This window comes from Pseudomonas sp. BTN1, assembly GCF_001907715.1.
Lineage (GTDB): Bacteria > Pseudomonadota > Gammaproteobacteria > Pseudomonadales > Pseudomonadaceae > Aquipseudomonas > Aquipseudomonas paracarnis.
The window spans coordinates 1-41230 of record NZ_MPBM01000072.1; the positions used below are offsets into that span (position 1 = coordinate 1).

At 61.3% G+C, this 41230-nt stretch carries 43 protein-coding genes and 1 pseudogene; 26 read left to right on the top strand and 18 right to left on the bottom strand.

What is annotated here, in order from left to right; all coding sequences use genetic code 11:
* Positions 1-186: pseudogene (gene araG, locus BMH52_RS26495) on the top strand (L-arabinose ABC transporter ATP-binding protein AraG); the annotation flags it as partial.
* A gap of 9 nt (positions 187-195) precedes the next feature.
* Complete coding sequence (araH, locus tag BMH52_RS26500) at positions 196-1164, top strand: L-arabinose ABC transporter permease AraH (protein ID WP_072435709.1); 969 nt, start codon at positions 196-198, stop codon at positions 1162-1164.
* A 115-nt stretch (positions 1165-1279) separates the two neighbouring features.
* On the opposite strand, the gene BMH52_RS26505 is transcribed toward araH, so the two are convergent.
* Complete coding sequence (locus tag BMH52_RS26505; RefSeq protein ID WP_073845560.1) at positions 1280-2428, bottom strand: aldose epimerase family protein; 1149 nt, start codon at positions 2426-2428, stop codon at positions 1280-1282.
* 138 nt (positions 2429-2566) lie between these two features.
* Between BMH52_RS26505 and BMH52_RS26510 the strand changes: the two genes are divergently transcribed.
* The gene (locus tag BMH52_RS26510; RefSeq protein ID WP_014718077.1) at positions 2567-3334 is read left to right on the top strand and encodes an SDR family NAD(P)-dependent oxidoreductase; all 768 of its coding nucleotides are present in this window, start codon (positions 2567-2569) and stop codon (positions 3332-3334) included.
* 134 nt (positions 3335-3468) lie between these two features.
* On the opposite strand, the gene BMH52_RS26515 is transcribed toward BMH52_RS26510, so the two are convergent.
* Together BMH52_RS26515 and mug are read right to left on the bottom strand one after the other, a co-directional pair.
* Positions 3469-4065: a glutathione S-transferase family protein gene (locus BMH52_RS26515; RefSeq protein ID WP_072435711.1), complete on the bottom strand. Its 597-nt coding sequence runs from the start codon at positions 4063-4065 to the stop codon at positions 3469-3471.
* Between the two features lie 30 nt (positions 4066-4095).
* Positions 4096-4629, bottom strand: a complete 534-nt coding sequence (mug, locus tag BMH52_RS26520) for a G/U mismatch-specific DNA glycosylase (RefSeq protein ID WP_072435712.1) — start codon at positions 4627-4629, stop codon at positions 4096-4098.
* Between the two features lie 95 nt (positions 4630-4724).
* Here mug and yghU point away from each other — a divergent pair, with 95 nt between their 5' ends.
* Entirely contained in the window at positions 4725-5555 is an 831-nt protein-coding gene (gene yghU / locus BMH52_RS26525) for a glutathione-dependent disulfide-bond oxidoreductase (RefSeq protein ID WP_072435713.1), read from the top strand.
* A gap of 121 nt (positions 5556-5676) precedes the next feature.
* Here yghU and BMH52_RS26530 read toward each other — a convergent pair whose 3' ends face one another.
* Positions 5677-6729 carry a LacI family DNA-binding transcriptional regulator gene (locus tag BMH52_RS26530; RefSeq protein ID WP_072435714.1) on the bottom strand — a complete coding sequence of 351 codons (1053 nt, stop codon included), beginning with the start codon at positions 6727-6729 and terminating at the stop codon, positions 5677-5679.
* Between the two features lie 161 nt (positions 6730-6890).
* On the opposite strand from BMH52_RS26530, the gene BMH52_RS26535 reads away from it, so the two are divergent.
* Genes BMH52_RS26535 through BMH52_RS26555 form a run of 5 tightly spaced genes read left to right on the top strand, consistent with a single transcriptional unit; the run spans position 6891 to position 11336 of the window.
* On the top strand, positions 6891-7985 hold the full coding sequence (locus tag BMH52_RS26535) for a fatty acid desaturase family protein (RefSeq protein ID WP_014718086.1): 1095 nt from the start codon (positions 6891-6893) through the stop codon (positions 7983-7985).
* Positions 7982-8308, top strand: coding sequence for a MocE family 2Fe-2S type ferredoxin (locus BMH52_RS26540; RefSeq protein WP_019817317.1), 327 nt, complete (start codon positions 7982-7984; stop codon positions 8306-8308). Before BMH52_RS26535 ends, BMH52_RS26540 begins: the two co-directional genes overlap by 4 nt.
* Entirely contained in the window at positions 8305-9504 is a 1200-nt protein-coding gene (locus BMH52_RS26545; protein WP_072435716.1) for an NAD(P)/FAD-dependent oxidoreductase, read from the top strand. The genes BMH52_RS26540 and BMH52_RS26545 overlap by 4 nt, the downstream gene beginning before the upstream one ends.
* A gap of 2 nt (positions 9505-9506) precedes the next feature.
* Positions 9507-10325: a sugar phosphate isomerase/epimerase gene (locus tag BMH52_RS26550; protein ID WP_072435717.1), complete on the top strand. Its 819-nt coding sequence runs from the start codon at positions 9507-9509 to the stop codon at positions 10323-10325.
* 48 nt (positions 10326-10373) lie between these two features.
* Complete coding sequence (locus BMH52_RS26555) at positions 10374-11336, top strand: Dyp-type peroxidase (protein WP_073845563.1); 963 nt, start codon at positions 10374-10376, stop codon at positions 11334-11336.
* Here the strand turns inward: BMH52_RS26555 and BMH52_RS26560 are convergent.
* A complete protein-coding gene (locus BMH52_RS26560; protein ID WP_038449834.1) occupies positions 11333-12205 on the bottom strand; it encodes an undecaprenyl-diphosphate phosphatase in 873 nt (290 codons plus the stop codon). The genes BMH52_RS26555 and BMH52_RS26560 overlap by 4 nt on opposite strands.
* Positions 12206-12252: 47 nt before the next feature.
* Between BMH52_RS26560 and BMH52_RS26565 the strand changes: the two genes are divergently transcribed.
* Positions 12253-12891 carry a GNAT family N-acetyltransferase gene (locus tag BMH52_RS26565; protein WP_073845564.1) on the top strand — a complete coding sequence of 213 codons (639 nt, stop codon included), beginning with the start codon at positions 12253-12255 and terminating at the stop codon, positions 12889-12891.
* Positions 12892-13311: 420 nt separating this feature from the next.
* Here the strand turns inward: BMH52_RS26565 and BMH52_RS26570 are convergent, their stop codons facing one another.
* Positions 13312-14250, bottom strand: a complete 939-nt coding sequence (locus tag BMH52_RS26570; RefSeq protein WP_014718093.1) for a GlxA family transcriptional regulator — start codon at positions 14248-14250, stop codon at positions 13312-13314.
* Between the two features lie 166 nt (positions 14251-14416).
* On the opposite strand from BMH52_RS26570, the gene BMH52_RS26575 reads away from it, so the two are divergent.
* Positions 14417-15094, top strand: a complete 678-nt coding sequence (locus tag BMH52_RS26575; RefSeq protein WP_019817311.1) for a type 1 glutamine amidotransferase domain-containing protein — start codon at positions 14417-14419, stop codon at positions 15092-15094.
* Between the two features lie 78 nt (positions 15095-15172).
* Entirely contained in the window at positions 15173-16303 is a 1131-nt protein-coding gene (locus BMH52_RS26580) for an alkene reductase (RefSeq protein ID WP_058410443.1), read from the top strand.
* Positions 16304-16488: 185 nt separating this feature from the next.
* Here the strand turns inward: BMH52_RS26580 and BMH52_RS26585 are convergent, their stop codons facing one another.
* The 3 genes from BMH52_RS26585 to mobA form a co-directional block, all read right to left on the bottom strand.
* The gene (locus tag BMH52_RS26585) at positions 16489-17487 is read right to left on the bottom strand and encodes an NAD(P)H-quinone oxidoreductase (RefSeq protein WP_072435719.1); all 999 of its coding nucleotides are present in this window, start codon (positions 17485-17487) and stop codon (positions 16489-16491) included.
* Positions 17488-17615: 128 nt separating this feature from the next.
* Positions 17616-18512 carry a LysR family transcriptional regulator gene (locus BMH52_RS26590; RefSeq protein WP_072435720.1) on the bottom strand — a complete coding sequence of 299 codons (897 nt, stop codon included), beginning with the start codon at positions 18510-18512 and terminating at the stop codon, positions 17616-17618.
* Between the two features lie 63 nt (positions 18513-18575).
* Positions 18576-19238 (bottom strand): molybdenum cofactor guanylyltransferase MobA, encoded by a 663-nt coding sequence (gene mobA, locus BMH52_RS26595; protein ID WP_083535096.1) that lies wholly within the window; start codon positions 19236-19238, stop codon positions 18576-18578.
* Positions 19239-19468: 230 nt separating this feature from the next.
* On the opposite strand from mobA, the gene moaB reads away from it, so the two are divergent.
* Together moaB and glp are read left to right on the top strand one after the other, a co-directional pair.
* Positions 19469-20008, top strand: coding sequence for a molybdenum cofactor biosynthesis protein B (gene moaB, locus BMH52_RS26600; RefSeq protein WP_072435721.1), 540 nt, complete (start codon positions 19469-19471; stop codon positions 20006-20008).
* Positions 20005-21210, top strand: coding sequence for a gephyrin-like molybdotransferase Glp (gene glp, locus BMH52_RS26605; RefSeq protein WP_072435722.1), 1206 nt, complete (start codon positions 20005-20007; stop codon positions 21208-21210). Before moaB ends, glp begins: the two co-directional genes overlap by 4 nt.
* A 70-nt stretch (positions 21211-21280) precedes the next feature.
* Here glp and moaE read toward each other — a convergent pair whose 3' ends face one another.
* The 5 genes from moaE to moaA are packed head-to-tail and all read right to left on the bottom strand — an operon-like array spanning position 21281 to position 24429.
* Positions 21281-21733, bottom strand: coding sequence for a molybdopterin synthase catalytic subunit MoaE (moaE, locus tag BMH52_RS26610; protein ID WP_072435723.1), 453 nt, complete (start codon positions 21731-21733; stop codon positions 21281-21283).
* A gap of 3 nt (positions 21734-21736) precedes the next feature.
* Positions 21737-21988: a molybdopterin converting factor subunit 1 gene (gene moaD, locus BMH52_RS26615; protein ID WP_072435724.1), complete on the bottom strand. Its 252-nt coding sequence runs from the start codon at positions 21986-21988 to the stop codon at positions 21737-21739.
* Complete coding sequence (moaC, locus tag BMH52_RS26620; RefSeq protein ID WP_072435725.1) at positions 21985-22479, bottom strand: cyclic pyranopterin monophosphate synthase MoaC; 495 nt, start codon at positions 22477-22479, stop codon at positions 21985-21987. Before moaC ends, moaD begins: the two co-directional genes overlap by 4 nt.
* Positions 22480-22491: 12 nt before the next feature.
* Positions 22492-23391 carry a bestrophin family protein gene (locus BMH52_RS26625; protein WP_072435726.1) on the bottom strand — a complete coding sequence of 300 codons (900 nt, stop codon included), beginning with the start codon at positions 23389-23391 and terminating at the stop codon, positions 22492-22494.
* Positions 23392-23430: 39 nt separating this feature from the next.
* Positions 23431-24429 carry a GTP 3',8-cyclase MoaA gene (gene moaA / locus BMH52_RS26630; protein WP_072435727.1) on the bottom strand — a complete coding sequence of 333 codons (999 nt, stop codon included), beginning with the start codon at positions 24427-24429 and terminating at the stop codon, positions 23431-23433.
* A gap of 436 nt (positions 24430-24865) precedes the next feature.
* On the opposite strand from moaA, the gene BMH52_RS26635 reads away from it, so the two are divergent.
* From BMH52_RS26635 to BMH52_RS26655, 6 genes are all read left to right on the top strand, one after another.
* Positions 24866-27190 carry an FdhF/YdeP family oxidoreductase gene (locus BMH52_RS26635; protein WP_072435728.1) on the top strand — a complete coding sequence of 775 codons (2325 nt, stop codon included), beginning with the start codon at positions 24866-24868 and terminating at the stop codon, positions 27188-27190.
* 67 nt (positions 27191-27257) lie between these two features.
* Entirely contained in the window at positions 27258-28679 is a 1422-nt protein-coding gene (locus BMH52_RS26640) for a cytochrome ubiquinol oxidase subunit I (RefSeq protein ID WP_072435729.1), read from the top strand.
* A 15-nt stretch (positions 28680-28694) separates the two neighbouring features.
* On the top strand, positions 28695-29711 hold the full coding sequence (cydB, locus tag BMH52_RS26645) for a cytochrome d ubiquinol oxidase subunit II (protein WP_072435730.1): 1017 nt from the start codon (positions 28695-28697) through the stop codon (positions 29709-29711).
* A complete protein-coding gene (locus BMH52_RS29365) occupies positions 29698-29835 on the top strand; it encodes a hypothetical protein (RefSeq protein WP_177345112.1) in 138 nt (45 codons plus the stop codon). The genes cydB and BMH52_RS29365 overlap by 14 nt, the downstream gene beginning before the upstream one ends.
* Positions 29822-29983 carry a DUF2474 domain-containing protein gene (locus BMH52_RS26650; RefSeq protein ID WP_072435731.1) on the top strand — a complete coding sequence of 54 codons (162 nt, stop codon included), beginning with the start codon at positions 29822-29824 and terminating at the stop codon, positions 29981-29983. Before BMH52_RS29365 ends, BMH52_RS26650 begins: the two co-directional genes overlap by 14 nt.
* Before the next feature lie 61 nt (positions 29984-30044).
* Positions 30045-30284: a hypothetical protein gene (locus tag BMH52_RS26655; RefSeq protein ID WP_072435732.1), complete on the top strand. Its 240-nt coding sequence runs from the start codon at positions 30045-30047 to the stop codon at positions 30282-30284.
* A gap of 217 nt (positions 30285-30501) precedes the next feature.
* On the opposite strand, the gene BMH52_RS26660 is transcribed toward BMH52_RS26655, so the two are convergent.
* From BMH52_RS26660 to BMH52_RS26675, 4 genes are all read right to left on the bottom strand, one after another.
* Positions 30502-31320 carry an alpha/beta fold hydrolase gene (locus tag BMH52_RS26660; protein WP_014718098.1) on the bottom strand — a complete coding sequence of 273 codons (819 nt, stop codon included), beginning with the start codon at positions 31318-31320 and terminating at the stop codon, positions 30502-30504.
* 93 nt (positions 31321-31413) lie between these two features.
* On the bottom strand, positions 31414-32805 hold the full coding sequence (locus tag BMH52_RS26665) for an alginate export family protein (RefSeq protein ID WP_073845566.1): 1392 nt from the start codon (positions 32803-32805) through the stop codon (positions 31414-31416).
* Positions 32802-33698: a VOC family protein gene (locus BMH52_RS26670; RefSeq protein ID WP_073845568.1), complete on the bottom strand. Its 897-nt coding sequence runs from the start codon at positions 33696-33698 to the stop codon at positions 32802-32804. Before BMH52_RS26670 ends, BMH52_RS26665 begins: the two co-directional genes overlap by 4 nt.
* Before the next feature lie 238 nt (positions 33699-33936).
* Positions 33937-34509 (bottom strand): LuxR C-terminal-related transcriptional regulator, encoded by a 573-nt coding sequence (locus BMH52_RS26675; RefSeq protein WP_073845570.1) that lies wholly within the window; start codon positions 34507-34509, stop codon positions 33937-33939.
* Between the two features lie 130 nt (positions 34510-34639).
* On the opposite strand from BMH52_RS26675, the gene BMH52_RS26680 reads away from it, so the two are divergent.
* The 6 genes from BMH52_RS26680 (at position 34640) to BMH52_RS26705 (ending at position 40930) form a co-directional block, all read left to right on the top strand.
* Positions 34640-35818, top strand: coding sequence for an acetyl-CoA acetyltransferase (locus BMH52_RS26680; protein WP_014718101.1), 1179 nt, complete (start codon positions 34640-34642; stop codon positions 35816-35818).
* Between the two features lie 3 nt (positions 35819-35821).
* Positions 35822-37351, top strand: coding sequence for a class I adenylate-forming enzyme family protein (locus BMH52_RS26685; RefSeq protein ID WP_072435735.1), 1530 nt, complete (start codon positions 35822-35824; stop codon positions 37349-37351).
* 33 nt (positions 37352-37384) lie between these two features.
* Positions 37385-38704 (top strand): MFS transporter, encoded by a 1320-nt coding sequence (locus BMH52_RS26690; RefSeq protein ID WP_060767425.1) that lies wholly within the window; start codon positions 37385-37387, stop codon positions 38702-38704.
* A 143-nt stretch (positions 38705-38847) separates the two neighbouring features.
* Positions 38848-39402 (top strand): histidine phosphatase family protein, encoded by a 555-nt coding sequence (locus BMH52_RS26695; RefSeq protein WP_014718104.1) that lies wholly within the window; start codon positions 38848-38850, stop codon positions 39400-39402.
* A gap of 45 nt (positions 39403-39447) precedes the next feature.
* Entirely contained in the window at positions 39448-40203 is a 756-nt protein-coding gene (gene cobF / locus BMH52_RS26700; RefSeq protein WP_019817301.1) for a precorrin-6A synthase (deacetylating), read from the top strand.
* Between the two features lie 10 nt (positions 40204-40213).
* Positions 40214-40930 carry an alpha/beta hydrolase gene (locus tag BMH52_RS26705; protein WP_020303169.1) on the top strand — a complete coding sequence of 239 codons (717 nt, stop codon included), beginning with the start codon at positions 40214-40216 and terminating at the stop codon, positions 40928-40930.
* Positions 40931-41230 lie beyond the last annotated feature (300 nt).

Consider the following 41230-nt stretch of genomic DNA (forward strand, 5'->3'; position numbering starts at 1 on the left):
ATCCATAACCTGGCGGCCAGTGGCATTGCGGTGATCGTGGTGTCCAGCGACCTGATGGAGGTGATGGGCATCTCTGACCGCATCCTGGTGCTGTGCGAAGGCGCCCTGCGCGGCGAACAACTGCGCGAGCACGCGACTGAATCCAACCTGCTGCAACTGGCCTTGCCACGCGGCCTGGCGAACTGAGAGACGACCATGACCATTCAAAACAACGCGTTGCCCTCGGCACGCAAACCCCTCGATATGCGTGCATTGCTCGATAACTGGGCGATGCTCTTGGCGGCGGTGGGCATCTTCGTACTGTGCGCGCTGCTGATCGATAACTTCCTCTCTGCGCTCAACATGCGCGGCTTGGGCCTGGCGATTTCGACTGTCGGTATTGCCGCGTGCACCATGCTGTTCTGCCTGGCCTCGGGGCACTTCGACCTGTCGGTAGGCTCGGTGATCGCCTGCGCCGGGGTAGTTGCGGCGATTGTAATGCGCGATACCGACAGCGTGATGCTGGGCATTGGTGCAGCGCTGCTGATGGGCCTGATGGTGGGGCTGATCAACGGCATCGTGATCGCCAAGCTGCGGGTCAACGCCTTGATCACTACCCTGGCGACCATGCAGATCGTGCGCGGCCTGGCTTACATCTTTGCCGACGGCAAGGCGGTAGGCGTGTCCCAGGAGCAATTTTTCGTGTTCGGCAACGGCCAATTGTTCGGCGTGCCGGTGCCGATCCTGATCACCATTGTCTGCTTCCTGTTCTTCGGCTGGCTGCTCAACTACACCACCTATGGGCGCAACACCATGGCCATCGGCGGTAACCCGGAGGCGGCGCTGCTGGCGGGCGTGAACGTTGACCGCACCAAGATCCTGATCTTCGCCATCCATGGCCTGATCGGCGCCTTGGCCGGGGTGATCCTGGCTTCGCGCATGACCTCCGGCCAGCCGATGATCGGCCAGGGCTTCGAGCTGACGGTGATCTCGGCCTGCGTGCTGGGTGGGGTGTCGCTGAGCGGCGGCATCGGCATGATCCGCCATGTGATCGCCGGGGTGTTGATTCTGGCGATCATCGAGAATGCGATGAACCTGAAGAACATCGATACCTTTTACCAGTATGTGATCCGCGGTTCGATCCTGCTGTTGGCCGTGGTCATCGACCGCATGAAACAACGCTGAACCCAGGCGCTGTGAAAAACCAATGTGGGAGCTGGCTTGCCTGCGATAGCGTTGGTTCAGGCAATAATTGAGTAGCCTGTGCCACCGCCATCGCAGGCAAGCCAGCTCCCACAATTTAATCAGCGGTGAACTTGAAAATAGTGTGTTGGGTGTAAGTCTGCCCTGGATTCAAACGCGTTGAAGCAAAGCTCGGCTGGTTAGGCGCATCCGGAAAATGCTGGGTCTCCAAGGTAAACCCACTCCAGTGCTGGTACGTCTTGCCGCCTTTGCCCTTCACCGAACCGTCCAGGAAGTTGCTGGTATAGAACTGTACGCCAGGCTCTGTGGTGTAGAGCTGCAAACGTCGGCCTGATTCAGGATCATGCACCTCGGCGGCCAGTTGCTTGACGTCCCCTTTGGTATCCAGCGCCCAGTTGAAGTCGAAGCCACCTTGTTTGGGCTCGGCGAATTTGAGCTGCGGATGGTCGTCCTTGATGTGCTGGCCGATGGCGGCAGGCTTCAGGAAGTCCATGGGCGTGCCCTTGACCGGCGCCAGTTCGCCGGTGGGAATCAAGGTGGCATTCACCGGTGTGTAGTGGCTGGCGTGCAAGGTGGCGACCTGCTTGAGAATGTCGCCGTTGCCCGCGCCGGCCAGGTTGAAGTAGCTGTGGTTGGTGAGGTTGAGCACCGTCGGTTTGTCGGTGGTGGCGGTGTAGTCGATGTGCAGTTCGTTGTGGTCGTTGAGGCGGTAGGTGACCTCGGTTTTCAAGTTGCCCGGAAAGCCCATTTCCCCATCTTTGGACAGGTAGGTGAGGGTGACGCCCACCGAATCCTTGTCCTTGACCGATTTGGCTTGCCACACCTGCTTGTCGAAGCCCTGGGCGCCGCCATGCAATGAGTTAGGGCCGTCGTTGAGCGGTACCTGGTAGCGTTTGCCGTCGAGTTCGAAGGCGCCGCCGGCCAGTCGATTGCCGAAGCGGCCAATGGTCGCGCCGAAAAACGCGGTACCGCCTTGATAGCCTTGCACGTCATCGAAGCCCAGCACCACGTCGTCGAGCTTGCCGTGTTTGTCTGGCACTTTTAGCGACTGCAGCACGCCGCCGTAGGTGATCACCGTGGCTTGCATGCCATGGCTGTTGCGCAACACGTACTGTTCGACGGCGGTGCCATCGTTGGTTTTGCCGAAGGGTTTGTGTTCGCTGCTAAGGCCGGCGGCGTGCGCGCCACCGCTGGCGATCAGCATGGACAGCGCGAGGCCGGACAGCAGGTATCGAGGGTGCTTCATGGTCGAACTTCCTTTTGTTGTTTTGCTGGAATAGTTCTACTAATTTGAGATATTTTGTCGATATGACAGCAGATTTATAGCCTTTAACGCCGTTCTTGCAAAATAAAATAAGACTAATTAAGCGGAGCACTGATTGTTATGACTACCCAGCAAGCAATTTATCCCGACCTCAAGGACAAAACCGTGCTGGTTTCCGGCGGGGCGTCGGGGATTGGCGAGTTCATGGTGCGTGCCTTCGCCGCGCAGGGTGCCAAGGTGGCGTTTGTGGACCGTGCACAGAGCCAGGGTGAACGCTTGGCGGCGCTGCTCAACTCCAAAGGGCACAGTGTCGAGTTCGAGTGCTGCGATATCACCGACGAGATCGGCTACCGCGCGGCGATCGGGCGCTTCGAGCATTCCCTGGGGCCGATCACGGTACTGGTCAACAACGCAGCGAACGATGTGCGCCACAGCCTGGAAGAAATCGACTCGCACATGTTCGACCAGCTGATTGCGGTCAACCTCAAGCACGCCTTCTTTGCCGCCAAGGCGGTGGTGCCCATGATGAAGGAGGCCGGTAGCGGCTCGATCATCAACCTGGGCTCGGTGGGCTGGATGATGGCCTCGGCCGGCTACCCCGTATACGCCGCCAGCAAGGCCGCCGCCCACGGCATGACCCGAGCCCTGGCGCGTGAGCTGGGGCCCAACCGTATTCGCGTCAACACCTTGGTGCCGGGTTGGGTGATGACCGAAAAACAACTGGCCATGTGGGTCGACGACGCCGCCAAGGAACTCATCGCCCGCAGCCAGTGCCTGCCCGGCAGCGTGATGCCAGAACACATCGCCAACATGGCGCTGTTTTTGGCCTCGGATGCCTCGGCGATGTGCTCGGCGCAGAACTTTATCGTCGACGGCGGCTGGGTATAAAACGCGATTTTCAGAATGATGCACATCGAGTGTGGGAGCGGGCTTGCTCGCGAAGGCGGTGTGCCAGTGAACTTATTAGGTTCTGACACACCGCCTTCGCGAGCAAGCCCGCTCCCACAGTTAAATTGTGGTGCTTACTCGATGGGGTAACGCTTGAACGCCGGGTGCTGCTCCAGGCGTTCAGCATGGCGCTTGAGGTTGGGGAACGCATCGGCCTTCACCACCGAGGCCACGGTGAACTGGCTGAACGACCAGGCGACCGCTGCGGTAATCGACGCCTGGGTCAGCGCTTCATTGCCCGCCAGTTGCTTGTCCAGCAACGTATAGGCCGCCAGCAATTGCCCGGTAACGCGCTCAAGCCATGGCGCATGCAGCTTTTCGGCGGGGCGCAGGTTGTGTTCATAGACGATCTGCACGCTTTTTTCACAGGCCGCCAGCGCGAGCCCAAGCAGTTGCAGGTCGCGGGCGCGTGCCGCCGGTTGTTGGGGCAGCAGCTTCTTGTCAGCCGGCGCCAGCGCTTCCAGGTAATCGAGGATCAGGCTCGAATCCATCAGCACCGTGCCATCGTCCAGCATCAGGGTCGGGGCCTTGACTACCGGGTTGATCTGGGCAAATTCAGCGTAAGTGCTGAACACCGAAAGCGGTTCATGAACAAAGTCCACCCCGTATAACTCCAGGGAAACAGCCACGCGGCGTACGTAGGGCGAGTCCAGCATTCCGACCAGTTTCATGCAGCCTCCATTGCTTACAGGGTGTTGGGCTCACGAGATTAAGGGCGCGGGCCTGGATTGCGCAACGGCGTTGTGCAGCAGCCGATACGCCTGCACCAATTGATCGAGGCTGAACGCCAGGTTGCGCCCGCTGGGGTTGGGCAGCACCCAGACCGAGGCCCCGCCCAGTGGCTGCGCTTGCAAACCCCAGGCGACCTCGCGCTGGCCGCTCAGCGCGCTATAGCCGGGCTTGCCGAGGAACGCGACGAAGCGCGGGGCATGGCGGCGGATCTTGTGTTCGAACGCCGCCGCCGCGTCCTGGAACTCATGCCGCGCCAACTCGCCTGCACTGGCCGTTGGACGTGCCACCAAGGTGGTCAATCCGCAACCGTAGTGCAGCAAGGTGGCACCGTCTTGCGGGCGGATTTCATGGGGCGTGAAACCGGCCAAATGCACGGTGCGCCAGAAGCGGTTGCTGCGATTGGCAAAATGCAGGCCGAGGGCTGCCGAGCCCTTGCCAGGGTTGATGCCGCAGAACAGTACGTGCAAGTGGTCGGCGAGGAGGTCGTCGAGTCGCTCGTTCATGCCGGATCTTCCATGCTGATAGGTGAGACGAGTCATCAACCTTTGGTTTAGTCTGGAACGCTTAGTGGATCACAAGCGCCTCTGGAGCATTGATTATGACCGAGTACGTACCTGCCAAAGTCTGGACCTGGGACACCGAAAGCGGCGGCACCTTCGCCAGCATCAACCGGCCCATCGCCGGCGCCACCCACGAAAAGCCGCTGCCGGTGGGCAAGCACCCGCTGCAGTTATACTCCCTGGCCACGCCCAATGGGCAGAAGGTCACGATCCTGCTGGAAGAACTGCTGGCCCTGGGGCACAGCGGCGCCGAATACGATGCTTGGCTGATCAAGATCGGCGACGGCGACCAGTTCGGCAGTGGCTTTGTGGCGGTGAACCCGAACTCGAAGATTCCAGCGCTGATGGACCACAGCGGCGCCACGCCGATTCGCGTGTTCGAATCGGGCGCGATTCTGCAGTACCTGGCCGCGAAGTTCGGTGCATTCCTGCCCATGGAGCCTGCGGCCCGGGCTGAATGCCTGTCGTGGCTGTTCTGGCAGATGGGCAGCGCGCCTTACCTGGGGGGCGGCTTCGGGCATTTCTATGCCTATGCGCCGAGCAAGATGGAATACCCGATCAACCGCTTCGCCATGGAGACCAAGCGCCAACTGGATGTGCTGGATAAGCGCCTGGCGGTCAGCCAATACATTGCCGGGGATGAATACACCATTGCCGACATCGCGATATGGCCTTGGTACGGTGGGTTGGTCAAAGGCCGCTTGTATGGCGACTCGGCGGAGTTTCTCTCTGTGCATGAATACAAGCACGTGCTGCGCTGGGCCGACGCAATTGACGCCCGGCCGGCGGTGCAGCGCGGGCGGCGGGTGAACCGGGTGTCGGGTGAGGAACAGTTGCCCGAGCGGCATAGCGCCAGCGATTTGGATTAAGTCCTGGCACCGTAAAAAATGTGGGAGCGGGCTTGCTCGCGAATGCGGTGGGTCAGTAAAGAATAGGTTAACTGACACACTGCATTCGCGAGCAAGCCCGCTCCCACACTTTTGATCGTCATTAATCAGGTGACATGTTTTCCGGGGTCACTATCTGCGGCGGTATATGCACGCGGTGCCTCAATGGGTCAAACCCCTCATCACTCTGCAAGCGCACCAGCAACTCCACCAGCGCCACGGCCGTTTGCCGTGGCTGCGAGTCCATCACCACATCAATCAAGCCGTTGCTCAATGCCTGACGCGACAACGGCGTGGACTCTTGCAGGATGCAGCACAGCGCCGGGCGCTTGGGCAGTTGCGCCAGGGCGTTGATCACGCCGTCGCCACCACCGCCGACCACACATAACCCACGCAAATCGGTATGGCGGCTGAGCAGGTCGAGGGTGGCTTCTTCGGTGATGTCGCAGTTGTCCAGGTTGATCAGCGGCTCCAACGGTTTGAGCCCCGGCGCGTGTTCGGCCAGGTAGCTGTGCAAGCCCTCGACCCGTGCCTGATGGCCGAGGAAACGATGGCCGCCCAACAGGATGCCCACGCTGCCTTTGCGTGCGCCGCAGGTGCGCGCCAGCAGCCAGCCCATGGTGCGCCCGACCACGTGGTTGTTCTGGCCTACATAGGGTTCGGCAGCGTGTTCATGGATATCCGAAAGCAGGGCAACCACCGGCACGCCTGCTTCACGAATCTGCGCCAGGCAGGCGTTGATCAACGGATGGGCGAAGCTGACCACCGCGAGGGCGTCGCACTGCACGGCCAGTTGTTCGATTTGCGCGACGATGACGCCGGGCGTGCGGTCGTTGATGTAGTCGAACTGGCAGCTCAGGTTAGCGGTGGCGTGATGCTGCGCTGCCTCGCTAATGGCGTGGGCCAACTGCGCATAGAAGGCTTGGGCGGTCCCCAGCAACAGCACGCCGAAACGGTAGGTGGGCCGACGTTCGCGAATGCGCTGGCCGATCAGCCGTGCGGCGAAATAGCCCACCGCTTCGGCGGCCTGGAACACCTGTTCGGCGGTGCCGGGGTTGACCGGCGCGCGGGCGTTCAATACGCGGTCGACGGTGGCTACGCTGAGCCCCGCATGGGCGGCGACGGTGGCGATGGTTGGGCGTTTGTTGTTGTGCATGGCAGGCCCCTTGAGCGTCTTGATAGAAAACTATCAAGCCCCGCTGGGCCTGGATGATAGCTTGATAGGGAATGGATTCAAGGCCTTGAGGGTGATTTAGCCGCACTCTATCGTTGGTTTCGCAAAGCCCCTGAAACCCACGCTTGCGGAGAACAATAACAATGCCTGGACACACCGCTCACCGCGCTCGGCGCGATTACAGCCTCACCGGCCCCGAAGCCGCCCGGGCCGCCGACAAGGGCCTGGTCTCGGCCCGTTGGTACCAGTCGCCCATCCCGCGCAATCGCATGAAAGCCCTGATGCAACGCCGCGACGCTCCGGCGTTGCTCGACACCGCCCTGTGGTTCTCAGCGTTGTTGGCCACCGGTGTCGGCGGCTACTGGTTCTGGGGCAGTTGGGCCTGCGTGCCATTCTTCATCGCCTATGGTGTGCTCTACGGCACGGCCTCCAACCCGCGCTGGCACGAAACCGGCCACGGCACGGCGTTCAAGACCCGCTGGATGAACGATGCGCTGTATCAGGTGGCGAGCTTCATGTGCCTCTTCGAACCCCACGTGTGGCGCTGGAGCCATGCCCGCCATCACACCGACACCATTGTCGTCGGTCGCGACCCGGAGATCGTTGAACCGCGCCCGCCGAGCTTATGGATGATGGCCCTCAGTCTGTTCAACCTACCCCTGGCCTGGAAGACCTTCAGCGGCGTGGCCCGCCATACGTTCGGGCGAATGAGTGCCCAGGAGCAGGACTTCATCCCCGAATCCGAGTGGCCCAAGGTGTACCGAGATGCGCGTATCTGGGTCGGCATCTACGCCCTGATCATCGGCACCGCGCTGTACCTGCACAGCGGGTTGCCGCTGATGCTGGTGGGCCTGCCCAGCCTCTACGGCGCGTGGCTCGGCTACCTGTTTGGTCTCAGCCAACACGTGGGCCTGGCCGAAGATGTGCTCGACCACCGTAGCAATTGCCGCACCATCTACATGAACCGCGTGTTGCGCTTTATCTACATGAACATGAACTACCACCTCGAACACCACATGTACCCGATGGTGCCTTACCACGCGCTCAGTCAACTGCACGAAGAGATCCGCAGCGACTGCCCGCCGCCGTATGCCAACCTGTGGCAGGCCTACCAGGAAATCATTCCGACGATCTGGCGCCAGCGCAGAGACCCCAGCTATTTCGTCCAGCGCCCCACCCGTGGCGAGCAAGCTCGCTCGCCACAGACTGAAAGCCAGTCATTGGAGATAAATGCATGAACGATCAATGGATCGACGTCTGCGCCGTGGGCGAAATAGAAGCAGAAGACGTGCTGCGCTTCGACCACGGCGCGCAGACCTACGCGGTGTTCCGTTCAGCCGATAACGAATTCTTCGCCACCGCCGGCCTGTGCACCCACGAGAAAATCCACCTGGCCGACGGCCTGGTGATGGACCATGTGATCGAATGCCCCAAGCACAACGGACGCTTTGATTACCGCACCGGCAAGGCCCTGGGCGCGCCGGTGTGCGTCAACCTCAAGACCTACCCCGTGCGGGTAGATGCGGGGCGGGTACTGCTCGCCGTCACGGCCGAAGAATGAACGCTCCCCTGATCATCGTCGGCGCTGGCCATGCTGGTGGCCGTGCGGCACTGACCCTGCGTGACGAAGGTTACAGCGGGCGCCTGATCCTGATTGGCGATGAAGCGCACTTGCCCTACGAGCGGCCACCGTTGTCCAAGGGCTTGCTGCAAGGCTCGACCGACTTGGCGCAATGCAGCCTGTGCGACAGCCAGCAGTTGGCGGCGCTCGAGGTAGAGCATATCGCCGCCAACCCGGTCAGCCGCCTGGAGCCGCAGCACCACCGGTTGCAATTGGCCGACGGCCAGTGGTTGAGCTATGCCGGCCTGCTGCTGGCCACCGGAGGCCGGGCGCGGCGTTTGCCCCAGGAGCAGGCCAACGTGTTTTACCTGCGCACCCATGATGACGCGTTGGTCTTGCGCAATGAATTAAAGCCAGGCGCCAGGCTGGTGGTGGTTGGCGGTGGTTTTATCGGCCTGGAGGTGGCAGCGACGGCGCGGGGCCTGGGCTGCGAGGTGACGCTACTGGAAGCCGGGCCACGGCTGGCAGGGCGGGTGTTGCCGCCGGTGATCAGTGACGCGTTGCTGGCATTGCACCGTGAGCAGGGTGTGGACGTGCGTTTGAACGTCGCCCTGGAGTGCATCCACGCCGACGCCGTGCAACTGGTCGACGGGCAACGGCTGCCCTGCGACCTGGTGGTGGTCGGCATTGGCATGCAGCCCAACATCGAGATGGCCGCGGCGGCAGGTTTGGACGTCGGGCAGGGCATTCGCGTCGATGCGTACTTGCGCACCAGTGTGGCGGATATCTACGCGGCGGGGGATGTGTGCGAGTTTCGCCTGGCGGGCCTTTATCAGCGCCAGGAAACCTGGCGCAACGCCGAAGCCCAGGGCCGTCTCGCGGCGTTGAACCTGCTGGGGCAGGCGTTGGCGTTCGAGACGATCCCGGGTTTCTGGTCCGATCAATACGCGTGGGGCTTGTACACCGTCGGGGTGATGACTGCACTGATGGTCCGCCGGCAATTGCCCGACGGCGGCCTGCTGCTGTTCTACCTTGACGACCATCACCGTTTGCAAGGCGCCTGCGGTTGGGCCATGGGTCACCGCGCAGCGAAGGACATCAAGCTGTGCGAGCACTTGATCACTGCCCACATCCCGCTTAACCCGGCCAGCCTGGCCGACCCCGAGGTATCCCTGAAGCTGTTATTGCGAGGCTGACCATGCGCCAGTTGTTAGTATTCCAATCGATGTGGGCCATGCAAACCGAGCCCGGCAGCCTCGAAGCGCAACTGGACCGCATCGCCGCCGCCGGTTATGACGGCATCACCGACCATTACTGGGCGCCGGCATCGGTGCAGCGCCTGCACGCGGCGGCCACGGCCAGTGGCCTGCAGATTGAAGGGCAACTGTTCCCGCAATCGGTGGATGATCTGGCCAGGGCATTGGAGGTGATCAGCCGTTACGGCTGTCACCACCTCACCTTGCAAGCCGACGTGCGCCCACGTACCCAGGCAGAGGCGGCCAGGCTGATCGACGGCTGGCAACGCCTGGCCGAACAGGTGGACTTCCAGATTTTGCTGGAAACCCACCGTTATCGGCTCACCAACGACCTGTTGTTCACCCTCGACCTGCTGGCACAGATGCCCGATCTGAAACTGCTCGCTGACCTGTCCCACTACGTGGTTGGCCGCGAGTTGCCCGAGCCCGGCAGTGTGGAAGACGACGAACAGATACGCACCATCCTGCGTCACAGCTGGGGCTTTCATGGCCGCATCGCCAGCAGCGAACAGGTGCAGGTTGGCCTGGATTTTTCCCAGCACCAACCGTGGGTCGAGCGATTTACCGGCTGGTGGCGCTATGGGGTCGAACACTGGCTGGGCCGCGCTGACACCCCGCAGAGCCTGTCCTTCACTTGCGAGTTGGGCCCGCCACCCTATGCGATTACCGACGCACAGGGGCGCGAACTCACCGATCGCTGGGCCGAGGCGCTCAAGCTCAAAGCCCTGATTCGCCAGGTGTGGGCCAGTTGCCATCGATGATCTGCTAATCTGCGCGGGTTCAAACCGCCCTCAGCCTGTGGAATGCCCATGAAAACCTGCCCCGTCCGTCCCCCGCTCGAACCGCAATCGGTGTGTCACCCGATCACCAGCAGCGCGATCTTCATGGTCGCCACCCTGGCGCCTGATGCGGTTGAAAACGTGCGGGCCTGGTGCGCCGACATCGCAGGCCTGGTGCGCTCGGTAGGCAAGCGCGTGCCCTCGGGCAACCTGACGTGCGTTTGCGGGTTTGGCTCGGATGCCTGGGACCGTCTGTTCGGCGCGCCGCGCCCGGCGGCCTTGCATCCGTTTCGCGAGTTCGGTGTGCAAGGGCGCAAGGCGGTGTCGACCCCAGGTGACATCCTGCTGCACATCCGTGCCGAGCAGATGGACCTGTGTTTCGAGCTGGCAACCCAACTGATGGCCGCCCTGGGTGATAGCGTGAACGTGGTCGATGAGGTCCAGGGCTTTCGCTACTTCGATATGCGCAGCATTATCGGTTTCGTCGACGGCACCGAGAACCCGGTGGGGCGCAAGGCCGAGGCCTTCACCCTGGTGGGCGATGAAGACCCTGAGTTCGAAGGCGGCAGCTATGTGCTGGTGCAGAAATACCTGCACAACATGACCGCGTGGAATGGCTTGACGGTGGAGGCTCAAGAGAAGGTGATCGGGCGCACCAAATTGTCGGACATCGAACTGGACGACGACGCCAAGCCGAGCAACTCCCACAGCGCCCTGACAGTGATCACTGACGAGGACGGCGAGGAGGTGAAGATCCTGCGCGACAACATGCCCTTCGGCCGCCCTGGTGCCGGGGAGTTCGGCACCTACTTCATCGGCTATGCACGCTCGCCGCAGCCGTTGGAGCAGATGCTGGAGAACATGTTCGTCGGCCGCCCGGCCGGCAACTACGACCGCTTGCTCGACTTCAGCACGGCCGTGACCGGCGGCCTGTTCTTCGTGCCCTCGGCCGACTTGCTCGAAGCGCTGGCCGACCGCGAGCCGGTGGCTTAACTCAACAACCCGGTGCTGACCGCCACAATCAGGAAGATCCCCAGCAGCGCACGGTAGATCACGAACGGCCAGGTGGAGAAACGCTCCAGAAATTTCATCAGGCCCCAGATGGCAAAGAACGCCGAGATGCTGGCCACCACCAGGCCAAAGATCAAGTGCGGCCAGGCGTGGGCGGGCAGGTCGGCGCGCAGCAGCACCCACAACTCTTTCAAACCGGCCAGGGCGATGGCCGGCAAGCCTAACAGGAAAGAAAACCGCGCCGCTTCTTCGCGTTTGAAATTCAGGAACAGCGCGGCGGTCAACGTGGAGCCCGAACGCGATACGCCCGGTATCAACGCGCCAATCTGTGCAACCCCCACGATCAGGGCATCGCGCAGGCGCATTTGGCTCACGTCGCGTGTATGCCGGGCACGCAGTTCGGCCACTGCCAGCAGCACCGCCATCACCACGCAGGAAATGCCGATCACCATCAGCCCGCGCAATGGCGAGTTGCAGGCATTCAAGGTCGACGACAACGCCAGCCCCGCAATGCCAATCGGGACGGTTGCCAGCACAATTGCCACGGCGAGCTTGAACCAGCGGTCGTTGTAGTCGCCCCGGCGCACCGCACTGATGCTGCCCGTGGTGACCTGGCGCACATCGCGCCAGAAGTAACTGACCACTGCTGCCAACGCCGCCAATTGCATGGCTGCGGAAAACGCCGAGCCAGGGTCTTGCCAGCCGAGCAGGGCGGGTACCACGCGCATATGGGCGGTGGATGACACCGGCAGCAATTCAGTAATGCCCTGGATCACGCCCAGGATGAAGATCTGCAGGTAATCCAGGGAGGCAAAGCCCACATCCAGGCCGGCGGTACAGACGTTGGTCAAAATACGTGTCCTTGAGCAAAAGGGGGAACCGGCGAAGTTTATTCTAAATGTTTCAGGATTTCGGCCAGGGCAATCGCTATTTGCAATCGGTTCAGCCAATAGAAAGGATTCGCCAGGCCATTGGCGTGGGCAGCACTTTTGTGAACAATGGCGCCCTGCGTTTTTCCACCGAGAGCCCCATGCCTGAAACCACCGTCGAATTGATCCAGACCGGCCCCGAAGAAGCCGAACTGATCCGCAATCTTTACCAGTACTACGCCTATGAGTCTTCGGACTGGGAACAGGAAGATGTCGAGGCCGATGGGCGTTTCTACATCCATGACGAACACTTGGCCCGCTACTGGAGCGACCCGCAATGGAGCGCCAACCTGCTGCTGGTAGACGGCTACATCGCCGGCTTCCTGTTGATCGAAGGCAGCGAACTGCCGGGCATCGACGCCCTGGAACTGGCCGACCTGTTCATCCTCAAGCGCTACCGCCGTAAAGGCATTGGCCGCGCAATTGCCAGCCAGGTGCTGTGCAGCGGCGCGGCCAATTGGTTGGTGCGTTTCTATGATCAGGACGAGGTGTCCCAGGCGTTCTGGCGCACCGTGCTGGATAACCTGCCGCGTCCGGTGCAGATGATTGAACTGGAGGATGATCCGCAGTTGGTGAGCTACCTGATTACCCGGGCTTCGTTGCATTGAGGGGCTGGGGCTTTCTCTCGATGAGCATAGATATTAAAACAACGCTGTAGCGATCAACCCGTAACCACGATGCGAAGCGAGCTGCTCGTGATCTTGCTCTTGATCTGCTTTTGATCTGCTTTTGATCTTGATCTTAAGCGCCCCGTCAAACCACGCTGGCCGAACGCAGGCTTGAATTCCGCTGTAAAAGCGGAACCGTAAGCCGCCGTTACCCAAATAACGGATATGTACACGGTCTGATCCAAGATTCTGGTCGGCTGTCAGGCCGCCTTCGCGAGCAAGCCCGCTCCCACAGTTTGATCGCGGGGTGTCAGGTAGGTAAGTGTCGGCTGGTAGGCCGCCATCGCAGGCAAGCCAGCTCCCACATTTGGATCATGGCACTTCAGGTAGATAGGCGTCGGCTGTCAGGCCGTCACGGGCCTAGCCCGGGTTGAACAGCACCTGCTGCATCGCCTGAGGCGGCTGCCCGAAGGCCCTGAGGAACGCCTGGCGCATGCGTTCGCGGTCTCCAAACCCGGTTTCGCGGGCCACCACCTCTACCGGGTGACGGCTGATTTCCATCATCGCCCGCGCAGCTTCCACCCGCAGGGCTTCGATGGCTTTGGCTGGGGTTTGACCGGTTTCTTCGCGAAACACCCGGCTGAACTGGCGGGGGCTGAGCCGGGCAACGTCGGCCAGGGCGTCCACCGACAAATCATGGGTGAGGTTTTCACGGGCATAGGCCAGGGCCAACTGCACGCGGTCGGACTTTGGGTCCAGTTCCAGCAAGGCCGACAGTTGCGACTGCTCGCTGCCGCGGCGCTGGGCAATCACCAGCTTGCGTGCAATGCGCCGGGCCAGGCCGCTGCCCAGGTCGTCCTCCACCATCGCCAGCGCCAGGTCGACCCCGGCGCTCATGCCCGCACCGGTCCACACCTGGCCGTCGACAATGAACAACTTGTCTTCTTCCAGGTGGATATCCGGATAGCGTTTGCGAAATGCCGGCGCATGGATCCAGTGGGTGGTGGTGCGCTTGCCCGCCAGCAGGCCTGCCTCGGCCAGTACAAAGATGCCCATGCATAAGGACGCCACCCGGCGCGACTGCGCGGACGCGGCCTTGACCAGCTCCAGCAGGTTGGCTTCGGGCAGGCGAAACTCCAGGTAGCCGCTGACAATCAAGGTGTCATAGCCCTCTGGGCGCAGCGCGCTGGTGTTCACCGAAAAACCCTGGGAGGTCATCACGGCGCCGCCGCTTTCCGACACCAGGTGAAACTCATAGGCCGGCTCGCCGCGCAGCAGGTTGGCGCACTCGAACACCGAGCCCAGGCTGAGGCTCAACGACTGGAAATTCGGGTAAACCATCAGCGCAACGCTGTGCATTGCATCTCTCCAAGGGGCGGGGGAGAGGCGATTGTCGGCGCGTGCCCGGCAAACGGCAACCGACTTTGGTGCATGTCCGCAATCCTTGCGGATATGACATTGTGAGCCACTGCCTCGCTGCCTAACATGAGACAACTGTTATTCACACCGACCGAGGCACTGGAAAATGAAAGTATTAATGGTACTGACCTCTCACGACCAGCTTGGCGATACCGGGCGCAAGACCGGCTTCTGGCTCGAAGAATTCGCCGCACCTTATTACGCGTTCAAGGACGCTGGCGCCGAAGTGGTGTTGGCTTCCCCGGCCGGCGGCCAGCCGCCGCTGGACCCCAAGAGCGATGAACCGGATGCGCAAACCGAGCAGACCGAGCGCTTCGGTAAAGACTCGGCTGCGCAGCAAGCCTTGGCGACCACCGTGAAGCTGGACTCGGTCAACGCCGCCGACTTCGACACCGTGTTCTACCCAGGCGGCCACGGCCCGCTGTGGGACCTGGCGGAGTCGCCGGTGTCCATCGCGCTGATCGAAGCCTTCGAGCGGGCCGGCAAGCCCATCGGCTTTGTGTGCCATGCACCGGGTGCCTTGCGTCACGTCAAGGCGGTTAACGGTGAGCCGTTGATCAAGGGCCGCCGCGTCACCGGGTTCTCCAACTCGGAAGAGGCCGCTGTGCAGTTGACTGAAGTCGTGCCGTTCCTGATTGAAGATGAATTCAAAAAACTGGGCGGCCAGTATGAGAAGGGCGCTGACTGGCAATCCTTCGTCCTCGTCGATGGCTTGCTGGTGACTGGGCAAAACCCAGGCAGCTCCAGCGAAGTGGCCAAGGCCCTGCTGACACTCTGCGCTTAAGTTAATCAACCGATCTACACGGTGGCGACTCCCAGGAGTTGCCACGGTTTTCGTTCGTCCTGAATTTGGAATATCGCCGTGCCTGACTGCATCCTGAACACCCCGATCAAGCTGGGGCATCACCGCTTGAACAACCGTGTCGTACTGCCGCCGCTGACCCGCCAGCGCAGCGCCCAGCCGGGTAATATCGCCACCGACCTGATGGCCGAGTATTACCGTCAGCGGGCCAGTGCCGGGTTCATGGTCAGCGAGGGGACGCAGATCGAACCCCGGGGCCAGGGCTACGCGTGGACGCCGGGTATCCATACACCGGCGCAAATCCAGGGTTGGCGCAAAGTCACCGCAGCGGTGCATGACGAGGGCGGTGTGATCTTCGCCCAGCTATGGCATGTGGGGCGGGTGTCCCATCACGCGCTGCAACCCGACGGTGGTGCACCGGTGGGGCCGTCTGCACTGGCGGCGTTGCAAGCCAAAGCCTTCATTGAAACCGGGCCGGGTGTGGGTGAACTGGTGCAGCCACCGGTACCCCGCGCCTTGACCGCGCTGGAAATCGAAGAGCTGGTGGGGCACTACGCCCAGGCTGCACGCAATGCCCTGGACGCCGGGTTCGACGGTGTGGAAATCCACGCGGCCAACGGCTACCTGGTCAACCAGTTCATCTCGGCCCATTCCAACCTGCGTGAGGATGAGTACGGCGGCTCGCTGGACAATCGCCTGCGCTTGCTGCGCGAGATTGTCGAAGCGGTGTGCAAGGTGGTGGGGCCGGAGCGCCTGGGCGTGCGCTTTTCGCCGCTGTTCAGTGGCACCGACCAGGACCGGGTCTACATCGGCCTGGTGGAAGAAGACCCGCACCTTACCTATATCGAAGCGATCAAAGTGCTGGAAGCGTCGGGCATCGCCTATGTGTCCATCGCCGAAGCCGACTGGGACAACGCGCCCGACCTGCCCGAGACTTTCCGCCAGGCCGTGCGCCGCACCTTCAGCGGCAGGATCATCTACGCCGGCCGCTACACCGCCGAGCGCGGCGCACGGCTGGTAGAGACCGGGTTGGCGGACCTGATCGCCTTTGGACGGCCCTTCATTGCCAACCCGGACTTGCCCCAGCGGCTGTTCAATGGCTGGCCATTGAATGCGTTGAAGGCCGAAGGCTTGTATGGCGGGACAGAGGCGGGGTATGTGGACTATCCGGTGTATGCCCAACAGCCGTGATAGCCCATGATGGCCTGTGTTATATCCAGTGTGGGAGGAGGCTTGCCCTAACGCCGGTCAGTTAAACGAACGCTATGCTCGAAGCAATGAAGATCAAATGTGGGAGCTGGCTTGCCTGCGAAAGCGGTCGTGCAGTAACAGATACAGTGACTGACACACCACCTTCGCGGGCAAGTCGAATCGCCTCACTCCACCCGCAACACAATCTTGCCGATATGGTCCCCACCTTCCATCCGCGCATGGGCCTGGGCGGCGTCGGTGTAGGCGTAGACCTGGTCGATCATCGGTAGGCAGCGCCCGGCACTGAGTACCGGCCACACGTGTTCGCGCAGTTGCTGGGCAATCTCGGCCTTTTCTTCCCGCGTGCGGGCCCGCAGCAGCGAGCCGGTGATCACCGCGCGTTTGCCGAGGATGGTCAGCAGGTCGACGTCGTTGGCCTTGCCGCCACCGAGGAAGCCGAGGATCACCAGGTGGCCGTCCATGCCCAGGGCCTTGAGGTTATTGTTCAGGTACGAGGCGCCCATGATATCGAGGATCACGTTGACGCCTTTGCCGTCGGTCTGTTTGGCGATGACCTCGGCAAAGTCCTGTTCGCGGTAGTTGATCGGCTCGGCACCGAGCTTGGCAATCGCCGCGCATTTGTCGGCGCTGCCCGCCGTGGCGAATGCCTGGATGCCGAACTCCTGGCAGAGCATCAACGCGGTGGTACCGATGCCACTGGTGCCGCCGTGGATCAATGCGCGCTGGCCCTTATGGGCACCGCCGAGGCCGAACAGGTTGGCCCAGACCGTGAAGAACGTTTCCGGCACGGCAGCGGCCTGAATCCAGTCCATGCCCGCAGGGATCGGCAGCGCCTGGCTGGCCGGCACCGCGCAATACTGCGCATAGCCGCCGCCATTGGTCAGGGCACAGACCTTGTCGCCCAGGCTGTATTCGTTCACGCCAGTGCCCAGCGCCACCACTTCACCGGCCACTTCCAACCCCGGGATCGGGCTCATGCCGGGCTTCATCGGGTATTTGCCCGCGCGCTGCAAGGCGTCTGGGCGGTTGACCCCGGCGGCGTGCACGCGAATCAGAATCTCGCCTGGCCCGGCCACTGGCACGTCGGCGCTGCGCGGCTGCAAGACCTCGGGCCCGCCAGGGGTGGTGATTTCGATCAGGGTCATTTCTTGGGGAAGCGTCATGGAAAAATTCCTGTAGCGATGAGCGTATGGGTTGGGACCGTGTGGCGGCGCAAGCAGTTCAGCACGATGAGGCCGGGTTCGCGTAGCAATGCAGTCATTGCTCTCTCCATCAACATCCCTCCCGTACGCTAGACCGTACCCTTGGCGGCAAACAATTTCTGGGCTTGCGCAAAACACTTTTCGGCGATGGCCGAGCGGGGTTCGGTTTTGCGCATCACCATGCCCAGCGGCGCGAGTACGCTGGCGTCCGGGAGGTTGATAAAGGCCAGGTTTTCGATCGGGCTTTCCAAGCCGCTGTCCAGAGGCATAATCGCGCAGCAAAAACCGTTGTGGATCGCCTGGAACAGCTGATACGTCGAATCGCTCTCGAGTATGGGTTGGGGGTCGAGGCCGCGGCTGCGAAAGCTCAGGTCAATGGACTTTCGATAGTGCATGCCATTGCTGATCATGCCTAGGGGCAGTTCGGCGGCGTCTTCCCAGCTCATTTCGGTGCCTTCGAAATGGAAGTGGCGCGTGTCGTACAGCAGGCCGACGCGGGTTTCGCCCAGTTCGAAAAACTCTAGGTAATTGGCGTTTACGTGGTCCAGGTAACACACCCCCAGGTCCAGTTGGTTAGTGCCCAGCGCTTCGATGATCTTGTCCGAGCTCATCGAGGTCAGGTTGAACTTGAGTTCCGGGAAGGTATGGGATAGGCCCTGAATGTAGCTGATCGGATTGAAGCCGCTGAGCGGCACCAGACCCAGACGCAAATTACCGACCAGTTGGCCGCGACAGGCTGCAGCTTCGGCGAACAACCCGTCATGGGCGGCGAGCAAGGTCCTGGCCCAGGCGAGCACGCGTTCACCGGCCTGTGTAAAGCCTTCGAAACGCTGGCCCCGGGTAACCAATTCCAGGCCCAGCTCATCCTCCAGATTACGTAAACGCATCGACAAGGTCGGCTGGGTGATGTGGCAACGCGCAGCCGCCTGGCCGAAGTGCCGGGTCTGCTCCAGCGCGATGAGGAATTTAAGCTGCTTGATATCCACTAAGGCACCTGTTGCGGAATAAATGAGGGGTAATTATTAACGCTGGTGGCCAGAACTCGCGGATTATTTTAGCGATTCTGTTTCTGCCCTTTTAATTAATGTGCCGTCGACTTCTTCGGTGCACGCTAATGATTGCCCAGCCAGCCATTCAGGGGTATTGAAATTGCTCAGGCGCAGATCGTCGCTTACGCAGGTCAATGCCACCAGCTCATGCTTGAGCAGCGCGCGCAGCAGGCTGCGTTCGCCTTCATCCCAGGCCTGGTTCAACTGCGGCAACAACGCCGTTGGGATCAGGCTGAACATGGGCTGCCATTGCCCGGCCTGCTGGATCATTAGCGCGGCGCCGGTCGTGGGACGCGCCTCGAGCATTGCTCTGATCAGTGCGGCATCAATATTCGGAGCATCACAGGCAAGCACCAGCAGCCAGGGATGGTGCGCAACGGAAACTCCGGCCAAAACACCGGCCAAGGGGCCCGGGAAATCCTTTTGTGAGTCTTCGACCAATTGATCGGCATACGCGCGATAACGTGCTGCATTGCGGTTGCAGGAAATAATCAAGTCGTCGGTGAACGGACGGACGATGGCCTGTACATGGGCAATCAGCGGCTTATCTTTCCACACCAGTAATCCTTTGTCCCGCCCGCCCATACGTGCCCCGCGCCCGCCCGCCAGCAGGAGTATCGAACAGGGGCTGGATGCAGCTTCAGGAGAGCAGCGCGATGGCATGACAGGAGTACCGCGAATTGAGATGAGCAGACGATCTCATTCTCGCGCCTGTACGTCCAATCATGACTATTGAAGGATTGATCGACTCACTCGATCACCGGTGAATGGCGTCCGGAAATATCAGTGATAGAAGCGCTCGATAATCCGGTCGACTGTAACGATTAGACAGTGGCTGTATGGGCGCTTTAGCCTCTGGTGATCGTTTCAATAATGGCTTGTAGGAGAGTGACATGAGCGTGAAGTCGGATGCATTATTTGTTCCGCTGAATATGGCCGTGTTGACCGTCAGTGATACCCGTGAATATGCCAACGATACCTCCGGGCAACTGCTGGTCAGCCGGCTGCTGGAGGCGGGTCACCGTTTGAGCGAGCGCAACCTGCTAAAGGATGACCTGTATAAAATCCGCGCGCAGGTCGCGACCTGGATCGCCGACGAGCAGATTCAGGTGGTACTGATTACCGGGGGCACAGGCTTCACCGGGCGCGACAGTACGCCTGAAGCGGTCCACTGTTTGCTGGACAAGCAGATTGACGGTTTTGGTGAGTTGTTCCGTGCGATATCCATCCTCGATATCGGTACCTCCACGGTACAGAGTCGTGCCTTGGCCGGTTTGGCCAACGGTACGCTGGTGTGCTGCCTGCCGGGCTCGACGGGCGCTTGCCGCACGGCGTGGGAGGGTATCCTCGCCGAGCAGCTGGATGCGCGCCACAGGCCGTGCAATTTTGTGCCGCACCTCAAATCGGTGGCCTTGTGCGAGTCCCGGGGATGAGCCCGTCACAGCTTATGTCAGTGGAGGAGGCTATCGCTTCACTGTTGGCCATGGCGCAGGCGCGACGCCTGCAAGGCAGTGAGTCGATAGCATTGAGCGACGCACGGCAACGGGTGCTGGCCAATGACTTGATCGCGACCCTGGATCTGCCGCCGTGGCCGAACAGTGCCATGGACGGATACGCCTTGAACGTCGACGACTGGAAAGGCCAGCCGCTGACCGTGTCGCAACAGATTTTCGCCGGGCATACACCTGAGGCATTGCTGCCGGGCACCTGCGCTCGAATCTTCACCGGCGCACCGGTACCCCTTGGGGCCAATTGCGTGGAGATGCAAGAGAACGCCGAGCAACTGGAGGACGGACGGGTACGTTTCAAGCAGGCGCTTAGCGCGGGTCAGAATATCCGTGCGCAAGGCCAGGAAAACCGTGCCGGGCAGGTGTTGCTCGCTGCCGGCAAGCGACTCGGGCCTTTCGCGCTGGCCATCGCGGCCGCGCAAGGCTGTACCCATGTATCGGTGGTACTCCGCCCACGGGTGGCATTGCTGTCCACGGGGGACGAACTGGCTGAGCCGGGGACGACGCTGAAGCCTGGCTGTATCTACAATAGCAATCGCATTTTGCTTAGCCATTGGCTGAGTGCATTGGGTTGTGACGTCATCGATGGCGGTATTCTTCCCGACCAGCCGCAGCACACGCGGCTCAAGCTGGAACAGTTGCAACCTGCCGCCGACTTGATCCTGACCACCGGTGGGGTGTCAGCCGGAGACGCCGACTGCCTTGGCCAGGTGCTGCGCGATAGCGGTAAGCCGTTATTCTGGAAACTCGCGATCAAACCGGGAAAGCCTTTGACCGTGGGCTATTACGGTAACGTGCCTGTCATCGGCTTGCCAGGCAATCCGGCCTCGGCACTGGTGACGTTCGGCCTGCTGGCACGGGCTTACCTGTTGCGTATCCAGGGTGTTGATGACGTCACGCCCCTGAGCTTCCCGGTTAACGTCGGGTTTGACTGGCCGAAAGCAGGCAGCCGTCGCGAATACCTGCGGACCAAGCTGGAGGAGGGCCGGGCGATTCTGTATCCGAACCAGAGCTCAGGCGTGCTGCTGGGAGCTTCGTGGGCGGACGGCCTGCTTGAAATCCCCGAGGGCTGCACCTTGCAGCGCGGTGACACAGCGCGTTTCATTCCTTTCTGCGACTTGTTCTGACGCGGCATGCACTGTCCTCAAATACCGCCACCGCCACTGTAGGAGCCAGCTCGCCCCTACCGCGGGGGCGTCATGCAGTCCAGCGGTTTACCGCCAGTTGGTCACTTTCTCTCCCCTCTACCCAGCGTTCTCCGGACGGCGTGTGTTCACGCTTCCAGAAAGGTGCCTGAGTCTTCAGGTAGTCCATCAAAAAATTGCAGGCATCGAAGGCTTCCTGGCGATGTTCGCTGGCAACACCGACGAACACGATGGGTTCACCGACCTTCAATGCCCCCACGCGGTGGACGATGCTCGCCCGTTGCAGGGGCCAGCGTTGATGGGCTCTATCGATGATCTGCTGCAGCGAGCGTTCGGTCATTCCCGGGTAATGTTCAAGGAACAATTCGCTGACCTGATCCCCCTGATTGAGATCGCGCACATAGCCGACAAAGGTGGCTACGGCGCCGACGCCCGGCTCTTCGGCATGTAGGCTGCGGGTCAGTTCACCCAGATCAAACAGCTCGGTCTGAACCTGAACAGGCATTGGTCAACCTCCGGTCACTTGGGGGAAGAAGGCGATTTCATCGAAATCTTCTATCGGCGCGTCGGGTGTGCACAGCTCCTGGTTCAATGCGCACATGAGGCTGGTCTCACCGAGCACTTGCTGCCAGGTTTCACCTCGGGCGCACAGGTGTTGCCTGAGGTCGGCAATGGTGCGCAGCGACCCGTCCAAGGCGATTTTTTCGCCGCCGATGCCCAGCTGTTCCCGATAGCGCGCAAAGTAATTGACCAGGATCATTGCGCGTCACCCGCGACAAAGGTGCCCGACTTGCCACCCTGTTTTTTGAGCAACTGGATCCGGTCGATGATCATCCCGCGGTCCACCGCTTTGCACATGTCATAGATCGTCAAGGCCGCTACGCTGGCGGCGGTCAGGGCTTCGAGCTCGACGCCGGTCTGGCCGTTGAGCCGGCAGGTGCTGATGATCTGCACGCTGTCGGGCTCGACAGCACGCAGTTCGAGGTGAATCGAACTGAGCATCAGCGGGTGGCAGAGCGGGATCAGTTCATGGGTTTTCTTCGCCGCCATGATCCCGGCGATACGAGCCACCGCAAACACGTCGCCCTTGGGGTGCCCGTTAGCCTGGATCAGTTGCAGCGTGGACGGCTGCATGCGCACCCAGGCCTGGGCTTGGGCCTCACGGGTGGTTGCTGCTTTGTCCGTGACGTCGACCATGCAGGCCCGGCCTGCGGCGTCCAGATGGGTCAGTGTGTGGGAGCGTTCGTTCATGGGGGCCTCGGGTCAGTTCAGTACACAATCAATGGGTTGGAGCACGGGCGGCAGTTGTGTCGCGCCGTTGGCGTGCAGCACTTCGCGTTCAATCGTGCGCACGATGGCATTGGTTGGCAGGTCGTTTTCGTCGTAGCCGAAGGGGTCTTCCAGCTCATCGCCAATCGCGTCCAGCCCAAAAAACGTGTAGCTCACGATGGCGGTGAAGACCGGCGTCAGCCAACCCAGGGGTTCGGCCATGGCGAAGGGCAGCAAGATGCAGAACATGTAGCTGGTACGGTGCAACAAGAGGGTGTACGGGAAGGGCAGCGGCGTACTTTTGATGCGCTCGCAAATCGTCTGCGTACGGGTCAGGTTGCTCAAGTGCCGGGCCATCAGTTGGTAGCGCCATTCACTGAAGCCCCCCGATTCGGCCAGCGCCGAACACTGCTGGGTCACGCGGCCGATAATGCTTTCCGGGATATTCGGGGTGCTAGCCGACGGCAGCTTGTCGAGCCAGGGCGCTGCCGCGATGGACTCATTTTCATTGCGCAGCCTGGCGTTCAGTGCGTGGGCGAACCCGCACAGGTTGCGCAGGATCTCTTTGCGTTGGCGAGCATCCTTGATCACCTGGGTTTCGCGAATCATGACGCGCACATCCATCACCATGGTGCCGAGGGCTTTGCGCCCTTCGTACCAGCGGTCATAGCAGGCGTTGTTGCGAAAACTCATGAAGATTGAAAGTGACAAGCCCAGCAGCGTGAACGGCGTGGCGTTGACCTTGGAGAAGTACGCCGGCTGAAGGGTCTCCACCAGCACAATCACCGAGGCCAGCAGTGTCACCAGCAGGCTACGCAGTGCGATACGCCGGGCCACGGAGCCCTTGAGCGAAGTCAATACACCGATCAGGTTGGGTTTGGCTCTGACGATCATGGGCAATGGCCTTAATGCGAAGGGATAAAACCGGATGGGTTAACCACCGGTCATGTTCATGAAGCGGACAACCTGCACGTCATCATTGAGCTCGAAGTTGTGCCGATACGGCTTGAGTTTCATCGACTCGACGATGGCACTCTCCAGGCGTTTTGGTTCACCCGGATAGCGCCGCAGCACCTCCTTGAGATCGACCGAATGCTCGTTGCCCAGGCACAGCAACAACCGGCCTTCAACCGTCAGGCGCACGCGGTTACAAGTGCCGCAGAAGTTGTGGCTGTGGGGTGAAATAAAGCCCAGGCGAATATGCGGCGCCTCGGCCAGGCGCCAGTAACGCGAAGGCCCCTGGGTCGATTCTGCCGAGTCGATCAGGGTGTAGCGCTCGGCGATACGCTCGCGCACCTGCGCGCTGGAATAGAACGCCTCGGCACGGCTGTGTTCGCTGATGACCCCCAGGGGCATTTCTTCAATGAAGGAAATATCCAGGCCGCGGTCAATGGCGAACGCCACGAGGTCGTTGATTTCGTGGTCGTTGCGGCCCTTCATCACCACGCAGTTGAGCTTGGTGCGTTGGAAGCCCGCCGCATTCGCCGCATCGATACCGGCGATGACCTTGGCCAGGTCACCGGTGCGCGTCAGTTCACGAAAGCGCTTGGGGTCAAGGCTGTCGAGGCTGATGTTGAGGCGCTTGAGCCCGGCATCGAACAGCGGCGCGGCCAGCTTGCCCAGTTGCGAGCCGTTGGTGGTCATGCACAACTCGCGCAGGCCGGGCAGCGTCGCGATGCGCTTGCACAGCTCGACCACGCCCGGACGAATCAAGGGTTCACCGCCTGTCAGGCGGATTTTGCGCGTGCCCAGTGCGACAAAACTCTGCGCCAGTTGATACAGCTCTTCCAACGTCAGGATTTTCTGGCGTGGCAGGAATTCCATGTCTTCGGCCATGCAATACACACAGCGGAAATCGCAGCGGTCGGTCACCGACATCCTGAGGTAGTCGACCCGGCGAGAAAAACTATCCATCAAGACTTGATCTGTCATTAAAACCTCGGCAGCGACGCTGAGCGTGTAACTACGGTGTTTGGACGCTCGATGTAGGTAAGCGCGTTATTTAAAGCAAGGCTAGAGTTGTTTTAATGCCGCGTCTAATCACTATTAGCAACCGAGTGATCGACGAAATCTATGGGCTTTTGATTGGGGGTTTTATTCGACTTTTATTATTTTATCTTTTTGATTTTTAAAACAATTTATCGTGATAGAGCATGTCGATGAAGTGGTCATTATTTGTGATTAGACAGGCTGTTTATGCACGGCATAGGCTAAATGCGTAACTCGATGTTGGACCCTTAAAACCGGTCGACGTGAACCCGGTTTAGTGGGCTTTAAACCGATTTGCGTTTTGCAGTGCCTGAAAAATAATCATCAATAAGGGCTTTAGTTAGGCCCGCGCCTACGTGTGAAGTCTTGGAGAATTACCATGAGCGAAGTTGAACGTTATAAACCGTACAAGGGGGCGGCCGCAGGTTGGGGCGCGCTGATTGCGGTGACGCAAAGCTGGCTGGGCAGTGAAAACGCGTTCAAGAACATCCGCGCGATGCTCAAGACCAACCAGAATGGCGGTTTTGACTGCCCGGGTTGTGCATGGGGCGAATCGCCGGAAGGCGGCATGGTCAAGTTCTGCGAGAACGGCGCCAAGGCGGTGAACTGGGAAGCCACCGGGCGCCTGGTCAACCCGGCGTTCTTCAATAAATACACGGTGTCGTCGCTGGCGGCGCAAAGTGACTATTGGCTCGAATACCAGGGGCGCCTGACCCATCCGATGCGCTACGACGCCTCGCTGGATCGTTATGTCGAAACCAGTTGGGACGACGCCTTTGCCCTGATCGCCAAGCACCTGAAGGAACTGGAGTCGCCGGACCAGGCGGAGTTCTATACCTCGGGCCGGGCCAGTAACGAAGCGGCGTATCTGTACCAGCTGTTCGTGCGCGCCTACGGCACCAACAACTTCCCCGACTGTTCGAACATGTGCCACGAAGCGAGCGGCCTGGGCATGGACGACAGTGTCGGCGTGGGCAAAGGCACGGTGACGTTTGATGACCTGGGGGAAGCCGACGCGATTTTCGTTATCGGCCAGAACCCCGGTACCAACCACCCACGCATGCTTGAGCCACTGCGCGAGGCGGTGAAGCGCGGCGCCCAGGTGATCTGTTTCAACCCACTCAAAGAGCGTGGGCTGGAACGTTTCCAACACCCGCAGCATCCGCTGGAGATGCTCACCAACGGTTCCGAACCCACCTCGTCGGCGTACTTTCGTCCGGCGCTGGGCGGCGACATGGCGGCCTTTCGAGGCATCGCCAAGTTCCTGCTGGAATGGGAGCGTGATGCACTGGAAAACAATGGCGAGGCGGTGTTCGACCGCACATTCATTGCCGAACACACCTCGGGTCTCGAACAGTACCTGGCACAGGTCGACGCCACCTCGTGGGAGCATATCGTCGAGCAATCGGGCCTTAGCCTTGCCGACATCGAGCTGGCGGCGCGCATGTACCGCCGCGCCAACCGGGTGATCATGTGCTGGGCGATGGGCGTGACCCAGCATGTGCACTCGGTGGTGACCGTACAGGAAATCATCAACGTGCAACTGTTGCGCGGCAATATCGGCCGGCCAGGCGCAGGGCTGTCGCCGGTGCGTGGGCACAGTAACGTGCAGGGCGACCGCACCATGGGCATCAACGAGCTGGCGCCACCGGAGCTGATCGATGCGCTGGAAGCGCGCTTTCACTTTAAGGTACCGCGCCGCCATGGTCACAACACTGTGATGGCGATTGCCGCCATGGAACAGGGGCTCGCCAAAGTCTTCATCGGCCTGGGTGGCAATTTTGCCCAAGCGACGCCGGACACCCCACGCACCCATGCGGCATTGCGCAAGTGCGACCTGACCGTGCACATCGCCACCAAGCTCAACCGAAGCCACCTGGTGACCGGCCGCGAAGCCTTGATCCTGCCGTGCCTGGGCCGTACCGATATCGACATTCAGGCCGAGGGCCCGCAAGGCGTGACCGTGGAAGACACCTTCAGCATGGTGCACATCTCCCACGGCCAACTGAAACCCAAGTCGCCCTTGATGCGCTCTGAACCGGCCATCATCGCCGGGATCGCCAATGCGACCCTGGGCAAGCACCCCATTGACTGGCTGTGGACGGTGGCCGACTACGGCCGCATCCGTGACTTGATCGCCGACACCATTCCCGGCTTCAAGGACTTCAACACAAAACTGCTGCACCCGGGCGGCTTCCACCTGCGCAACAACGCCGCGCACCGCATCTGGCATACCGACAGCGGTAAAGCGCAGTTTGCTCCGAGCGAGTTGCCCGCCCACCTGGTCAGCGAAGGCGTACGCAACCTCGACGTCAAGCCGGACCTGATTCTGCAGACCATGCGTTCCCACGACCAGTACAACACCACGTTGTACGGGCTCGATGACCGCTATCGCGGCGTTTATGGCATGCGCGACGTGGTGTTCGTCAATGAACAGGACATTCGCAAGCTGGGTTACGAGCCTGGGCAAAAGGTCGACATGGTGTCGTTGTGGGGCGATGGGCGCGAGCGTCGGGTCAGTGGCTTTACGTTGATCGCCTACGACATTCCGCCTGGCCAGGCTGCCGCCTATTACCCGGAAACCAACCCCCTGGTACCCCTGGAAAGCTATGGCGACCGCACCTTCACTCCCACGTCGAAGTTCATCGCTATTCGCCTTGAACCTGCGCCGGCCAGCAACCTGATTCAGTCACTCGGCGCTTGAGCCGGGCGGGGCGGCCGGCAGGTCGCCCTGGGTTGTGCTGATCACTGGACACTATGAGGGTACCGTCATGCTAAATCTCGAGGCGCTCGACCTGGCGCGAATTCAGTTCGCCTTCACGGTCTCGTTTCACATCATCTTTCCCGCCATCACCATCGGCCTGGCCAGTTTCCTGGCTGTGCTGGAAGGCTTGTGGCTGAAAACCGACAATCCGGTCTACAAGGATCTGTATCACTTCTGGTCGAAAATCTTCGCCGTCAACTTCGGTATGGGCGTGGTTTCGGGCCTGGTCATGGCGTACGAATTCGGCACCAACTGGAGCCGCTTCTCGGACTTCGCCGGGAGTATCACCGGGCCCTTGCTCACCTATGAAGTGCTGACGGCATTCTTCCTGGAAGCGGGCTTCTTGGGGGTCATGCTGTTTGGCTGGAACCGGGTCGGGCGTGGGTTGCACTTCTTTGCCACCGTAATGGTCGCCATCGGTACGTTGATCTCGACGTTCTGGATTCTGGCCTCCAACAGCTGGATGCAAACTCCCCAGGGCTTTTCCATCGTGGATGGCCGGGTGATGCCGCTGGACTGGTTCGCCATCGTCTTCAACCCGTCGTTCCCGTTCCGCCTGACGCACATGGCAATCGCTGCGTTTGTCGCCACGGCGTTCTTCGTCGGCTCCTCGGCGGCCTGGCACCTGCTGCGTAAAAACGACACCCCGGCAGTGCGCAAGATGCTCTCGATGGCGTTGTGGATGGCATTGATCGTGGCACCGATCCAGGCGGTCGTCGGTGATGCCCATGGCCTGAACACCCTGGAGCATCAACCGGCAAAAATCGCCGCGATTGAAGGGCATTGGGAAAACGTCGGTGACGGCGCGACGCCGCTGGTGTTGTTCGGGATCCCTGACATGGAGGCCGAAAAGACCCGCTACGCGATCGAGGTCCCGTACCTGGGCAGCCTGATCCTAACCCACAGCCTGGACAAACAGATCCCGGCGCTCAAGAGCTTCCCTAAAGAGGACCGACCGAACTCGACCATCATTTTCTTCAGTTTCCGGATCATGGCCGGGCTGGGGATGTTGATGATCCTCACCGGGATACTGGGCTTGGCATTGCGCCGTAATGGCGCGCTGTATCGCAATCGCCTGTTCCTGCGCCTGGTGTTGTTCATGGGGCCGACCGGCCTGATCGCGATGCTCGCCGGCTGGATCACCACCGAAGTCGGGCGCCAGCCATGGGTGGTCTACGGGCTGATGCGCACCGCCGACGCGGCGTCCAACCATACCGTCACGCAGTTGAGCATCTCTCTGGCGTTGTTCGTGGTGATCTACTTCTCGGTGTTTGCCGTGGGGATCGGCTACATGATGAAGCTGGTACGCAAGGGCCCGCAGCCCCATCACGACCATCCGCCCCAAGGTGGCCCCGGCCAGGACCGTACGCCACGTCGTCCCCTGTCCGCCGTTACCGAGACGCTCGCGTCCGGCGACCACACCAACTGATCGAGGGGATTGCACATGGGCATTCAAGGTATAGACCTGTCGTTGATATGGGGCGTGATCATCGCCTTCGGGGTGATGATGTACGTAATCATGGACGGCTTCGACCTGGGGTTGGGCATCCTGTTTCCGTTGATCCCGGACGAGCAGGAGCGCGACGTGATGATGAACACCGTGGCGCCGGTATGGGACGGCAACGAGACGTGGCTGATTCTGGGCGGCGCGGCGTTGTATGGCGCGTTTCCGCTGGCGTACTCAGTGATCCTGGAAGCGTTGTACCTGCCGCTGATCTTCATGCTGGCCGGGCTGATCTTTCGCGGCGTGGCGTTTGAATTCCGCTTCAAGGCCAGCCCGCAGAAGCGGCACATTTGGGACATGGCGTTTATCGGCGGCTCGTTCCTGGCGACCTTTTGCCAGGGCGTGGTGATCGGCACCTACATTGCCGGCATACCGGTGGTAAATCGCCAGTTTGCCGGCGGCACCCTGGACTGGTTGTCTCCGTTCCCGCTGTTCTGCGGCGTAGGGCTGGTGGTGGCGTACGCCCTGCTGGGCAGCACCTGGTTGCTGGTCAAGACCGAAGGCATGCTGGAATCGCGGATGCGCCTGTTCAGCCATTACCTGGCCTTCGCCCTGATGGCCGTGGTGGCCGTACTGTGTGTGTGGACCCCCTGGCTGCGCCCGGAAATCGCCACGCGCTGGTTCACCCACGCACACATAGTGGTGTTCGGCGGGCTCTTGCTGCTCGGCGTACTGGCCCTGGTCGGGCTGTTGAAGACCTTGCGTCACCACCATTCCCACTGGCCGTTCGTGTTCACCCTGATGCTGGTCTTCCTCGGCTATATCGGTCTGGCGTTCAGCATCTGGCCGAACATCGTACCGCCGTCCATCAGCCTGTGGGACGCCGCATCACCACCGTCCAGCCAGCTGTTTATCCTGATCGGCACCCTGTTCATCCTGCCGATCATCCTGATGTACACCTGCTGGAGCTACTACGTCTTCCGTGGAAAAGTGAGGATTGGCGATGGTTACCACTAACGCTGAAAAACCGATGCCGTTTTACAAACAGGTGGCGCAGTTAAGCCTGCTGTTTTGCACGGCAATGATCATGCTGGCCGCCGCGACGGCCCTGACAATGGAAATGGCCCATGGAACGCTATGAAGTGTCACAGGCTCAAAATCAGGCAGGCCCCTGGTACAAACGGGTGTGTTGGTTGATCGCTATTTGGCTCGCCAGTGTGGTTGCACTCGGCATTGTGGCCAGTGGTATTCGAGGGATCATGCACATGGCCGGCATGAGTAGCCATTGACGGGGTATTTTACCTAACGAACGTCCGGCGCTGAACGTGGCGCCGGATCAAGGAGAGACGTATGTCAGAACGTATTGATAGAGACCATCCTGTTGAATATGTGACAAAAAGTGGTGTCACCGTGATGATTGGCTTCAGCTGGGGCCAGGCACTGGATATTCCTGTGGGTGCCCGGTTGACCTTGCCAGGCGAGGATGCCCGACCTGCCTTTGTGGAGGGAGACCATTGGGAGAGTTATGAGCAGGCGGTTGAAGGGGCGCAAGAAGCGGCAGAGCGGTGGGTGAGATCTCCGCTTCGATGAAAGGGCTTATGGGGCTGGTGTGGTGGTGGGGTGAACTGCGCCTGGCCTTGTAAGCGTCACTGGATTTCAGGCACAAAAAAAGACGTCTTTGGACGTCTTTTTTTATGGATGCTTACTATTTTTGCGTTTGCGTACCCGCCGTGAATACCAAAGTCTCCAGCAACCCCTTACCCTCAGGGCTTTCCCGGCCAAACAGGGAGAGGATGTTTCAAGTGGTTCAGCGGTTCAGGAACCCCAACAGGTCTTCATTGAGCTGTTGAGCGTGGGTCACGGCAAACCCGTGCGGCGCATCCTTGTACACTTTCAGTTGTGCGCCCTCGATCATCTGCGCCGCGACTTTGCCGGTGGTGTCGAACGGCACGATCTGGTCGCCGTCGCCATGGATCACCAGGGTCGGTACGTCGATCTTGGCCATGTCCGGGCGGAAGTCGGTTTGCGAGAACGCGGTGACGCAATCCACGGTCGACTTGAGCGAGGCAAGCATGGCGATCTGCAGGGTCTGGCTGAGCACACCCTCTGAAACGTGCTGGCCTTTATTGAGACCGAAGAACGGCGTGTTGAAGTCGCTGATGAACTGCGCACGATCCTTCAACAGGCCGGCCTTGATGCCATCGAACACCTCACCAGGCACGCCTTGGGGGTAGTCGGCTTGCTGGCCGAAGATCGGCGTGACCGCGCCCAACAACACCAGGCCGGCGACACGGGCACTGCCGTGGCGGGCGATGTAGCGCGCCACGTCACCGCCACCCATGGAGAAGCCCACCAGGGTCACGTCCTGCAGGTCCAGGTGTTCGATCAACTGGGCGATATCGTCAGCGAAGGTGTCGTAGTCGTTACCGGTCCAGGGCTGGTCCGAGCGGCCAAAACCACGACGGTCAAAGGCAATGGTGCGAAAGCCACGGCTGCTCAGGTATTCCATCTGGTATTCCCACATGTCCGCATCCAGCGGCCAGCCGTGGCTGAACAGCACGGGCTTACCGCTGCCCCAGTCCTTGAAGTAGATCTGGGTACCGTCTTTGGCAACGAATGTGCTCATCTGAAACTCCTTGCAGGGCTGAAAAAGGGCGGTGAAAAAACCGCATCACTATTGCCGTAAACCTGAGCCGAGGCTTGTATGGGTGTGCTTGTCTCACCAACTGAACTTGAGCTCCATGCCCAGATAATTGCTGTCGTGCCCACCGGCATCACGCAGGGTCTGGCCGACCGCGTAGTGCACGGCCTCGACCGCACCGCTGAGGTTGGGCGTAAAGGCGTAGTCGGTGCGCAGTTGACCGTAGGCGCCGGTCCAGCGCTCACCTTGGCCCGCGGTGCCAGCCACGGGCAGGTTGGGCTGGGTGTAGACGGCGTCTGCGGTGGTCTGCCGCCACAGCAGGCCGACGGCGGTTTGCACGCTGAGCTTGGCGATGGGCTTGACGGTGATCGACGGCTTGACGTGGATCAGGTTGCTGTAGCCGGTATAGCCCGCCAGGGAAAAGTAATAGCCATTGGGGAACAGCGGGTTGAAGGTGCCGACCCGGCCATCACCGGCCTGGCGGTCACCGGAAGCGATATCCAGTTGCAGGCCGATACGCGGCTTCCAAGCCAGGGTGTCAAAGGTGTAGCCGGTGCGGCTGCCACCGGCCCAGGCGCGAATCGTCTTGCTACCCACCGAGCCCCGTTGCAGCATGGCTTCGACGTCCCAGTCGAAACCCTGGGCTGCGCCACCGAGGCGGGCGTCCAGCAACTGGCGCGTCTCTTCGCCGTCGGCGTCCAGGTAATGAGCGGCGCTGCGCTCGTACACGCCGTAATAGGCCGACAGCTCATTGGTGCCGCCCACCAGCCGCTCGACCCGCAGCATGTGGAAGCGCGCGTCGCTGTTGGACTTGTCGTCGAAATGCCGGCCATCCTGATACTGCACCGGTTGGCTGGCGATCCCGATAAAGCGCCATTGCGGCGTTTCCCAGTCCGCCCACAACGCATCGAAGGACTGCCGCACATTCGGGCCGTCCCGTGACGAGATGAAGCGCTGCAAGTCGAAGGCGAAATCCTGGCGGCCAGCCCGTGCCTTGAAGGTGCCAGCGCTGAAGGTCTTCACGTATTCGGCAAAGGCCAGGCGCAGGTCGACGCGGTTCTGGTCGGCACCGCCAATCGTGGTCTTGTCATAGGCCCGCACATCTTCCAGCTGGGTGAACAGCCGCCAGTGTTCGTTCAGGTGCAAATCGGCGTGCACCTGAAAGCGCTGGATCAGGTAGCGGTCACGCGCTACATCCCGCACGCCGAACCCGCTGGCGTCGTTCATCTCGAAGCGTTCACGCAAGGTTGCGCCCAACGACAAGTAGGTGAACGGGTTGGCGGCGGACAGTGGGATGTACTTGAGGTTGTCCAGCGGTTGCGTGCGCAACGCCGGGTCCTTGAGCACAGACCAGTCTTCCTGCCAGCGGTTGGCCTTGATCACCGGGCGTACCGGCGGGTCGTCGGCCTGCACGCTGCCAGCAAGCAACGGCCACAGCACCGCCAGGCTCCAGCCTGCGTGACGAATCATTTTGCCGCGCTGAGTTGGTGGATTTCTGCGACATAACCGCCGGGGAACTCCACCAACGCACTGCGCCGACCTTTGCTGTCGAACGCCGGCACCAGCACGGTGGCACCAGACCCGGTGGCCTTGCCCAGGGTGGCGGCGAGGTCGTCGACCTGATAACCGGTGGTGTCGTGGCCGAACGGGTAGGGCAGTTGGCCGTTGGTGACCAGCACCGCCATGCGCCCGAACGGCGATTCGATATCCACGCGGCGGTAGTGGCCGCCGGCCTGGCCGACATCAACCCCTGGGGCGTGCTTGTCGTCGCTCACTACCTTGCCGTGGGAGAAACCCAGGAACGCCTTGATAAACCGCTCGGCGCTGTCGTGAGACACATACACACGGTTTTCCGGCACGGTGTCGAAGGCGGTGTAATCCGGGGTCTTGGTGTGCCAGTAGAGCTGCATGTTCACACCACCCGGCCACTGCACCACGGCATCACGGCCGATGGGGTCGGGGAAATCGCTGACGATCACATCGGCGCCATTTTCCCGCGCGGCCTTGAGGGCCACGTCCATGTCCTTGACCAGATAGCCGTTGCGTTCCTGGCCGAACGGGTGGGGTACGGGGGTGGTAAAGCCGAACAACGACACGGTGCCCGCCGGGGTCTGGAGCAATTGCGAGGTGGTGCTGCTCGGCACCGGCAGCACATTGACCACGACCTGGGGCGTGCTTTTGCCGCCGAAGGTGGCGAGGAAACTCTGGGCAAAACGGTCCACATCGGCCGGTGCCACATACACATGGCTGGTGTCGTATTGCGGCGCCACGGCCACGCTTGGGGTGGCGGCGAACGCGCTGTTCATCATCGCGCTTGCCAGCAGCGTCAATGCCAGCGATACCTTGGTTGTTGTGTTACCCATGCCCGTTCTCCAGCGCTTCTGAGGGTTCGAAAGCCGTGAGGTTAGGGGGGCAGGGCGGTGGGGAATTGTATGGACGTGCTCGGTTGAACGTTTCAGCTACCTGACGCCCCTCAATTTAAATGTGGGAGCTGGCTTGCCTGCGATGACGGCGTGTCAGTCACTGCATCTATGACTGCACGACCGCTTTCGCAGGCAAGCCAGCTCCCACATTTGATCTTCGCTGCTTTGGGCATTGCGGTCAGGCCACCATGATGATCTTCGATACCAATTCCACCACCGTCTTGGCCTGCAGTTTCTTCATCAACCGCGCCCGGTGCACCTCAACGGTGCGGTGGGAGATCGCCAGGCGCAGGGCGATTTCCTTGGATTTGAAGCCGTTGACGATGTGCATGGCAATTTCCCGCTCACGGGGCGTGAGGTCGCCGGTGCCCTGGTGCATGCGGTCCAGGCGTTCGAAGTGCCAGATCATCAGTTTGAATGGGTCTTTGGGGGTGAGGGTGTAACCGTGGGACTTGGCCCAGAACACTTCGCCGTTGTGGTGCTGCATGAAGCGTTCATCGGAATAAAAGCCGTTGTCGCTGTCGAGCAGCCAGTCATGGCTGCGCTTGCCGATGGCGTGGTAGTCGGCCTGGGACGGGTAGATCAGCAGGGTCAGCTGGCTGACCAGTGCATCGCGCGTATAGCCGAACAGCTTCAGAAAAGCGTCGTTGCAGTCGAGAATCACGCGGTCGCTGGTGACGATCTGCGGGGCAGGGGACAGCTTGAACGCCAGGCGTTCGAGGTCGGGAAATTGCTGGGCTAGCGCGGTCATGGGGCATCCTGCCTCGTTGTTCAATGCCCTGGGGCGCTACTTACCCGTGTAAGTAGTTACACGAATTGGCGCACGATCAGGGGTGGGTCATTGTAAGTAAAGTCCGAATCAAGAACAGAAGAAATTGATTATGCCTGCTGATTGCGTCTCCATTGTTGCCGCTGGTCACTCCCGCTTTGGTCGCCTGGAAGGCACGACGCTGGAAGACCTGATCGTCCAGGTGACCCGGGAAGCCCTGAGCGACGCCGAGATTGACGCGTCGCAAATCGATGCGTTGTTCCTCGGTCATTTCAACTCGGGGCTGGTGCCCGACGGGTTTGCCGCCTCATTGCTATTGCAAGCCGACCCCGGTCTGCGCTTCAAACCTGCCACCCGCTGTGAAAACGCCTGTGCGTCCGGCTCGGCAGCGATCCAGGCGGGGGTCAATGCGATTCTCTCCGGCAGCGCCGAGCTGGTATTGGTAGTGGGCGCCGAGAAGATGACCCACACCAGCACCGCCGCAGTCACCCAAGCCTTGGCCGGGGCCGGTTACCAGAACGACCCGGCCGAAGCCGGCCTGAGTTTCCCGCAGTTGTTCGGCCGCGCCGCCCGCCAATACGCCGAGCGTTACCACTGCCCGCTGGGCTCGATGGCGGCCATCGCCACCAAAAACCACTCCAATGCCATGGCCAACCCCTTGGCGCAGATGCATCGGGAGATGAATTTCGAGCACTGCAACAACGTCTCCCAAAGCAACCCGTTCGTGGCCGAGTCCCTGCGCCTGACCGATTGCTCGTTGATCAGCGATGGCGCCGCCGCCATCATCCTCGCCTCGCCCAAACGTGCGCGTGCGTTTCGTCGCGAGGTGCAGATACGTGCAATGACCCAGGTCAACGACACGCTGCCCATCGCCCAACGCGACATCCTCGCCTTCGAGGGCCCGCAGCGGGCGATTCATTCAGCATTGCGCGGCGCAAATGTGACCCTGGCCGACCTGAGCTTCGCCGAGGTGCACGACTGCTTCACCATTGCCGAGTTGCTGATCTACGAAGCCATGGGTCTGGCGCCCAAGGGCGAAGGCCATCGCGTGCTCGACAGCGGCGTGGTGCGCGCCGGCGGGCGCTTGCCGGTGAACCTTTCCGGCGGGCTCAAGGCCAAGGGGCACCCCGTCGGTGCCACGGGGGTGTCCATGCATGCCTTGGCGTTCCGGCAATTGACCGGCGAACCGATTGGCCTGGCGGTGCCCAACCCGGAGTTTGGCCTGGTGTTCAACATGGGCGGCATGGCGGTGGCCAACTACGCCTCGGTCCTGCAGGCACGCCGGAGCTGAGCCATGAACATTGCCAACTGGCTGCACGACACCCAGCGCCGGGCCCCGCAACGCCCGGCATTGTTCGACGGCAGCGTGCAAGTGGCCGACTACGCCACCTTCGCCGCCCACGTGCGCCAACGCGCCGCGCACCTGGTGGAGCAGCATGGCCTGGTGCCGGGAGACGCGGTGGCGCTGCTGATGAAAAACAGCTGCGACTACCTGGAACTGCTCTACGCCATCTGGTGGATGGGCGGCGTGGCGGTGCCGATCAACGCCAAGCTGCACCCCAGCGAAGCGGCTTGGATTGCCGATAATGCCGAGGCGCGGTTGATCTTTACCGACGGCGGCCAGGTATTTTCATCGCGGGATTTGCCCGCGCATTGCACGGAACTGGACGGCCACCCGCTGCCGCCCAGCCATGGTTGGCCCAGCCTGGAGCAGCCGGTGCCCCGCCAGGATCACGACCTCGCCTGGCTGTTCTACACCTCCGGCACCACCGGGCGTTCCAAGGGCGTGATGCTGTCCCACGGCAACTTGATCGCCATGTCGCTGTGCTACGCCACGGATGTCGATCAAGTGAGTGCCGACGATGCGGCGCTGTATGCCGCGCCCATGTCCCACGGCGCCGGCCTGTACAACTTTATCCATGTGCGCTGCGGCGCCCGGCATGTGGTGCCGGCTTCCCATGGCTTCGATGCCGCCGAGCTGTTCGGGCTGGCCGAGCACATGGGCGATGTGTCGTTGTTTGCTGCGCCGACCATGGTCAAACGCATGGTCGAGCAGGCGCGGCGCCAGGATTATAACGGCGCCGGCATCAAGACTATCGTCTACGGAGGCGGCCCCATGTACCTGGCCGACCTGCGCGAAGCAGTCGACACCTTCGGCCCGCGCCTGGTGCAGATCTACGGCCAGGGCGAGAGCCCGATGACCATCAGCGTCTTGCCACGCGCCTTGATCGCCGAGCGCCAGCGTCCCGACTGGGCCACCTTGGCCGCCTCGGTGGGCCACGCGCAAGCCTGTGTCGAGATCCGCATTCTTGATGCCGAGCACCAGCCACTGCCCACCGGCGAGCGCGGTGAAATCGCGGTGCGTGGCGCCACGGTGATGCAAGGCTATTGGCGCAACCCGCAGGCCACGCGCCAGACGCTGGTGGACGGCTGGCTGCTGACCGGCGACATCGGCTACCTCGACCCGGCCGGCTACCTGACCCTGACGGATCGCTCCAAGGACGTGATCATCAGTGGCGGCAGCAACGTGTACCCGCGTGAAGTCGAGGAAGTGCTGGCCCAGCATCCCGAGGTGTTCGAAGTGTGCGTGGTGGGCGAGCCGGACGCGCAATGGGGTGAGTCGGTGGTGGCCTTTGTCGTGACGCGCAGCGGCCAGCCGCTGGACGAAAGCGAGCTGACGGCCTGGTTCCTGGCGCGCATGGCCTCGTTCAAAAAGCCGAAAAAATATGTGTGGCGCAGCGATTTGCCGAAGAACAGCTACGGCAAGATTCTCAAGACCGACTTGCGGCATTGGCTGCAAACCGCGAGTATCGCCGCGCTTTAACATGGATCGATAATCAGACAAGGAGTCCCCACGATGGGCAATCCCGCACAAGACACCGTCCGCAAGCGCCGCCGTGCGTTTCTGGGCGCCACCTCCGGCCACTTGATCGAGTGGTACGACTACGGCGTGTATGGCTTTCTCGCGGTCTATATCGGCCAGGCGTTCTTCGTCTCCGATGACCCCACCACCAGCCTGTTGGCCAGCTTTGCCGCGTTTGCACTGAGCTTCTTTATCCGCCCTCTGGGTGGGCTGTTCTTTGGCCCGCTGGCGGACAAGATCGGCCGGCGCAAAACCCTGATCATGGCGCTGGTGATGATGACCGGCTCCACGGTGATGCTGGGCCTGTTGCCGACCTACGCCAGCCTGGGCATCGCCGCACCGATCCTGTTGATTCTGGTGCGCTGCGTACAGGGCTTCTCGGCGGGCGGCGAAATCGGCACCGTCACCAGCTTCATCTCTGAATACGCCGGGCCCGGTCGCCGCGGCTTCGCCACTTGCTGGCTGATGGTCACCGCCGTGCTTGGCCTGCTGCTCGGTGGCGCCGTGGCCAATGGCATGACCTGGGTGCTGGGCGCCGAGGTCATGCAGGAATGGGCCTGGCGCGTACCGTTCCTGATCGCCGCGCCCCTGGGCTTTATCTCCATGTACATCCGCCTCAAGCTCGAAGACAGCCCCGAGTTCCTGGCCCTGCAACGCGCCGGGCAAACGTCGCGGGCGCCGCTGCGCGAGGTCTGGCAGTGGAAGCGTGCGATTGCCCTGGTGTTCTTTATCATCACCTTGCACAGCTCGATTTTCTACCTGGTGCTGACCTTTGCCTCGACCTACATGGCCAAGATCCTCAAGTTCGACAGCGGCACCACCTTGCTGTACGTGTTTGTCGCCAGCTTCTCGGCGGCTTTCGTGATGCCATTTGGCGGGGCCTTTACCGATAAATACGGGCGCAAGCCGTTCCTGATGGTGATCGGCACCTTGGCGACCTTGGCGATGTTCTGGCTGTTCAAATCCGCCCCCACCGCCACCCCGGCGACCTTCTTCGCGCCGTTGATGGCGGTGGCGATTTTGTTCGGGCTGTACGCGTCGTCAACCTATGCGCTGATGAGTGAACTGCTGCCCACGCGCATTCGTTCCACCGGGATTGCGGTGGCCTATAACGTGCCGGTGGCGGTATTTGGCGGCAGCGCACCGTTGATTTCCACCTGGCTGATCAAGGTGACAGGCGACATTACCTCGCCGTGGTATTTCTACGTGGCGACCGGGGTGGTGTCGTTGCTGGCGTTGGTGGTATTGCGCAAGGAGGATTTTGTCGCCAGCGGTCACTCGACAACCGTGCCTGCCAGCGCTGCGTTGGCTTGAAGCACGAACACCCTGTAGGAGCGAGCTTGCTCGCGAAAAACTCATAGGCGCCGCGCTTATTCAGGCAGCACGCGTTATCGTTGAGGTTCTTCGCGAGCAAGAACTAGGCGTCCCCCTCGCTCCTACAGGTACAGAGAATTGCCATGCCGGCCACCCGCTTGACCCTGATCTGCCACGCCATCACGCCCCTGCAAAAGCAGGGGCGTTTCTCTGATGACGAGTCCGTCACGATGGACTGGCAGGGCGCGGCCTTGTCCCTGGCCGGCCGCTACAAACAACAGGCACGCCTGCTGTGCGGCCCCGAGGCCAGAACCTGCCAGAGCGCTGGCTTGTTCGGCGATAACGCCCAGGTCGACCCCGCCTTACGCGACCTTGATGTCGGCGCATGGAAAGGCCAGCGCATCGGCCAACTCGACAGCGCAACCTTGAACACCTGGGCCACCGACAGCGCCAGTGCAGTCCACGGCGGCGAGTCGGTGGGTCAGTTGTGCATTAGGGTTGGCCAATGGCTCAACTCCCTCGAAACCCACCCCGGCCATGTCATCGCCGTGACCCACCCGTTCGTCATCCGCGCGGCGATGCTGTCCGTCATGCAGTTGCCGAGCGCGATGTTCTACCGGATCGACGTCGAGCCATTGTCCGCCACCGAGCTACGCTTCAACGGCGTGTGGCGCCTGCGCCTGGAAACTTCCGCCTGATTCCCGGAACATGGCAAAATCAACGCCCCGCACTGAGAGCACCCCATGAAACGCATCCTGATCATCGGCATTGGCGCCGGCAACCCTGACTACATCACGATGCAGGCCGTGAAGGCGCTGAACCGTACCGACGTGTTCTTCCTGATGGACAAGGGCCAGAGCAAGGACAAGCTGATCGACCTGCGCCGGGAAATCTGCGACACCTACATCACCGAACCCGGCTACCGTTTTGTCGAGGCCGATTGCCCGGAGCGGGTGCGTGGTGAAATCGACTACACCACCGCCGTGCAAGACCTCAACCGCGATAAGCAGCAGACCTTCGAACGCATGATCAACGAAGAAATGGCCGACGGCGAAGTCGGGGCGTTTTTGGCCTGGGGCGACCCGGCGCTGTACGACAGCACCATTCGTATCTTGCAGGCGATTCTTGCCAGCGGTCGCTGTGTGTTCGAGTTTGAAGTGATCCCCGGTATCACCAGCGTGCAGGCCCTGGCGGCGCAGCATAAGGTGCCGCTCAACCGTATCGGCAAGTCCATCGAAATCACCACTGGGCGACGGCTGGCGGCGGGACAGGCGAGTGATGCCGATACCCTGGTGGTGATGCTCGACGCCGAAGATTCCTACCGCAGCGTAGCGGATCAGGACCTGGATATTTACTGGGGCGCCTACCTGGGCACGCCGGACGAGATCCTGATCAGCGGTAAAGTGGCGCACGTGGCAGAAGAGATCGAACGGGTACGCAAGGCGGCGCGCCTGGAAAACGGCTGGATCATGGACACCTATTTGCTGCGCAAACCCTGAGGTAAACCCGATGCTCAAACAGCTTGCCCTCGCCTTGGCCCTGGTGGCCGGCGCCGCTCATGCCGACACCGGCTTGCACACCGACTTGCCGTTGTCCTACCTGGAACAGACCCAGGGCGATGCGCGCAACCAGCCGCTGGTGATCTTCCTGCATGGGTTTGGCAGCAACGAGGAAGATTTGTTTGGCATCAAGGACGCGTTACCGTCTACCTGGACCTACCTATCAGTGCGTGCGCCACTGCCGGTGGAGCCGCAGGGGTATCGTTGGTTTACCAAGACCGATGAGCCTGAGTACAACGGCGAGACCGATGAACTGTTCAGCAGCGCCCGGCTGATCAAGGACTTTGTGCTCAAGGCCACCGCCAAGTACCACACCCAAAGTGATCGGGTGTTCCTGGTGGGGTTCAGCCAGGGCGCGATCATGTCTTACGAGGTGGCCTTGCGTGAACCCGAGTGGGTGCGCGGTATCGCCGCACTCAGTGGCAGCGTGCTACCGGGGCTCAGGTCTGCGCTGAAACCGGATGCGTCCATGGGCAAGCTGGCGATCTTTATCGGCCATGGCACCTTGGACCAGGCGCTGCCCTTTAGCTCGGCCACGCAGGCGAACAAGGTGCTGACAGGGTTGGGGCTCAAGCCGGAGTTTCATGAGTACCCGGGGATGAATCACACCATCAGCGAAGCGGAAATCCAGGACTTAAAAGCCTGGCTTGAGAAAAGCCTGAAGTGAAATGCGGTTAAAAATGTGGGAGCTGGCTTGCCTGCGATAGCCATAGGTATCTACACAACTTCGGCACGACGCTAAATCTGTGGCGAGGGAGCTTGCTCCCGTGACGGCCTGGCAGCCGACACAGATATAACTGATGCCCCGCGATCCAATGTGGGAGCTGGCTTGCCTGCGAAGACGGCCTGGCAGTCATCACAGTTGGACCGTGTACATATCCATTCCTGCGGTAACGGCCACTTAGGGTTCCGCCCTTACGGCGGCTCACTTTGCAAAAGCGGCAAAGTAAGCAAAACGCTCTTGCCC

Coding starts and splice junctions, on each gene's coding strand:
- araH (WP_072435709.1), top strand. CDS start 196: ATGACCATTCAAAACAACGCGTTGCCCTCGGCACGCAAACCCCTCGAT.
- BMH52_RS26505 (WP_073845560.1), bottom strand. CDS start 2,428: ATGAAGCACCCTCGATACCTGCTGTCCGGCCTCGCGCTGTCCATGCTG.
- BMH52_RS26510 (WP_014718077.1), top strand. CDS start 2,567: ATGACTACCCAGCAAGCAATTTATCCCGACCTCAAGGACAAAACCGTG.
- BMH52_RS26515 (WP_072435711.1), bottom strand. CDS start 4,065: ATGAAACTGGTCGGAATGCTGGACTCGCCCTACGTACGCCGCGTGGCT.
- mug (WP_072435712.1), bottom strand. CDS start 4,629: ATGAACGAGCGACTCGACGACCTCCTCGCCGACCACTTGCACGTACTG.
- yghU (WP_072435713.1), top strand. CDS start 4,725: ATGACCGAGTACGTACCTGCCAAAGTCTGGACCTGGGACACCGAAAGC.
- BMH52_RS26530 (WP_072435714.1), bottom strand. CDS start 6,729: ATGCACAACAACAAACGCCCAACCATCGCCACCGTCGCCGCCCATGCG.
- BMH52_RS26535 (WP_014718086.1), top strand. CDS start 6,891: ATGCCTGGACACACCGCTCACCGCGCTCGGCGCGATTACAGCCTCACC.
- BMH52_RS26540 (WP_019817317.1), top strand. CDS start 7,982: ATGAACGATCAATGGATCGACGTCTGCGCCGTGGGCGAAATAGAAGCA.
- BMH52_RS26545 (WP_072435716.1), top strand. CDS start 8,305: ATGAACGCTCCCCTGATCATCGTCGGCGCTGGCCATGCTGGTGGCCGT.
- BMH52_RS26550 (WP_072435717.1), top strand. CDS start 9,507: ATGCGCCAGTTGTTAGTATTCCAATCGATGTGGGCCATGCAAACCGAG.
- BMH52_RS26555 (WP_073845563.1), top strand. CDS start 10,374: ATGAAAACCTGCCCCGTCCGTCCCCCGCTCGAACCGCAATCGGTGTGT.
- BMH52_RS26565 (WP_073845564.1), top strand. CDS start 12,253: ATGTTTCAGGATTTCGGCCAGGGCAATCGCTATTTGCAATCGGTTCAG.
- BMH52_RS26570 (WP_014718093.1), bottom strand. CDS start 14,250: ATGCACAGCGTTGCGCTGATGGTTTACCCGAATTTCCAGTCGTTGAGC.
- BMH52_RS26575 (WP_019817311.1), top strand. CDS start 14,417: ATGAAAGTATTAATGGTACTGACCTCTCACGACCAGCTTGGCGATACC.
- BMH52_RS26585 (WP_072435719.1), bottom strand. CDS start 17,487: ATGACGCTTCCCCAAGAAATGACCCTGATCGAAATCACCACCCCTGGC.
- mobA (WP_083535096.1), bottom strand. CDS start 19,238: ATGCCATCGCGCTGCTCTCCTGAAGCTGCATCCAGCCCCTGTTCGATA.
- moaB (WP_072435721.1), top strand. CDS start 19,469: ATGAGCGTGAAGTCGGATGCATTATTTGTTCCGCTGAATATGGCCGTG.
- glp (WP_072435722.1), top strand. CDS start 20,005: ATGAGCCCGTCACAGCTTATGTCAGTGGAGGAGGCTATCGCTTCACTG.
- moaE (WP_072435723.1), bottom strand. CDS start 21,733: ATGCCTGTTCAGGTTCAGACCGAGCTGTTTGATCTGGGTGAACTGACC.
- moaD (WP_072435724.1), bottom strand. CDS start 21,988: ATGATCCTGGTCAATTACTTTGCGCGCTATCGGGAACAGCTGGGCATC.
- moaC (WP_072435725.1), bottom strand. CDS start 22,479: ATGAACGAACGCTCCCACACACTGACCCATCTGGACGCCGCAGGCCGG.
- BMH52_RS26625 (WP_072435726.1), bottom strand. CDS start 23,391: ATGATCGTCAGAGCCAAACCCAACCTGATCGGTGTATTGACTTCGCTC.
- moaA (WP_072435727.1), bottom strand. CDS start 24,429: ATGACAGATCAAGTCTTGATGGATAGTTTTTCTCGCCGGGTCGACTAC.
- BMH52_RS26635 (WP_072435728.1), top strand. CDS start 24,866: ATGAGCGAAGTTGAACGTTATAAACCGTACAAGGGGGCGGCCGCAGGT.
- BMH52_RS26640 (WP_072435729.1), top strand. CDS start 27,258: ATGCTAAATCTCGAGGCGCTCGACCTGGCGCGAATTCAGTTCGCCTTC.
- cydB (WP_072435730.1), top strand. CDS start 28,695: ATGGGCATTCAAGGTATAGACCTGTCGTTGATATGGGGCGTGATCATC.
- BMH52_RS29365 (WP_177345112.1), top strand. CDS start 29,698: ATGGTTACCACTAACGCTGAAAAACCGATGCCGTTTTACAAACAGGTG.
- BMH52_RS26650 (WP_072435731.1), top strand. CDS start 29,822: ATGGAACGCTATGAAGTGTCACAGGCTCAAAATCAGGCAGGCCCCTGG.
- BMH52_RS26655 (WP_072435732.1), top strand. CDS start 30,045: ATGTCAGAACGTATTGATAGAGACCATCCTGTTGAATATGTGACAAAA.
- BMH52_RS26660 (WP_014718098.1), bottom strand. CDS start 31,320: ATGAGCACATTCGTTGCCAAAGACGGTACCCAGATCTACTTCAAGGAC.
- BMH52_RS26665 (WP_073845566.1), bottom strand. CDS start 32,805: ATGATTCGTCACGCAGGCTGGAGCCTGGCGGTGCTGTGGCCGTTGCTT.
- BMH52_RS26670 (WP_073845568.1), bottom strand. CDS start 33,698: ATGGGTAACACAACAACCAAGGTATCGCTGGCATTGACGCTGCTGGCA.
- BMH52_RS26675 (WP_073845570.1), bottom strand. CDS start 34,509: ATGACCGCGCTAGCCCAGCAATTTCCCGACCTCGAACGCCTGGCGTTC.
- BMH52_RS26680 (WP_014718101.1), top strand. CDS start 34,640: ATGCCTGCTGATTGCGTCTCCATTGTTGCCGCTGGTCACTCCCGCTTT.
- BMH52_RS26685 (WP_072435735.1), top strand. CDS start 35,822: ATGAACATTGCCAACTGGCTGCACGACACCCAGCGCCGGGCCCCGCAA.
- BMH52_RS26690 (WP_060767425.1), top strand. CDS start 37,385: ATGGGCAATCCCGCACAAGACACCGTCCGCAAGCGCCGCCGTGCGTTT.
- BMH52_RS26695 (WP_014718104.1), top strand. CDS start 38,848: ATGCCGGCCACCCGCTTGACCCTGATCTGCCACGCCATCACGCCCCTG.
- cobF (WP_019817301.1), top strand. CDS start 39,448: ATGAAACGCATCCTGATCATCGGCATTGGCGCCGGCAACCCTGACTAC.
- BMH52_RS26705 (WP_020303169.1), top strand. CDS start 40,214: ATGCTCAAACAGCTTGCCCTCGCCTTGGCCCTGGTGGCCGGCGCCGCT.